The sequence below is a fragment of the Muricoccus nepalensis genome, assembly GCF_006438825.1.
Lineage (GTDB): Bacteria > Pseudomonadota > Alphaproteobacteria > Acetobacterales > Acetobacteraceae > Roseomonas > Roseomonas nepalensis.
The window spans coordinates 282,839-338,413 of sequence record NZ_RCZP01000001.1; the positions used below are offsets into that span (position 1 = coordinate 282,839).

Genomic DNA, 55,575 nt, shown 5'->3' on the forward strand with positions numbered 1-55,575 from the left:
CGCAGCGCGAACGCGTCGATCGTCAACCTCTCCTCGGCGGCGGGGCGCTTCGGCTTCGCGCTGCGCAGCCCCTACGCGGCGGCGAAATGGGGCGTGATCGGCCTGACGAAGTCGCTCTCGATCGAGCTCGGCGAGGCCGGCATCCGCGTGAACGCGATCCTGCCCGGGCTCGTCGCCGGCGACCGCCAGCGCCGCGTGCTCGAGGCCAAGGCGCAGAGCCGCGGCCGCTCCTTCGCGGAGGTCGAGCAGGAGGCCTTCTCCTACACCTCGCTCAAGGCCTACGTCACGCCGCGCCAGCTCGCGGACCAGATCCTGTTCCTGTGCAGTGAGCGCGGGCGCTCCATCTCGGGCCAGGCCATCGCCATCGACAACGACATGAAGATGCTCGCCTGAGGCGGGCGCGCGTCAGCCCTTGTCGCGCATCACCCGGGCCTTGTCGCGCTTCCACTCGCGGTCGGCGATGGCAGCGCGCTTGTCGGCCTTGTTCTTGCCCTCGGCCAGGCCCAGCGTCAGCTTGGCGAGGCCGCGCTCGTTGAAGTGGATGTCGAGCGGCACGATCGTCGCGCCCTCGCGCGAGATGGCGCCGGCAAGGGTCTGCGCCTGCTTGCGGTGCAGCAGCAGCTTGCGCGGGCGCCGCGGCTCGAACTTGGCGACCACGCTGCCGGCCTGCCATTCCGGGATGTAGAGGTTGAAGATCCACATCTCGCCGTCGCGCTCGCCGGCCCAGGCCTCGCTGAGCGTCGCCCGCCCGGCGCGCAGGCTCTTCACCTCCGGGCCGACAAGGGCGATGCCGGCCTCGTAGGTGTCGAGGATCTTGAAGTCGAAGCGCGCCTTGCGGTTCTGCGCGGCGATGCCGTGGCTGATGAGGGTCTTCTTTTTCTTCGGCTCGGCCATGGGCTCAGTTCAGCAGGCCGGCGCCCGAGAGCGCGTTGCGGACGCGCGCGCGGGAGGCTTCGGCGATGGGGGCCAGGGGCGGGCGGCAGTAGTCGCTGCCCTTGCCCAGGAGGCTCGCGGCGTACTTCACCGGGCCGGGCGAGCTCTCGCAGAACATCGCGTCGTGCACCGGCAGGAGGCGGTCCTGGATCGCCATGGCGTCGGCGAGGCGGCCCTCTGCCCAGGCGTCGTGCATCTCGCGGAGGAGGCGGGGCGCGATGTTGGCGGTGACGCTGATGCAGCCGACGCCGCCGGCCGCGAGGAAGGAGACCACCGTGTGGTCCTCCCCCGAGAGCTGGCAGAACTCGGGGCCACAGGCGGCGCGGGTGTGCAGCGGCCGCGTGAGGTTGGCCGTCGCGTCCTTCACGCCGACGATGTTCGGGTGCTTCGCCAGCCGCGCCATCGTCTCCACGCTCATGTCGATGACGCTGCGCGGGGGGATGTTGTAGATGATGATCGGCAGGTCGACGGCATCCGCGATGGTGCTGAAGTGGAGGTAGAGCCCCTCCTGCGTCGGCTTGTTGTAGTAAGGCGTCACCACCAGCGCGGCGTCGGCCCCCGCCTCCTTCGCGTGCTGCGCCAGCGCGACCGCCTCGGCGGTGGAGTTCGACCCCGCGCCCGCGATCACCGGCACGCGCCCGCCCGCGGCTTCCACGCACATCTCGACGACGCGCTGGTGCTCCGCGTGGGAGAGGGTGGGGCTTTCCCCGGTCGTGCCGACGGGGATCAGGCCCTGGGTGCCCTCGGCCACCTGCCAGGCGACGAGGTCCTGGAAGGCGCGCTCGTCCAGCTTGCCGTCCGGGGTCATGGTCGTGATGAGGGCGACGAGCGAACCCTTGAACATCTGGCGCTTCCTGGCGGCGGGGATGGGCAGGATGTGGGGTGCCGGCGCCCCGCGCGCCAGCCTTTCCGGCTTACGCGGCCCCCCGCCAGGGAACAAGGGGCGATGGGGTCCGCCGGGCGGGACAGGGCGCTCGCGAAAGCGCTAGAAACGGGGTCGATGCGAATCCGTCCCCGGCCGGCCGCGGCCCTGCTCCTCCTGTCCCTCGCCATGCCGGTCTCGGCCCAGCCCTGGGCCGACGAGGCCCAGCGGAACGCCGGCCGCACGGCCATCGCCCTCGCCAACGGCGGGCGCTACACGGCCGCCGAGGCTGCGGCGGCCCAGGCGGACCCGCTGGTGCGCAAGATCGCGCTCTGGCTCCGGCTGCAGCAGCGCGGGCAGGGCACCGGGGCGGAGCTCGCCGCCTGGGTGGCCGCCAACCCCGACTGGCCCCTGCCCCAGACGATGCTGCGGCGGGCGGAGGAGGCGCTGGCCGCCGACCCCGACGACGCCCGCGCCCTCGCCCACTTCGCCCGCAACCCCGCCCTCACCCTCGACGGCGCCCAGCGGCACGCGGACGCGCTGGTCCGTGCCGGGGACGCGGCGCGGGCGGCGGCCCTCCTGCGCGCGGCCTGGGCCGGCGGCTTCGGGGAGGCCGCGGCCGAGGCGGGCTTCGCCGAGCGCAACGCGGCCCTGCTGACCGCCGAGGACCGGTGGCGCCGCTTCGACCGCCTCTTCCTCTCGCGCGACCTCGCCGACGCGGGCCGCGCCGCCGCCTGGGTCGACCCGTCCCAGCGCCCCCTCGCCGACGCGCGCCTGGCCTTGGCGGCCGAGGCCGGCGCGCCGGTGACGGAGGGAGGCGACCTCGGCCTCCTCGCCGCCAGCGCGCGGCTGCTGCGCCGCCAGGACCGCGACGCCGAAGCCGCCGCCGCCTGGGCCGCCGCCGCCCCGCTCCAGCGCGACCTCCAGCCGGAAGCGGCCAAGGCGGTCTGGGCGGAACGCCAGGTCCTCGCCCGCAAGCTGCTCCGCCTCGGGCAGGACCGCCTCGCCTACGACGTCGCCGCCCGGCACGGCGCCGCGGGAGGGGAGCCACGGCAGGAGGCGGAGTTCCTCGCCGGCTGGATCGCCCTCCGCCGCCTGGGCGACGCCGCCGCGGCCGCGCGCCACTTCGCAGCCCTCGGCGAGGGCAGCAGCAGCGTCATCACCCGGGCGCGCGCGGCCTACTGGCAGGGCCGCGCCCTCGAGCGCGCCGACGCCGCCCGGGCGCGGGCCCGCTACGGCGAGGCGGCGGCTCTCGGCACAGCCTTCTACGGCCAGCTCGCCGCCCTGGCGCTGGGCGAGGACGAGGCGCGGCTCTCCGCCCGCATCGCGGCCATCCAGCCCGCCCAGCCCGCGCCCGAGGCGGCCGCGCTCTTCCCGGAGCGGGAGCTGGCCGCCGCCGCCTCGGCCCTGACGGACCTCGGCGACCCCCGGCGCGCACGGATCTTCCTCCTCCGCCTCGAGGAGCTCTCGCCGGACGCACCCGACCGCGTGCTGATCGCGCGGCACGGCGCCGGGCTTGGGCGGCCGGACTTCGCGGTCTGGATCGCCCGGCGCGCGGGGGCCGACGGGGTGATGCTGCTGCCGGAAGGCTGGCCCGCCCCCTACCCCGCCCCGCCCAGCGCGCTGGAGCCCGCCATCGTCAACGCCATCGCGCGGCAGGAGAGCAACTTCGACCCCGAGGCGGTCTCCTCGGCCAACGCGCGCGGGCTGATGCAGCTCCTGCCGGCCACGGCGGCCGGCGTCGCGCGGCGCCTCGGCATCCCGCACCAGCCGGGCTGGCTGGTCACCGACCCTGCCCACAACATGCGGCTCGGCTCCCAGTACCTGGCGGATCAGATGGAGCGCTTCGGCGGCAACCTTGCCCTGGCGGCGGCCGCTTACAACGCGGGCCCGGCGCGGGTCGGCGAATGGCTGGGCACCTACGGCGCGCCCGGGGAGGGCGGGGTGGACGTGATCGACTGGATCGAGCTGATCCCCTTCGCGGAGACGCGGAACTACGTGCAGCGGGTGGTGGAGAACACGGTGGTCTACCGCGCGCGCGACCCCGCCTCCGCGGCCCTGCCCCACCCGCTCCGGCGCTGGATGGCCGCGCCTTGACGCCGCGGCACCGCCGCGTCCGCGCGCGGGACGGGCTCGGCCTCAGCGCGCTCGAGTGGCCCGGCGACGAGGAGCGCACGCCGCTGCTGCTCCTCACGGGCATCTGCCGCACCGCCTGGGACTACGAGGGCCTCGCCGCGCGCCACGCCGGCAAGCGGCGCGTCGTCGCCCTCGAGTACATGGGCCACGGCGACAGCGACCGCGCGCCCGAGGTCTCGCGCTACCGGCCCGAGCGCGCGGTCGGCGACGTGTTGGACGCCTGCGCGGCCCTGCACGTCTCCCGCGCGGCCGTCGTCGGCACCTCCTTCGGCGGGCTGATGGCGATGTTCCTCTCCGTGCTGCGGCCGACGCTGCTCCGGGGCGTGGTGCTGAACGACATCGGCCCGCGGATCGACCCGAGGGGCCTGCAGGCCGTCGGCGGCTTCGCGGGCCACGATCCCGGCGCGGAGACGATCGACGAGGCCGTCGCCTATCTCCGCACGATCATGCCGCTCATCCCCCTGCCCGACGAGGACGCCTGGCGGCACTTCGCGGGCCTCACCTACAAGCGGGGCGAGGACGGGCGGCTGCACCCGCGCTGGGACACGCGCATCCAGCAGGCGATGGAGGCGGGCGGCGGGGCGCTGGACCTCGGCCCCGTCTTCCGCGGGCTGCGCCCCTTCCCGGCCATGCTCGTCTGGGGCGAGGCGAGCGAGTTCCTGGCGGCCGAGACGGTGCGCGCCATGGTGCGCGACAAGCCCGACCTCGAGCTGGTGAGCCTGCCCGGCGCCGGCCACGCGCCCACCCTCACGGAGCCCGAGATCGCGGGGCCGCTGGACCGCTTCCTGGACGCCATCCCCTAATGGGCCCCGCCATGGCCATGGCTTCCCTGCTCGGCATCGGCCGCCTCCGGCCGGCGCCGGGCACCTGGGGCTCGATGGCCGTGCTGCCGGCCGCCCTCCTCGGCCCGGGCTGGTGCCTCGCCCTCGGCATCGGCTTCGCCCTCGCGGGGTTCTGGGCGGTCTGGCGCCTCCCGGAGGCGCGGGAGGACCCGGCCTGGGTGGTGGCGGACGAGGCGGCGGGCCAGTGCCTCGCCCTCTCGGCCCTTCCCATGGGCGCCTCCTTCTGGTGGATCCTCGCGGCCTTCGCGCTCTTCCGGACCCTCGATATCCTCAAGCCCGGCCCCATCGGCTGGGCCGACCGGATGAAGGGAGGCCGCATGCGGCGATGCCTGAGCGTGATGCTCGACGACGTCCTGGCGGGGCTGGCCGCGGCCGCGGCGCTGCTCGTCCTGCGGCTCGCGGCGGGAGGCGGCGCATGACGGAACCCGGCTTCGAGGCGGCCTCGGCGCTGCTGGACCTGCTGCGGGCGCAGGGGCTGACCATCGCCACCGCCGAATCCTGCACGGGCGGCCTCGTCTCGGCGGCGCTGACCGCCGTGCCCGGTTCCTCCGACGCGGTGCTGGCGGGCTTCGTCACCTACTCCAACGCCATGAAGACACGGATGCTCGGCGTGCCCGAGGCGGTGCTCGCCCGCGTCGGCGCCGTCTCGGAGGACTGCGCGCGACGCATGGCCGAGGGAGCCCTGGAAGGGAGCGGGGCGGCGATCGCCGTCTCCACCACGGGCATCGCGGGGCCGGGCGGGGGCAGCGCGGAGAAGCCCGTCGGCCTCGTCTTCATCGGCGCGGCCCGCCGGGGCGGCGGCACCACGGTCGAGCGCCACGTCTTCCCCGGGGACCGCGCGGCCGTGCGCGCCGCGACGGTGGAGGCGGCGCTGCGCCTCGCCGCGGCGGTCGCGCGCGGCTGACCGCCGCGCCCCCTCTCAGTGCCGGACGATGCGCCGGACGGCCTCCAGCGCCTCGCCGATCATCGGCGCGTGGACGTCGAGATGCGTGCAGGCCCGGAGCCGCCCGCCGAGGGCGCTGACCGAGATGCCCTCGGCCAGCAGCGCCGCCTGCAGGGCCGCCGGCGCCATCCCCGTGCCCGTCGGGTCGAAGTAGACGAGGTTGGTGTCGGGCTCCTCCACCGCCATGCCCTCGATCTGGCGGAGGCCGGCCGCGAGCGCCCGGGCGTTGGCGTGGTCGTCGGCCAGGCGACCGACATGGTGGTCCAGCGCGTAGAGGCAGGCGGCCGCGCAGATGCCGGCCTGCCGCATGGAGCCGCCGAGGCGCTGCTTCCACCGCCAGGCCCGGCCGATGAACTCCTCGGACCCGACCAGCACGGCGCCGAGCGGCGCGCCGAGGCCCTTGGTGAAGTCGAGCCAGGCGGTGTCGAAGCCCGCGCACATCTCGTCGGCCGGAACGCCGGCCGCGACGCAGGCGTTCATCAGCCGCGCGCCGTCCATGTGGGTGGCCCAGCCGTGGTGATGGGCGATGCCCGTCAGCTCGTTCAGCACCTCGACCGGCCAGACGGCGCCGCCGCCCGTGTTCGCGGTCTGCTCGATCTCGAGCAGCGTCTGCGGCGGCGCGTAGCGGGTGCGCGCGCGCACGGCGCCGCGCAGCGCGTCGGCGTCGAACATGCCGCGGGGGCCGCGCAGCGGGTGGATCTGCACGCCCGCGATGGCCGCGTGGCTGCCGCCCTCGCTGCTCAGGATATGCGCGGTCTCGTGCGCCACCACCTCGTCGCCGTTGCGGCAATGGGTGTTCAGCGCCACGACGTTGCACATGGTGCCGGAGGGCAGGAACATCGCGGCCTCCTTGCCCAGCAGCGCCGCCATGCGGTCACACAGCGCGTGCACCGTCGGGTCGTCCCCGTGCTGCTCGTCGCCGACCTCGGCCGCCATCATCGCCTCCTTCATGGCGGGCGTCGGGCGGGTCTGGGTGTCGGAGTAGAGGTTGATGCGGACCGGGGGCGCGCCGGGAACGGGGCGCTCGGGGGCATGGACCATGGGGGACCTCTCGCGACGTGTCGCAAGGGTTCTGCCAGCAGGGACGCGCCGCGACCAGGGGCCGGGTCAGCCCTCGCTGGGCTTGGGCGCCGGGCGCGGCTGGGCGGTCAGGCCCGCGCTCGGGCGCTCTCGGCCGTAAAGGGCCATGGCGCGGCGCTCGAAGGCGCGGACCATCAGGCGGACCGCCTCGTTGAAGACAGTGCCAATGACGGCCTGAAGGAGGCGCGACTTGAACTCGAAGTCGACGAAGAACTGCACCTCGCAGCCGCCCTCCACCGGCGCGAAGCGCCAGTGGTTGTTGAGGTAGCGGAAGGGGCCGGTCAGGTACTGCACGTGGACGTGGTCGGGCCGTTCCAGCCCGACCCGGCTCCGGAAGGTCTCGCGGAACATCTTGAAGCCGATGGTCAGGTCCGCGATCAGCTCCCCCTCCGACCGCGAGACGATGCGCGCGGCCACGCACCAGGGCAGGAACTCCGGGTAGCGGCGCACGTCCGCCACCAGGTCGAACATCTGCTCGGGCGTGTAGGGAAGGCGCTTCCGCTCCGCGTGGGTGGGCATCAGGCCGCGTTCACCACGGGGGCGGGGCGCGACCGGAGCGAGGCCTCGCGGGCCGCCCGCAGCTCCGCGAAGTCGCGGTCCGCGTGGTAGGAGGAGCGGGTGAGCGGGGTGGCGGAGACGAGCAGGAACCCCTTCGCCCGGGCCATGCGCGCGTAGTCCTCGAACTCCGCGGGCTCGACGAAGCGGTCGACAGCGGCGTGCTTCACCGTCGGCTGCAGGTACTGGCCGATGGTGAGGAAGTCGATCTCGGCGGAGCGCATGTCGTCCATCACCTGCAGAACCTCGGAGCGGGATTCGCCCAGGCCCACCATGACGCCGGACTTGGTGAAGATGCCGGGGTCCAACCGCTTCACCTCGTCCAGCAGGCGGAGGGAATGGAAGTAACGCGCGCCGGGCCGGATGGTCGGGTAGAGCCGGGGCACGGTCTCAAGGTTGTGGTTGAACACGTCCGGCCGCGCCGCGACGACCACCTCCAGCGCCCCCTCCTTGCGGAGGAAGTCGGGGGTGAGGATCTCGATCGTGGTCTCGGGCGCGGCCGCCCGGATGGCCGCGATGGTGCGCGCGAAGTGCTCCGCGCCCCCGTCCCGCAGGTCGTCGCGGTCCACCGAGGTGATCACGACGTGGCGCAGCCCGAGGGCCGCCACGGCATCGCCGACCCGGCGCGGCTCGTCCTCGTCCAGCGCTTGGGGCATGCCGGTGGTGATGTTGCAGAAGGAGCAGGCGCGCGTGCAGATGCCGCCCATGATCATCATGGTCGCGTGGCGCTGCGACCAGCACTCCCCGATGTTGGGGCAGGCCGCCTCCTCGCAGACGGTGACGAGCTTGTTGGCCCGCATGAGCTCGCGGGTCTCGTGGTAGACCGGGTGCGTCGGCGCCTTCACCCGGATCCAGTCGGGCTTGCGCTTGATCGGGTTGTCCGGCCGGTTCGCCTTCTCGGGGTGGCGGAGCGCGGCGGGGGCGGCGCTGGGCACGACGCGGGCGATCGCCGCCGGCGGGACGGCGACGGGCGCGGGCGCCTCGGCGGCGGTGGCGCCGCCGGCGCGGTGATCCACCAGGATACGGGTGGCCATCTGGTTCATCCTCGGCCCCGCCCCCGGGAGGGGGGCGGGGCGATGGGGGTGGAAGCGGGGTTCCGGCCGCTAGATGTGGATCACCCGGCCATAGGCATCAAGCACGGCCTCGTGCATCGCCTCGCTGACGGTCGGGTGCGGGAAGACCGTGTGCATGAGCTCGACCTCGGTCGACTCGAGGGTGCGGGCGATGCCGTAGCCCTGGATGAGCTCCGTCACCTCCGGCCCGACCATGTGGGCGCCGAGAAGCTCGCCGGTCTTGGCGTCGAACACGGTCTTCACCAGCCCCTCGGGCTCGCCGAGCGCGATGGCCTTGCCGTTGCCGATGAAGGGGAAGCGCCCGACCTTGACCTCGTGCCCGGCCTCCTTCGCCCGCGCCTCGGTCATGCCGACGCTCGCCACCTGCGGGCGGCAATAGGTGCAGCCCGGGATGTTCCCGACGTCCATCGCGTGGGGGTGGAGGCCCGCGATCCCCTCCACGCAGATGATCGCCTCGTGCGAGGCCTTGTGGGCCAGCCAGGGCGGTCCCGCCACGTCGCCGATCGCGTAGAGGCCGGGCTCGCCCGTCCGGCAGAGCTCGTCGATCACGATGTGGGAGCGCTCGACCACCGCCTTCGTGTTCTCGAGGCCGAGGTCCTCCACGTTCCCGACGATGCCGATCGCCGAGATCAGCCGGTCCGCCGTGATCTCCTGCACCTTGCCCCCGGCCTCGACGCTCACGGTCACAGAATTGGCGCCCTTGGTGACCTTGCCGACCTTGGCGCCGGTCAGGACCGTCATCTTCTGCTTCGCGAAGGCCTTCTGCACGAAGGCGCTGATCTCGGCGTCCTCCACCGGCAGGATGCGGTCCAGCGCCTCGACGAGCGTCACCTGGGCGCCCATGTTGAGGAAGAAGCTCGCGAACTCGCTGCCGATCGCCCCGGAGCCGACGACGATGAGCGACTTCGGCATCGCGTCCGGCACCAGCGCCTCGCGGTAGGACCAGATGAGCTTGCCGTCCGGCTCCAGCCCCGGCAGCACCCGGGCCCGGGCGCCGGTGGCGAGGATGATGTGCTTGGAGGCGAGCTCCGCGACCGGCTTGCCGTCCTTCGTGACCGACAGCTTGCCGGGGCCGGCCAGCTTCGCGGTGCCGTCGTAGACGGTCACCTTGTTCTTCTTCATCAGCCCCTTCACGCCCGCCGAGAGCTGCCCGGAGACCGCGCGGGAGCGCTTGACCACCTTCTGGAAGTCGAAGCGGATGTTGTCGGCCGAGAAGCCGTAAGCATCCAGCGTGTGCAGCAGGTGGTTGATCTCGCTCGCGCGCAGCAGCGCCTTGGTCGGGATGCAGCCCCAGTTGAGGCAGATGCCGCCGAGGTTCTCGCGCTCCACCAGCGCGACCTTCATCTTCAGCTGGGAGGCGCGGATGGCCGCGACATAGCCACCGGGCCCGCCGCCCACCACCACCAGATCGAACTCGTCGGCCATGCTGGCCTCCCTTCCGTTATTCCGCGCGTGCTACTCGGCGAGCCGCGCGAGAGCGTCGCCGCTCACCCGCCGCCCGCGCCAGTCGTCGAGCGCCTCGGCGCCCAGGCCCTCGTAGAAATGGATGGCCGGCGCGTTCCAATCCAGCACCTGCCAGTCCAGCCGCGCCCAGCCGCGCGCCACGGCCAGCCGCGCCAGGTGCTGGAAGAAGGCGCGGCCGATGCCGAGGCCGCGATGGGCGGGCTCGACGAAGATGTCCTCAAGGTGGATGCCCGGCCGGCCGGTGAAGGTGCTGACGTTGTTGTACCACAGCGCGCCGCCGACCACCCGCCTGCCGACCTCCGCCAGCACGGCGTGCAGCAGGGGCGCCGGCCCGAAGAGGAGGTCCCGGAAATCCTCCTCCGTCGCGACCGCGCGGTGGAGGAGGCGCTCGTACTCGGCGAGCGCGCGGACGAGGCGCAGCACCTCCGGCAGGTCCCCGGGCACCGCGTCCCGCAGGGTGAAGGGCGCGCCGCTCACGCCGGCCCCTCCCCGGCCGGCGCGACGCGCAGCGCCGGCCAGCGGCGGGCGGCGAGCGAGAGGATCGCCCAGGCGGCCGCGACCGAAAGCCCCAGCAGGAGCGCGAGGTTGTAGCGCTCCTGGTTCACCGAGGCGCCGGCGTGGACGGCCAGCATGATCCAGGCCGGCGCGGCGTAGAGGGCCAGCAGCCCGAGCCGCCCGGCCCGGCGCGCCGCCAGCAGGCCAAGCGGCAGCAGCAGCAGGGCCAGCAGCCCGGCGTCCCGCCCGATCAGGAGGCCCCGCCAGGCGAGCGACAGGGTGGAGGCCGCGTAGGCGACGGGCCGGCCGAGCACCTCCGCCCGGAGCAGGCCCGGCACTTGGTCCTCCACCGGCCCGGGCGCCTCCAGGGCGTCGTGCCGGCGGTGCTGGCCGATGTCGTAGAGGCTTCCCGGCCGGTTCCAGTCCAGCCGCGCCACGGTGTCCGCGCCGAAGAGGCGGCTCGCCAACCCGTCGCCGAAGCCGGGCAGCCAGTAGATGAAGGAGGCGCCGAATTCCCGCGGCGTCATCTCGTTGTAGGCCATCCGCTCGATCAGGACGGCCGGCCCGTAGCCGGCGGTGAGGCCGAAGCGGCCGAGCACCGCCTCGTTCCTCGCGGCCCAGGGCAGGGTGGCCGCGGCGACGCCGAGCGCGAAGAGGCCCGCCACCGCCAGGCGCCGCCGGCAAACCCGCGGGCGCAGCGCCAGCAGGCCGAGCGCCGCGAGCGCGACGGGCAGGAGGACGACGTGGCTCGGCCGGGTCAGGAGGAGCAGGCCGAGGAACGCGCCCCCCAGCAGCGCCGCCCCCCGCCGCGCGTCGAGCGCGGCGCGGAGGAACAGGAAGGCCGCGCCGGAGAAGAGGAACAGCCCGAGGCTCTCGGTCATCGGCAGGCTCAGCAGGCGGGCGTAGGCGAGGGCCATGGCGAGCCCGATGCCGGTCGCCAGCCCCGCCGCCGCCAGGCTGCCGGTGACCCGCCGGGCGGCCGCCGTGAGGAAGCCGAGCGCCCCCGCGACGAGGACCATGTTCACGGGCATGACCAGCCCGCGATAGGCGGGGCAGCGCGCGGCGGCGTCGCCGGCGGGCAGGTGGCGCACCGTGCAGGCCGCGGCCTCCCGCAGCGCGGGGTCGAGCCGCATCACGGCCGCGAGCAGCACGGGGTAGCCGGGCCCGAGGAACATGCCGGGCGGCGGCGGGGCGGTGGCGCTGTCCACCGCGTCGAAGAAGCCGTCCGAGAAGGTGCCCCAGGTCAGGAGGTCCCAGGCGGTGGAGGTGTAGAAGTAGCCATCGCCGTGGGTGAGGTCGCGCGGGGGCGCGCGCAGCCCGGCCCCGAGCAGGACGAGGAGGCAGAGCGCGAAGGCCAGCACCGCCGGCCGCGCCCCCTGCCCCCAGCGGGCGGGACCGAGGGGGGCCGGCACCGTCAGGCCCCCTTGCCGCCCGCGCATCGCATCAGAGCATCAGGCTCAGCGGGTCCTCGACGATCGACTTGAAGGTCGCGACCCACTCCGCCGCCAGCGCGCCGTCGATGGCGCGGTGGTCGACCGAGAGCGTGACCGTCATCACGGTCGCGACGGCAAGCTGCCCGTCCTTCACCACCGGCCGCTTCTCCCCGGCCGAGACCGCGAGGATGCCGGCCTGGGGCGGGTTGATGATGGCCGAGAACTCCTTCACCCCGAACATGCCCATGTTCGAGATGGAGAAGCCGCCGCCCTGGAACTCCTCCGGCTTCAGCTTGCCGGACTTCGCGCGCGCCGCGAGGTCCTTCATCTCGTTCGAGATGGTGACGAGGCCCTTCTGGTCCGCGCGCCGGATGATCGGCGTGATCAGCCCGTCCGGGATGGAGACGGCGATGCTGATGTCCACGTCGTCGTAGAGAACCATCGCGTTGTCGGTCCAGGTCGCGTTCGTCGCCGGCAGCTTCCGCAGCGTCGCCGCCGCCGCCTTGATGACGAGGTCGTTCACCGAGAGCTTGTAGGCGCCCGGCCCATCCTTGGGCGACCGCGCGTTGAGGTCCGCCCGCAGCTTCATCAGCGCGTCGAGCTCCACGTCGATCGAGACGTAGAAGTGCGGGATGGTCTGCTTCGCCTCCGTCAGGCGGCGCGCGATGACCTTGCGCATGGAGGAGTGCGGCACCGTCTGGTGCGGGGCCGTGATGACCGGCGCGGGCGCCGCGGGCTTGGGCGCCGGGGCGGGCGCCGCGGCGGGTGCCGCCGGGGCGGCGGCCTGAGGCGCGGGCGCGGCGGCGGGCTTGGGCGAGGCCTGCGCCGCCTCCACGTCCGCCTTCACGATCCGCCCGCCCGGGCCGGAGCCCTTGAGCGCGCGGAGGTCGAGCCCCGCCTGCTCCGCCATGCGGCGGGCGAGCGGCGAGACGAAGATGCGCCCGCCGTCATGCCCGTTCGCGAGCGGCGCCGGAGCGCTCGCCTCAGCCTTGGGCGCATCCGCCCGGACCGGCTGCTCGGCCGCGCCGGCCACCTTGCCCCCGGCGGCCTGCACGCCCTCGAGCGCGGGGCTGGAGGGAGAGGGCGCGGATTCCGTGGCCTTCGCGGCCGCGGGCGCCGGAGCCCCCGCGGGAGCGGCGGCTCCGGCGGGAACCGCCTCGCCCTCCTCCACCATCACGCCGATGGGCTGGTTGACCTGCACGCCCTCGGTCCCGTCGGGCACGAGGATCTTGCCGAGGACGCCCTCGTCGACCGCCTCGAACTCCATCGTCGCCTTGTCGGTCTCGATCTCGCAGATCACGTCGCCCGACTTGACCTGCTCGCCCTCCTTCTTGAGCCAGCGGGCGAGCGTGCCCTCCGTCATGGTGGGCGACAGGGCGGGCATCAGGATGTTGGTCGCCATGGTGCGCGCGCCCCTCTTACTTGTAGGTCACTTTGCGCGCCGCCCCGACCACCTGCGCCACCGTGGGCAGCGCGAGCTTCTCGAGATTGGCGGCGTAGGGCATCGGCACGTCCAGGCCCGCGACGCGGGCCGGGGGCGCGTCGAGGTAGTCGAAGGCCTCCTCGATCACCTGCATCGCGACCTCGGCACCGATGTTGGCGAAGGCCCAGCCCTCCTCCACGGTCACCAGCCGGTTCGTCTTGCGGACGGAATCCAGCACCGTGTCGATGTCGAGCGGGCGGATGGTGCGGAGGTTGATCACCTCGGCCGAGATACCGGCCTTCTCGAGCTCGGCGGCCGCCTGCATCGCGAGCCCGACCATGATCGAGTAGGACACGATCGTGACGTCGGTGCCCGGCCGCTCCACCTTCGCCTTTCCGATCGGCAGGATGAAGTCCTCGGCCACCGGGCAGTCGAAGGTCTGGCCGTAGAGGATCTCGTTCTCGAGGAAGATGATCGGGTTCGGGTCGCGGATGGCCGCGCGCATCAGCCCCTTGGCGTCCGCGGACGACCAGGGCGCGATCACCTTCAGCCCCGGCACGTGCGCGTACCAGGAGGTGTAGTCCTGGCTGTGCTGCGCCGCCACGCGGGCCGCGGCCCCGTTCGCGCCGCGGAAGACGATCGGGCAGCCGAGCTGGCCGCCCGACATGTACAGCGTCTTCGCCGCCGAGTTGATGATGTGGTCGATCGCCTGCATCGCGAAGTTGAAGGTCATGAACTCGACGATCGGCTTCAGCCCGGTCAGCGCCGCGCCGACGGCCATGCCGGTGAAGCCGTGCTCGGTGATGGGCATGTCGAGGACGCGCTTGGGCCCGAACTCGTCGAGCATCCCCTGCGAGATCTTGTAGGCGCCCTGGTACTGGGCGACCTCCTCGCCCATCAGGAACACGTCCTTGTCGGCGCGCATCTCGATCGACATCGCGTCGCGCAGCGCCTCGCGCACTGTGGTCGGCTTCGTCTCGCCCCAGTCCTTCTCGGGCTCGGCCGCCGGCGCCGCCGGCCGCGCGGAGACGCCCTCGCGCTCCTCCGCCCCCTTGGCCGCGACCTGCGCGTGGTCCTCGGCGCCCTTGGCGACCTGGCCGGTCGCGCCGCCGTGCTGCGTCGCGTTGGACTCCGGCTGCTGCGGGGCGGCCGGCTTGCTGCCCTGCTCGGCCGCAGGCGCCGCGTTGCCCGAGGCCGGAGCCGCGCTGCCGTCGCCGCCGTCGAGCTCGGCGATGGCGGCGTTCACCTGCACGCCCTCCGTCCCCTCGGGCACAAGGAGCTTCGTGATCTTGCCCTCGTCCACGGCCTCCACCTCCATGGTGGCCTTGTCGGTCTCGATCTCGGCGAGGACGTCGCCGGACTTCACCTCGTCGCCCTCCTTCTTCAGCCACCGGCTGAGCTTGCCCTCCGTCATCGTGGGCGAGAGGGCGGGCATCAGGATCGTCGCGCCCATGTCAGCGGGTCTCCACCAGGATATCGGTCCAGAGCTCGGACTCGTCGGGTTCGGGGCTGGACTGGGCGAACTCGGCGGCGTCAGCCACGATCGCCTTCACCTCGTCGTCCACGGCCTTGAGGTCGGCCTCGGCGCGACCGCCCTCCAGCAGCAGCTTGCGGACCTGCTCGATGCAGTCGCTCTGCTCGCGCATCTTCTGCACCTCGTCGCGCGTGCGGTACTTCGCGGGGTCGGACATGGAGTGCCCGCGGTAGCGATAGGTGAGCATCTCCAGCAGGTAGGGACCCTTGCCCTCGCGGCAGTGGGCCACGGCGCGCTCGCCGGCCTCCTTCACCGCCAGCACGTCCATGCCGTCCACCTGCTCGCCCGGGATGCCCCAGGGCGCGCCGTTCTGGGAGAGGTTCCGGGAGGCAGAGGCGCGCTCCACGCTCGTGCCCATGCCGTAGCGGTTGTTCTCGATGACGAAGACGCAGGGCAGCTTCAGCAGCGCCGCCAGGTTGAAGCTCTCGTAGACCTGGCCCTGGTTGGACGCGCCCTCGCCGAAATAGGCGAGGCTCACCTGCCCGTTCTCGCGGTACCAGTTGGCGAAGGCGAGCCCGATGCCGAGCGAGACCTGCGCGCCGACGATGCCGTGCCCGCCGTAGAAGCCCTTCTCGCGCGAGAACATGTGCATGCTCCCGCCCTTGCCCTTGGAGTAGCCGCCGATCCGGCCGGTCAGCTCCGCCATCACGCCGCGGGCCTCCATGCCGGTCGCGAGCATGTGGCCGTGGTCGCGGTAGGAGGTGATGACCTGGTCGCCGTCCTGCAGCGTCATCTGCATGCCCACCACCACGGCCTCCTGGCCGATGTAGAGGTGGCAGAAGCCGCCGATGAGCCCCATGCCGTAGAGCTGCCCGGCCTTTTCCTCGAAGCGGCGGATGAGCAGCATCTCGCGGTAGGCGCGGGCGAGGATGCCCTGGTTATGGCCGGCGGCTGGGGCCGCCTGCGTGCCGTTGCCGCCGCGGCGCTTGACCGCGCTTTCCGTCCCGTTGGCCATGGGCTGCTCCTGGGTTCAAGCCGGCTGGAGAAGCGGCTTCCAAGGGGCAGATACGGCCGACGCTGCCGATCAGCAAGTTATAGGACTCGGCTAAGTCCTTGATGTTGCGCTGCATCATGACGATTCCCAGGGAATCGCTGACTTTTTTGTGAGACAGCCGTCGTTCCCGGCGACTCGGGCCGCCGCCTGGACGACCGGCGCGACCCCTTCGCCGCGGTCAGAAGAGGCGCCGGTCCACCGCGTAAGGCACGATGATCTCGTCCCGGGCGACCACGTTCAGCAGGGCGCGCGCGCGCTCCTCCAGCATGTCGCGGTCGAGGTGCTCGGCCCGCAGGCCCGCCACCTTGCGCTCCATCGCGTCCCGCTCGGCCTCGGCCTCGGCGAGGACGATCCGGGCGGCCGCGATTTCGGCGTTCCGCGTGTCGCGGGCGATGAGGCCGCGCGTGCCGTGCGTCGCGTGGTGGGCGAAGTACCCGCACAGCGCGAAGAAAATTCCTGGAAGCACCAAGGCTTGCGCCCGGCGCTTCACACCGCTGAAGAAAGCCAACTGCCCCTCCCCCGAAGAGCTTAGGCTGATCGGAAGTGATCCCCTGAACGTGAGTAGAAGGGCACCGGCGCTGCCATGCAAGCCGTTTCGCGGCGGCGCGGCATAAATGTCTGGGGACGTTGCGAAAAACACGCGCCCCGCGGTCTACAGGGGGCCGGACGGGGCTCCGCCCCGTCCGTCGAAGGGACGCGTCAGCGCCCGCGCGGCAGCACGCCGCGCCCGGCGTAGCGCCCGGCGGTGCCCAGCTCCTGCTCGATGCGGATGAGCTGGTTGTACTTGGCGAGGCGGTCGGAGCGCGACAGCGAGCCCGTCTTGATCTGCCCGCAGTTCGTGGCCACCGCGAGGTCGGCGATCGTCGCGTCCTCCGATTCGCCGGAACGGTGGGACATGACGGCCTTGTAGCCGGCGCGGTGGGCCATCTCGACGGCCTCCAGCGTCTCGGTCAGCGTGCCGATCTGGTTCACCTTCACCAGGATGGCGTTGCCGACGCCCCGCTCGATTCCCTGCCGCAGGCGCTCGGGGTTGGTGACGAAGAGGTCGTCGCCGACGAGGTTGACCGTCCCGCCCAGGCGCTCCGTCAGCAGCTTCCAGCCGTCCCAGTCGTCCTCGGAGCAGCCGTCCTCGATCGAGACGATGGGGAAGCGGGCGCAGAGGTTGGCGAGGTAGTCGACCATCCCCCCGGCATCGAGCTTCTTTCCCTCGCCCTCCATGTCGTAGGTGCCGTTCTTGAAGAACTCAGTCGCCGCGCAATCGAGGGCGAAGACCACGTCCTCGCCCACGCGGTGCCCCGCGGCCTCGCAGGCCTTGGCGATGAAGCCGAGCGCCTCCTCCGCGCTCTGCAGGTTCGGCGCGAAGCCGCCCTCGTCGCCCACGTTGGTCGCGTGGCCAGCGTCGTGCAGCGCCCGCTTGAGGGACTGGAAGATCTCGGAGCCGATCCGCACCGCGTCCGCCATCGTGCCGGCCGAGACCGGCATGACCATGAATTCCTGGATGTCGATCGGGTTGTCCGCGTGCTGCCCGCCGTTGATGATGTTCATCATCGGCACCGGCAGGGTGCGCGCGAAGGTGCCGCCGACATAGCGGTAGAGCGGCAGCCCGTAGTGCTCGGCCGCCGCCTTGGCGGAGGCGAGCGAGACCGCGAGGATGGCGTTCGCGCCCAGCCGCGCCTTGTTCGGCGTGCCGTCGAGGTCGATCATTGTCTGGTCGAGCTTCACCTGGTCGGTGACGTCGAGGCCGGAGAGGGCGTCGAAGATCTCGCCCTCCACGTTGGCCACCGCCTTGCGCACGCCCTTGCCGCCGTAGCGGGACTTGTCGCCGTCCCGGAGCTCCACCGCCTCGTGCGCGCCGGTCGAGGCGCCGGAGGGCACGATGGCGCGGCCCATGGCCCCGCTGTCGAGCACCACCTCCACCTCCACCGTCGGGTTGCCGCGGCTGTCGAGGACCTCGCGGGCGATGATGTCGGCGATGGCGGACATGGGCTGGCTCCGGCGCATGGTTGGGTCCGGGCGGCGATACGGCGGCGGGGCCGGGCCGGCAAGGGGGCAGCCCTTGCCAAACCCGTTACGAGGCCCGCCGCGGTCGCCGCCGCCCCCTCCCCCGGGCTCAGCCCGCGAGCTTCGCCGCGATCGACGCCACATGGGCGCCCTGGAATCGCGCCCCCGCCAGGTCGTCCTCGGTCGGCTTCAGGCTGCCGTCGCCGCCGGCGATGGTGCTGGCGCCGTAGGGGGTGCCGCCCTGGGCCTTGGACGGGTTCATCTGCGGCTTGAAGGAATAGGGCAGTCCGACCACGACCATGCCGAGGTGCAGCAGCACCGTGTGGGTGGAGGTGAGCGTCGTCTCCTGCCCGCCATGGGGCGAGGCCGTGGAGGTAAAGGCCGAGCCGACCTTGCCGACCAGCGCGTCGGTGAACCAGAGCCCCCCGGTCTGGTCGATGAAGTTCTTCATCTGGGCCGCCATGTTGCCGTAGCGGGTCGGCGTGCCGATGACGATGGCGTCGTAGCCCGCCAGCTCGTCCACCCGCGCGATGGGAGCCGCCTGGTCGAGCTTGTAGTGCGAGCTCCGCGCGACCTCCTCGGGCACAAGCTCCGGCACGCGCTTCACGTCGGCGACGGTGCCGGGCACGGAGCGCGCGCCCTCGGCCACCGCCTGGGCGAGCGCCTCGATGTGGCCGTAGCTGGAGTAGTAGAGGACGAGAACCTTCGCCATCGGGCGGCTTCCTTTTCCATGGGGCCCACCGGCCGGTGGGGCGGGTCGGGACCGCCCGGACTTGGGGGGGCCGCCGCCCGGCGTCAAAACCCGGGCGGCGGATAACCGTCATTCACCGGGCGGCATGACATTCCCGTCATCCCGTCCCGCCGCGGGCGCGACCGTCGCGTTTCCCCGGGCATGCAGACCCCACCGACGATCGCGCGCATCGACGCGCAGGCCGGCTTGCAGCGACGGGTCTGGCTCGCCTCCCGCATCGCCTGGTGGGCGATGGGGGCGGCGCTGCTGCTGGCCGCCGGCGGCGCCTTCGGGGACGGCCCGCTGGCCGAGGCCGAGGCGGCGTCCGGGGACGGGTCGGTCACCGTCCGCTACGACCGCTTCCAGCGCTCCGACGCCGGCTCCCCCCTCCTCATCCGCCTCGCGCCGCGGCCGGGCGCCGCGGGCGAGGCGCGCTTCTGCCTCGACCACGCCTTCTCCCGCGCCTGGCAGGTCACGGAGATCGAGCCGGCCGCGCTCCGGGAGGAGCTGGAGGCGGGCGGCACCTGCCACGTCGTGCCCCTCGCGGCCGCGGCGCCCGCCGCCCCGGTCATCGGAATCCGGGTCCACCCGCGGCGCGCCGCCCTGCGGGCCGAGGGCGCGGTCTACCTCCCCGGCGGCGGCGCCGCGCGCGTGGCGGCGCTCGTCTGGCCGTGACCGACATCATCCTCCGCACGGCCGTCGCCTGGCTCGGCCTCACCGTCCTCCTCCGCCTCTCCGGGCGCCGGACGCTCGGCGAGATGAGCGCGGTGGACCTCGTCGTGCTGCTGATCGCCGGGGACATGATCCAGCAGTCGCTGCTCGGCGACGACGCCAGCCTCACCAGCGGCTTCGTGGTGATCATCACGCTGCTCACGCTCACCATGGCCTATGCCCGGGCCAAGGCCTCCTGGCCGGGCGCCGTGCGGCGGCTGGAGGGCGTGCCGACCGTGCTGCTGCGCGACGGCCGGCCGGACGAACGGCAGATGGCGAACAGCCGCGTGGCCCTCGACGAAATCCTCGAGGCCGCGCGCCTGCAGGGCATCACCGAGCCGGAGGAGATCCGCTTCGCGCTGCTCGAGGTGAGCGGCCAGATCAGCATCATCCCCCGCGCCCCGCCGGGCCGGGGCTGAAGCGTCAGCCCGCCTTCGCCAGCGCGTCGAAGGCCTTGAGCCGCGCGATGAGCGCCGGCAATTCGCGGAGCGGGATCATGTTCGGCCCGTCGCTCGGCGCGTGGTCCGGGTCCGGGTGCGTCTCGATGAAGACCATCGCCACCCCGACGGCCACCGCCGCCCGCGCCAGCACGGGCGCGAACTCCCGCTGCCCTCCGCTGCTGCCGCCAAGCCCGCCGGGCTGCTGCACCGAGTGGGTGGCGTCAAACACCACCGGGTAGCCCGTCCGCGCCATGATCGGCAGGCCCCGGAGGTCGGAGACGAGGGTGTTGTAGCCGAAGGAGGTCCCGCGGTCGCAGAGCAGGATCCGCTCGTTGCCCGTGGAGGCGATCTTCGCGGCCACGTTCTCCATGTCCCAGGGCGCGAGGAACTGGCCCTTCTTCACGTTGATCGCCCGCCCCGTGCGGCCGGCGGCCAGCAGCAGGTCGGTCTGACGGGAGAGGAAGGCCGGGATCTGGATGCAGTCGACGACCTCGCCCACCGGCGCGCACTGCGCGGCGTCGTGCACGTCGGTCAGCACGGGCAGGCCCGTGCGGTCGCGCACCTCCGCGAGGATGGAGAGCCCCTCCTCCAGCCCAACGCCACGCGCGGCGCCGGCGCTGGTGCGGTTGGCCTTGTCGAAGCTCGACTTGAAGACCATCCCCACGCCCGCCTCGCGCGCCATGGCGGCGATAGCCTCCGCGCATTCGAGCGCGTGCGCCCGGCTCTCGATCTGGCAGGGGCCGGAGATGAAGGCGAGCGGCAGGTCGTTCCCGGCCTGCACGTTCCCGATCAGGACGCGCGTCATACGAGGCGCGCCTGGCGGATGGCCGCGCCGATGAAGCCGGCGAAGAGCGGGTGCGGCTCGAAGGGCTTGGACTTCAGCTCGGGGTGGTACTGCACGCCAAGGAACCAGGGATGGTCCGGCCGCTCCACGATCTCGGGCAGCACGCCGTCGGGCGACATGCCGGAGAAGCGCAGCCCCGTCGCCTCCAGCTTGTCGCGGTAGTTCACGTTCACCTCGTAGCGGTGCCGGTGCCGCTCGCTGATCTCGGCGCGCCCGCCGTACAGGGAGCGCACGAGCGAGTCCTCGGCCAGAAGCGAGGGGTAGGAGCCGAGCCGCATGGTGCCGCCGAGGTCGCCCCCCTCCTCGCGCCGCTCGAGCTGGTTGCCGCGCTTCCACTCCGTCAGCAGGCCGACCACCGGGTCCTCGCAGGGGCCGAACTCCGTGGAGGAGGCGCCGGGCAGACCCGCCTGGTTCCGCGCGGCCTCGACCACTGCCATCTGCATGCCGAAGCAGATACCGAGGAAGGGCACCTTCTGCTCGCGGGCGAACTGCACCGCGCGGATCTTGCCCTCGCTGCCCCGCTCGCCGAAGCCGCCGGGGACGAGGATGCCGTGCACCCCCTCCAGCCGCTTCGTCGCGCCCTCGCCCTCGAAGATGGAGCTGTCCACCCAGTCGAGCTTCACCCGCACGTTGTGCGCGATGCCGCCATGGGTCAGCGCCTCGCCGAGCGACTTGTAGGCGTCGAGCAGCGACATGTACTTGCCGACCACGGCGACCGTCACCTCGCCCTCCGGCTGCTGGAGGGAGGCGACGATCCGGCGCCAGCGCGACAGGTCGGGCTCGCCGTAGACGGACATGTCGAAGTGCCGCAGCACCTCCCGGTCCAGCCCCTCCGCGTGGTACTGCAGCGGCACGGCGTAGATGGAGCTGGCGTCGAGCGCCGGGATCACGCTCTCGGGCCGCACGTTGCAGAAGTTCGCGATCTTGCGCCGCTCGTTCTCGGGAATCGGCCGGTCGCTGCGGCAGAGCAGGACGTGCGGCTGGATGCCGAGCCCGAGCAACTCCTTCACGCTGTGCTGCGTCGGCTTCGTCTTCAGCTCGCCGGCCGAGGCGATCCAGGGCACCAGCGTCAGGTGGACGAAGATGCTGCGCCGCGGCCCGAGCTCGTTCGCGAGCTGGCGCAGCGCCTCGAGGAAGGGAAGGCTCTCGATGTCGCCGACCGTGCCGCCGACCTCCACCAGCACGAAGTCGTACTCCTCGACCCCCGCGGTGATGCCGTCCTTAATGGCGTCGGTGATGTGCGGGATCACCTGGACGGTCCCGCCCAGGTACTCCCCGCGCCGCTCCTTCGCGATCACCTCGGAATAGATCCGCCCGGTGGTGTAGGCATCGGCCTGGTTGGCGTGCACCCCCGTGAAGCGCTCGTAATGGCCGAGGTCGAGGTCCGTCTCGGCCCCGTCATCGGTCACGAAGACCTCGCCGTGCTGGTACGGGCTCATCGTGCCCGGATCGACGTTGAGATAGGGGTCCAGCTTCCGCAGGCGGACCTTGTAGCCGCGCGCCTGCAGGAGGGCCGCAAGGGACGCGGCGGCGATGCCCTTGCCGAGGGAGGAGACCACGCCGCCGGTGATGAATACGTACCGCGTCATGGGAGACCCTCATAGCAAGCGTTCGGGCGCCGCGGCCAGGGGCCGCGGACGCAGGAGTGGCATGCGCCGCCCCGCCTTGCGGCAGGGTGGGCGACGACGGGCTAGTTGGTGGGCACGGCCGGCGCCGGCGGCAGCGCGGGCAGGCTCGGCGCGGCCGGGGCGGTGCCGGCGGCGCCCGCGGGGGCCGTGCCGGGCGCGGCGGAGGGCGGCGGCGCGTCGAAGATGGAGCGCTGGCGCCCGGTGCCCTGGTTCAGCAGGCCGAGCGCGAGGGCGAGCGCCATGAAGATCGCGGCCAGCACCCCGGTCGCCCGCGTCAGCAGGTTGGCGGTGCCCCGGCCCGTCATGAAGTTGCCCATGCCCTGGGAGGAGCCGATCCCCAGCCCCCCGCCCTCGCTGCGCTGGAGCAGCACCACCCCGATGAGGGCGGCGGCGACGAAGAAGTGCAGGACGAGGAGGACGGTGATCATGGCGGCCGGGTTCTAGACCCGTTGCATCCCCGGGGGGAAGGGCAAAGCCCTGCCCGAGGAGAAGGGCCCAGGCCCCGCCAAGGGGAAGGGGAGGCCCTCCCGGGCGAAAACCCGTCGTTACGCCGGCACCGCGGCCGCGATGCCCAGGAAATCCGCGGCCTTCAGGCTCGCGCCCCCGACCAGCGCCCCGTCCACGTTCGGCAGGGCAAGGATGCCTGCCGCGTTGGAGGGCTTCACCGAGCCGCCGTAGAGAAGCCGCAGCGTCTCGCCCTGCCCCGGGAAGCGCGCCGCGATCTCCGCCCGCATCCGGGCGTGCATGGCCGCGATGTCGGCCTCGGTCGGCGTGCGGCCGGTGCCGATCGCCCAGACGGGCTCGTAGGCCACCACCCCCTTGGCGACCGCGAATCCCTCCGGCAGCGAGCCCGCCATCTGCGCCGCGACCACCGCCTCGGCCTCCCCCGAATCGCGCTGCGCCTCGGTCTCGCCGACGCAGACGACCGGGATCAGCCCGGCCTCGATCGCCGCCTCCGCCTTGGCCCGCACCAGCGCGTCCGTCTCGCCCCGGTCCGCCCGGCGCTCAGAATGGCCGAGGATGACGTAGCCGCAGCCGGCATCCGCCAGCATCGCCGCCGAGACGTCCCCCGTGTGGGCGCCGTTCGGCTCCGCCGCGCAGTCCTGCCCGCCGATGCCCACGGCCTTCCAGCCCATGGAGGCCGCCGCGACGTGCAGGTGGACGAAGGGCGGGCAGATCAGCAGGTCGGCGCCCCCCACCGCGTCCAGCCCGGCGCGAACGCCCTCGGCCAGGGCCGCGGCCTCGCGCAGCGTGCCGTTCATCTTCCAGTTGCCGGCGATGAGGGGACGGACTCCGGGGGTCATGGGCACACACTCTCTCTCGTCGTTGGCTCTCGGCGTCGGGCGCTCCCGCCGCGTATCGGCCGGGGGCGGGTTTGGCAACCGGGCGCGCCGCCGCCCGGCACCGGGCGTCCGCCACGGCATCCGGCCTCGCATCCGGCCTCGCATCCGGCATGGGCGTTTGGCATCGGGCGCCGGTTGCGGTAGGGGCAGCGCCTCAACCCGCCTCCCTGCAGGTCTCCCGCCATGATCACCGCGTTCCGCCGCCTCGCCGGCACCTGGTTCGCCAAGGGCCTGTTCATCCTGCTGGTGCTGTCCTTCGGGATCTGGGGCATCGAGGACGTCGTCCGGAACTTCGGGCGGGACAGCGCGGTCGCGCGCGTCGGCGGCCTGCCGATCGAGCTGACCGAGGCCCAGAACGCCGCCCGGCGCGAGGGCCAGCGCCTGCAGCGCGAGCTCGGCCCACGCTTCGAGCCCAACGACGCCTTCCGCAGCGCCGTCGCCCGTCAGGCGCTCGAGAACCTCATCGCCGGCCGCGCCCAGACGATCGAGGCGCGCCGCATGGGGGTGGGCGCCTCGGTGGACGCGGTGCGCGCCTACACCTTCGGCATCCCCTCCTTCCAGGGGGCGGACGGCCGCTTCAACCCGCTGATCCTGAACCAGTTCCTGCGGCAGAACGACCTCACCGAGGCCGACTTCACCCGCCTCGTCGTCTCCGACCTCGAGCGCCAGCAGCTCGTCGGCGCCGTGCGCGCCGGCGCCCGCTCGCCCGAGGCCCTGACCCGCCTCCTGCTCGCCTTCGCCGAGGAGAGGCGCGTGGCGGAGGTGGCCGAGTTCCCGCTGCTCAGCGCCCCCGAGGTGCCCGAGCCGACCGAGGCCCAGCTCGCCCGCTTCCACGAGAACAACCCCGCCCAATTCTCCTCGCCCGAGTACCGGGAGGCCTCGCTCGCCCTCCTCACCCCGGAATCGATCCTTCCCCGCGTGACCGTCACCGACGCCGAGGTGGAGGCCGGCCTCGACGCGCAGCGCGAGCGCAACGGCTCGCCCGAGCGCCGCACGGTGGAGCAGGCGCTCGTCAGCACGAAGGAGGCCGCCGACGCCATCCGCGCCTCCTGGGCGGGCGGCGCGACGCTGGCCGCCATCACCGCCCAGGCCGAGGCCGCCGGCGGCTCGGCGCTGGAAATGGGCGAGGTCACCCGGGCCGAGATGCCCGTCGAAAGCATCGCCGCCGCCGTCTTCGCCGTGCCCCAGGGCGGCGTCACCGAGCCGGTCCAGAGCCCCTTCGGCTGGCACGTCATGAAGGTGACGGCGGTCCAGGCCGCGGCCGAGGTCCCGCTCGAGCAGCTCCGCGCCCAGACGCGCGAGGCGCTCGCGCTCGAGAAGGCCGCCGACCTCACCTTCGAGGAGGCGAACAAGCTCGAGGACGCCCTCTCCGGCGGCGCCACGGTCGAGGAGGCGGCCCAGCGCTTCGGCCTCGCCCCCGCCCGCGTCGCGGTGGACCGCCAGGGCAACGGCCGCGACGGCCGGCGCATGGAGCTGCCGGGCGGCCCCGCGGCGCGCGCCGCCGTGCTGGAGGCGATCTTCGCCAGCCCCGTCGGCAGCGGCCCGCGCGTCGCCGACGCCGCCGGCGGCTTCGTGGCGCTCGACGTGCCCTCCTCCACCCCCGCGGCGCTGAAGCCCCTCGCGGAGGTCGAGGGCGAGGTGCGCCGCGCCTGGACGCTCGACGCCCGCCGCCGCGCCCAGGAGGAGCGCGCGGCCGCCCTCCTCGCCGCCGCCCAGGGCGGCAAGGACTTCGCCGAGGCCGCGCGCGAGGCGGGCGCGGAGGCGGTCCGCATGGGCCCCTCCGGGCGCGACCCCCGCGCGGCCACCCCCGGCGGCATCCCGCCCGAGCTCCTGCCCGGCCTCTTCGCGGCCAAGCCCGGGGAGGTGACCATGGCCGCGACCGCCGCCGGCTTCGCGGTCGCCCGGCTCACCGAGGTCGTGCCGGCCGATGCCGCGGCCGACGCCGCCGGCCTCGCCCGGGTGAAGGCCGAGGTCGAGGGCTCCATGCAGGACGACCTCGAGGCGCAGTTTGCGGCCGCCCTCCGCGCCCGGGCGGGCGTCACCATCAACCCCGCCATGCTGGAGCAGGTGGCCGGGCGATGAGCGTCGCCGGGAGCTACGCCGCCTTCGCCGCGGCCCACGCCGCCGGGCGCGGCCAGGTCCTCTCGCGCGAGCGGGTGGCCGACCTCGACACCCCCGTCGGCGCCTTCCTCAAGCTCGCCGAGGGCCGCCCGAACACCTTCCTGCTCGAGAGCGTGGAGGGCGGGCAGAGCCGGGGCCGCTACTCCGTCATCGGCCTCGCCCCCGACCTCGTCTGGAGGTGCCGCGACGGACGGGCCGAGATCAACCGCCACGCCCTCTCCGCCCCCCACGCCTTCGTGCCCGAGGCGGCGCCCCCGCTCGACAGCCTCCGCGCCCTGATCGCCGCCTGCCGGATGGACCTGCCCGCCGGCCTCCCGCCCCCGGCCGCCGGGCTCTTCGGCTATCTCGGCTACGATATGGTGCGCGAGATGGAGCGGCTGCCGGCGCGCAACGCGGACGTGCTCGGAATCCCCGACGCCATCCTCGGCCGCCCCACCGTCATCGCCGTCTTCGACCACGTCCGGGACGTGCTGACCCTCTGCGCCCCCGTCCACGCGGACCGCGGCGAGACGCCCCGCCAGGCCTGGGAGGCCGCGCAGGCCCGGCTGGACGAGGCCGAGGCGGCGCTCGACCGCCCGGTGCCGCGCGCTGCCCCCCCGGCCGCCCTGCCCGCCCCCGGCGAGCCGACGTCCAACTTCACGAAGGCGGGCTTCGTCTCGGCGGTGGAGAGGGGCAAGGAGTACATCGCCGCCGGCGACGCCTTCCAGATCGTCCTCAGCCAGCGCTTCCAGGCGCCCTTCGCGCTCCCGCCCTTCGCCCTCTACCGCGCGCTCCGCCGCCTGAACCCCGCGCCTTTCCTCTTCCACTTCGACTTCGGCGGCTTCGCGGCCGTCGGCGCCAGCCCCGAGATCCTCGTGCGGCTCCGCGACGGCACCGTGACCGTCCGCCCGCTGGCCGGCACCCGCCGCCGCGGCGCGACGCCCGAGGAGGACGCGGCGCTCGAGAAGGAACTGCTCGCCGACCCCAAGGAGCGCGCCGAGCACCTCATGCTCCTCGACCTCGGCCGGAACGACGTGGGGCGGGTCGCCGCCGTCGGCAGCGTGAAGGTCACGGCGCAGTTCGGGATCGAGCGCTACAGCCAGGTCATGCACATCGGCAGCGAGGTGCAGGGCCGCCTCCGCCCCGGCCTCTCCGCGCTCGACGCCCTCGTCGCGGGCTTCCCGGCCGGCACCCTCTCGGGCGCGCCCAAGGTCCGGGCGATGGAGATCATCGAGGAGACCGAGCCCTCCCGACGCGGGGTCTACGCCGGCTGCTTCGGCTACTTCGGCGCCGACGGGGGCATGGACACCTGCATCGGGCTCCGCATGGCGCTCGTGAAGGACGGCGTCATGTCGGTCCAGGCCGGCGCCGGCGTGGTCGCCGACAGCGACCCGGAGGCCGAGTACGAGGAGACCCGCCAGAAGGCGCGCGCCCTCTTCCGCGCGGCGGAGGAGGCCGTGCGCTTCGCCGCCGTCCACCGCCAGGGCGGCTGAGGCGGCGCGCCCATCTCCCGCTTGACCGCCGCCGGCCGCTCGGACGAAGTGGGGGCGCCATGATCCTGCTCATCGACAACTACGACAGCTTCACCTTCAACCTCGTCCACTTCCTGGGCGAGCTGGGCGCGGAGGTGGAGGTCTGGCGCAACGACGCGCTGTCGGTGGAGGAGGCCCTCGAGAAGCGCCCCTCGGCCATCGTCCTCTCGCCCGGCCCCTGCACGCCGACCGAGGCCGGGATCTGCCTCGACCTCATCGGCGCGGCGTCCCGGCGCGGCGTGCCGCTCTTCGGCGTGTGCCTCGGCCACCAGGCCATCGGCCAGGCCTTTGGCGGCGCGGTGGTGCGGGCGCCCGAGCCGGTGCACGGCAAGGTCCACGAGATCACCCACTGCAACACCGACGTCTTCGCCGGCATTCCCTCCCCCTTCCGCGCCACGCGCTACCACTCCCTCGTCGTCCGCCGGGACGACCTGCCGGACCAGCTCGCGGTCACCGCCGAGACCGCGGACGGGCTGGTCATGGGCCTCGCCCACCGCGACCTCCCGGTCTGGGGCGTGCAGTTCCATCCCGAGAGCATCGCCTCCGCCCACGGCCACGACATCCTGGCCAACGTGATGCGCATGGCCGGCATCAACCTGCCGCCTTTCACCCGACACCTGCCCAGCGCGGCCTGAGCATGTCCCTCAAGCCCGTGCTCGCCCGGCTCGCCGCCGGGGAGCGCCTCGCCGAGAGCGAGGCGGAAGCCGCCTTCGGCACCGTCATGGCCGGCGAGGCGACGCCGGCCCAGATCGCGGGCCTGCTGATGGCCATGCGCGTCCGCGGCGAGACGGTCGCCGAGATGACCGGCGCGGTGCGGGCCATGCGCGCGCGGATGATCGCCGTGGAGGCCCCGGACGGCGCCATCGACCTCGTCGGCACCGGCGGCGACGCGAGCGGCACGCTCAACATCTCCACCGCCGCCGCCCTGGTCGTCGCCGGCGCCGGCGTGCCCGTCGCCAAGCACGGCAACCGCGCCCTCTCCTCCCGCGCCGGGGCGTCCGACGTGCTGGCCGCGCTCGGCGTGAACACCGACGTGCCCTTCGAGCGCCTGCCCGAGGTCATCCGCACGGCCGGCATCTGCTTCCTCATGGCGCCCCGCCACCACGCGGCGCTGCGCCACGCGGCCGGCCCCCGGATGGAGCTCGGGACGCGGACGATCTTCAACCTGCTGGGACCCCTGACCAACCCGGCCAGGGTGCGCCGCCAGATGACCGGCGCCTTCGCCCCGCAATGGCTCCGTCCCATGGCCGAGACGCTCGGCCGGATCGGCACGGAGCACGCCTGGCTCGTCCACGGCCAGGGCCTGGACGAGCTGACCATCGCCGGCCCCTCCAATGTCGTGGAATTGAAGGGCGGCCTCATCCGGGAGTTCGAGGTCTCGCCGGAGGAGGCGGGGCTGCCGCGCCACCCCGCCGAGTCCCTCCGCGGCGGGGAGGCCGCGGAGAACGCGGAGGCCCTTCTCGGCGTGCTCAGGGGCGAGGTGGGCGGCTACCGCGACTGCGTCCTGCTCAACGCCGCCGCGGCCCTGGTCGTGGCGGGGCGGGTGGACAGCCTCCGGGCCGGCGCCGCCATCGCCGCCGAATCGATCGCCGCCGGGGCGGCCCTCTCGGCGTTGGAGCGCTTGAGGGCGGCCACCGCCGCCTGAAGCCGCCGCCCGGCCGGCGCCCCGTGCGGCGCGCCGGCCCCGGGGGCGCGGGATGGCTGCCCTGCGGCCGGGGCGGCCGCCTCCGCTTGACGCGCGGCGCGCATCGGCCCCAGGAACCGCCCATCATGGACCAGACCTTCCCGGTTACGGACGCGCCCTTCTCGGACACGCTCCGCAAGATCCTCGACGAGAAGCGCGCCGAGGTGGCGACGCGCCAGGGGCAGACCCCGCTGGCCGAGATGGAGCGGCGCGCCCGGGCCGCCCCGCCGCTCCGCCCCTTCACCGGCGCCCTCTGCGCCGCCGTCGCCGAGATGCGGATCGGGCTCATCGCCGAGATCAAGCGGGCCTCGCCCTCCGGCGGCCTCATCCGCGAGCCCTTCGACCCCGCCGCCATCGCCCGCGCCTACGAGGAGGCCGGTGCCTCCTGCCTCTCGGTCCTGACCGACGAGCCCTGGTTCCAGGGCACCGCCGAGCACCTTCGCCTGGCGCGCGAGGCCACGGGCCTGCCGGTGCTGCGCAAGGACTTCATGATCGACCCCTGGCAGGTCTTCGAGGCCCGGGCGATGGGGGCGGACGCCATCCTCCTCATCATGGCGGCGCTGAGCGACGCCGAGGCCGAGGCGCTCGAAGACGTGGCGCGCAGCCTCGACATGGGCGTGCTCGTCGAGGTGCACGACGAGGCGGAGCTCCAGCGGGCGCTCGGGCTCGACACCCGGCTGATCGGGGTCAACAACCGCGACCTGCGCTCCCTCAAGACCGACATCTCCATCACCGAGCGCCTGGCGCCGCTCGTGCCGGCCGACCGCATCCCGGTGGCCGAGAGCGGCATCCGCACCCCCGGCGACGTCCGCCGCATGGCCGCCTCCGGCGCCCGCTGCCTGCTGGTGGGCGAGCACCTGCTGCGCCAGCCCGATCCCGGCGCCGCCGCGCGCGAGCTGGTCGCGGCCGCTTGAGCGCCCCGCCCGCCCCGGGCGGGGAGCGCGACGGCGGCGCCCTCACCCATTTCGACGCGGCCGGCCGCGCGGCCATGGTGGACGTCTCCGCCAAACCCGAGACGGTGCGCGAGGCCACCGCCCGCGGGCGCATCACCATGCGGCCCGAAACCCTGGCCCTCATCGCCGAGGGCCGCGCCGGAAAGGGCGACGTGCTCGGCGTCGCGCGGCTGGCGGGCATCATGGCGGCCAAGCGCACGGCGGAGCTCATCCCGCTCTGCCACCCCCTCCCCCTCTCCGCCGTCACCCTCGACCTGGAGCTCGCGGCACCCGACGCCGTCGAGATCGCGGCCACCGTCCGCACCGCCGGGCGCACGGGCGTGGAGATGGAGGCGATGACCGCCGTCAGCGTCGCGGCGCTGACGATCTACGACATGGTCAAGGCCGCCGACCGCGGCATGCGGATCGAGGCGGTGCGGCTGGTGCGCAAGTCCGGCGGCAAGTCGGGCCTCTTCGAGGCGCCCTGATGATCGCCGTGGACGAGGCGCTGGCGCGGATCCTCGCGAACCTCCGCCCGACCGGCCCGGAGACGGTCCCCCTGCCCGAGGGCGCCGGCCGCGTCCTCGCGCGCGCCGTCGAGGCCCGCCTCACCCAGCCCCCCGCGGACGTCTCCGCCATGGACGGCTACGCCCTGCGCGCGGCGGACGCCGCGGTGGGCGCCCGGCTGCGCGTCACCGGCGCCTCCCCGGCCGGGCATCCCTTCGCGGGGGCCGTTGGGCCGGGCGAGGCCGTCCGCATCTTCACCGGCGGCGCCCTGCCGCCGGGCGCCGACGCCATCCTCCTGCAGGAGGACGCGACGGCCGGGGACGGGGTCGTGGTGCCCACCGAGGCACCGCGGGCCGGGCGCTGGATCCGCCGCCAGGGCCTCGACTTCCGCGCGGGCGAGGCGCTGATCGAGCCCGGCCGCCGCCTCACCGCGCGCGACATCGGCCTCGCCGCCGCCGCGAACCACCCCTGGCTCGCCGTGCACCGGCGCCCGCGGGTCGCCATCCTGGCCACGGGCGACGAGATCGTCCTGCCCGGCGAGGCGCTGCCGGCCGGCGGCATCGTCTCCTCCAACGCCCACGCGCTGGCCGCCCTCGTCCGCGCCGCGGGGGCGGAGCCGCTGGTGCTGCCGATCGCGGGCGACGACCGCGAGGCAATCGCCGCGGCGGCCGCGGCGGCCGCGGGCTGCGACCTCCTCGTCACCACCGGCGGCGCGAGCGTCGGCGAGCACGACCTCGTACAGGCGGCGCTCGGCCCGGAGGGCTTCTCGCTCGACTTCTGGAAGATCGCGATGCGGCCGGGCAAGCCGCTGATCTGGGGCGCGCTGCGGGGCACGCCGCTGCTCGGCCTGCCCGGGAACCCCGTCTCGGCCTTCGTCTGCGCGGTGGTCTTCCTCGTCCCCGCCCTCCGCCGCCTCTCGGGCCTGCCGGGCGGGCCGGTGGAGACGCGGCAGGGGATCCTCGGCGCGGCGCTGGAGGCGAACGACCGGCGGCAGGACTACCTTCGGGCCGCCCTCGCGCGCGACGCCGAGGGGCGCGCCGTGGTCACGCCCTTCCCGGTGCAGGACAGCTCCATGCTGGCCACCCTGGCCCGGGCGGAGGCGCTGGTGGTGCGCGCCCCCCACGCGCCCTCGCTCGAAAAGGGCGCCCCCGTCGCTTTTGTGGAACTTTCCGCACTGGGTGCCTGAGGAGCAGCATTGACCGACACGGTGGAACTTTCATAGAACTTCGCCGTCGGTTGCCCGTTTGTTCGTGCAGAAGACCCCCTTCGCCCCCAGGGAGACGCCCGGACCATGCTGACCCGCAAGCAGCACGAACTCCTCATCTTCATCGACAAGCACCTCCGCAGCACCGGCTTCTCCCCCTCCTTCGAGGAGATGAAGGAGGCGCTGAACCTGAAGTCGAAGTCCGGGATCCATCGCCTGATCACGGCGCTGGAGGAGCGCGGCTTCCTTAAGCGCCGCGCTCACCGCGCCCGCGCCCTCGAGGTGCTGCGCGTGCCGGACAGCCTCTCGCCCCGCGGCGCCCCCGCGGCGGCCGCCCCGGCCCCGGCCGCGGCGGGCCCCGCGCAGCCCCTCTTCGCGCCGAACGTCATCCGCGGGAACTTTGCGCCCAACCTGCCGGGCGCCGTCCGCACCGCCAACGACGCCGCCGCCGTCCACCTGCCGCTCTACGGCCGCATCGCCGCCGGCCTGCCGATCGAGGCGCTGCGCGACGGCGGCGAGAGCGTGGAGGTCCCGGCCGCGATGCTCGGGGGCGGCGAGCACTACGCGCTCGAGGTCTCCGGCGATTCAATGGAGGGCGCCGGCATCCTCGACGGCGACACCATCATCATCCGGCGCGGCGACACCGCGGACAACGGCTCGATCGTCGTCGCCCTCGTGGACGAGAACGAGGTGACGCTGAAGCGCCTCCGCCGCCGCGGCAACTCCATCGCGCTCGAGGCCGCCAACCCGCGCTACGAGACCCGCATCTTCGGGCCGGACCGCGTGAAGGTGCAGGGCCGGCTGGTGGGGCTGGTCCGCCGCTACCACTGAGCGGCCGGGGGATGACCTGAAGGGCCGGGGGGGATCCCTCCCCGGCCCTTTCTCTATTCGGTCTCCGCCGGCGGCTCGGCCTGGGGCTGCGCGCGCGGGACGGGCACGGGCGGCACCCAGGGCCGGTCGCCGCGGAAGGCCCGGTCCGAGAGGACGACCACGCCGTCCCGCCCGAGCCAGATCGCGTGCGACCCGTCGCGCCAGGCGCTGAAGCGGTCGACACGGGGCACGTCGCGGCAGCGGCCCCGGATCGGCTCCAGCGACACCAGGACCGCGGCCTCCCCGCAGCCCGTCTCCGCCAGCACCGGCCCGGCCGGCGCGCGCCGCCCGCGGCCCCCCTCTCGCGGCGGCGCGCGGAGAAGCACCGCGGCCGGTCCGTCCCCGCGCGGGCGGAGGAGGCAGGAGAGCGGCGTGCAGGCGGCGCCGGGCACCTCCCCCTCCCGCGGCAGGGCCGCCGCGTCATCCTCGCCCCAGGCGCGCAGCCAGGATTCCCGCGTCAGCCGGCTCGAACCGGAGGCCCGCTCCGACAGCACGCCGGCGGGCGTGGCCACGGCCAGCATCCGCCCGTCCGCCGCGAGAAGGATGTCCGGCGGGGCCGTCGCCAGCCCCGAGAGCAGCCCCGCCGCCATCAGCGGCACGCCGGCCCAGCGCCAGGGGAGGCGCCAGAGGCAGAGCCAGAGCATGCCGAGGGAGAACAGGCCGAGCCCCCAGGCCGGGATCGGCGCCGCCGAGAGCGCGGCCCCCGGCCAGGACGCGACCGTGCGCCCGACGAGGAGCGTCGCGTCCACCCCCCACCCCATGACCGCCAGCGCCGGCCCTTCCCAGCCCAGCGGCATGAGGAAGGCCGCGAGCATCCCCGCGGGCATGACGACGAAGGAGGTGAGCGGCACCGCGACGGCGTTGGCCGCGACGCCGTAGAGCTGCAGCCGGCCGAAATGGTGCAGGCCGAAGGGCGTGGTGGCCGCGCCCGCGACGATCGAGGTTCCCATCAGGCCGATCAGCAGGAGCGCGAGCCGCCCCGCGCCGCCCCTTTCCCGCAGGCGCCGCGTGGGCCCGCGCATCGCCTCCGCCGCGGCGATGAGGGCGAGGACGGCGGCGAAGGACATCTGGAAGGAGGGCCCGACCAGGGCCTCCGGCGCGAAGAGCAGCACGAGGGCCGCCGCCACCGCCAGCGCCCGCGGCGAGAGCGCCCGCCGCCCCGTCAGGATCGCGAGGGTAAGAGGGCGGCCATGGCGAAGGACCGCACCATCGGCACCCCCGCCCCGGTGAGCAGCGTGTAGGCGCCGCCGAGGGCAAGGCCCGCCACCGCCGCCGCCCCCTTGGAATCGAAGCGCAGCGCAAGCCAGGGAATGGCCGCGATTCCCGCCCGGAGCACAACGAAGGCAAGGCCGATGACGATGGCGACGTGCAGGCCGGAGGGCGAGAGCAGGTGCGCGAGGCCGGAGTCGCGCAGCGCCGCGAGCTCGGCCGGCGGGATGGCCGATTGCGACCCGGTGAGCAGCGCCGCCGAGACCGCCCCCGTTCCCCCCGGCAGGGCCGCGGTCACGCGCGTCTCGATCGCGGTGCGGAGCCCGGCGAAGAAGGGCGCCTCCCCCCGCGCGGTGATCTCCGCGGGGTTGAGCGCAAAGCCGGACCCCGCCAGGCCCGAGAAGAAGGCGGCGCGCTGGAAGTCGAAGGCGCCGGGAAAGGCCGGCGGCATCGGTGGGCGGATCAGCGCGCGCACCGCGATCACGTCCCCCGGCGCCGGCCGCGCGGGGTCGTTGGCGCGGAGCCGGATGCGGACCCCGCGCGCGAGCGGCGGCCCCTCGCCCAGCCGCGGCGCGTCCAGCAGCACCCGCCGGCCCTCCGGCAGCAGGTCCACCGCCGCGACGCGCCCGCTGACGACGACCGCGGTCCGCGGCAGCTCCGGCAGCGGCGGCGCCACGCCCGCGTGGAAAATCGCCGCGGCGAAGCCGAGCGCCCCGGCCCCCGCCAGCGCCAGCCCCGCCCCGAGCAGCGGGTGCCGCGCCCGCGCGAGGAGGGCGAGCGCCAGGATCGGCCAGGGCAGCGCCATCCAGCCCGCGCCCGGCTCCGCCCGAAGCCCGAAATAGGCGAGCACGCCCGCGCCCATGGCGACGGGCAGCCAGAGCGGCCAGCGGCTCCACTCCGCCACGATCCACCCCTCCGCCCGCTCGGCAAGGGTCGGTCGGGGGGCGGCGATCAGCCCGGGCGCGGCGTGGGTGAGCATGGTCGGCGCCCATCATAGACCAACTGATCACGCGGGCGTGAGGGGTCAACAGCGGCGCCTTGCGTGATAGAGGGGCGCATGACCGTCCGAACCCGCTTCGCGCCCTCCCCCACCGGCTACCTGCACATCGGGGGCGCGCGCACCGCCCTCTTCAACTTCCTCTTCGCGCGCCATCACGGCGGGGAATACCTCCTGCGGATCGAGGACACCGACCGCGCGCGCAGCACGCCCGAGGCGGTGCAGCAGATCCTGGACAGCCTCGACTGGCTCGGCCTCTCGCCGGACGAGCCCCCGGTGATGCAGACCTCGCGCGAGGCGCGGCACGCCGAGGTCGCGCGGGCGCTGCTGGAGAAGGGCGCCGCCTACCTCGCCTACGACACGGCCGAGGAGCTCGTCGCCATGCGCGAGCGCGCCCAGGCCGAGGGCCGCCCGCCCCGCTACGACGGCCGCTGGCGCGACCGCGACCCGTCCGAGGCCCCCGCCGGCATCGCCCCCGTCATCCGCATCAAGGCCCCGCGCGAGGGCGAGACGGTCGTGCGCGACCTAGTGCAGGGCGAGGTGCGGGTCGGCAACAGCGAGCTGGACGACATGATCATCCTGCGCTCCGACGGCACGCCCACCTACCTCCACGCCGTGGTGGTGGACGACCACGACATGCGCATCACCCACGTCATCCGCGGCGACGACCACCTGACGAACACCTTCCGCCAGTGCATGGTCTACGACGCCATGGGCTGGGCCCTGCCGGAATTCGCGCATATCCCGCTCATCCACGGCGCGGACGGCGCGAAGCTCTCCAAGCGCCACGGCGCCGTCGGCGCCCTCGAGTTCCGCGACCAAGGCCTGCTGCCGGAGGCCGTGTGCAACTACCTCCTCCGCCTCGGCTGGGGGCACGGGGACGAGGAGTTCGTGCCGCGCGAGCGGGCGATCGAGCTGTTCGACCTCAAGGACGTCGGCCGCGCCGCCTCCCGCATGGACTACGCGAAGCTCATGCACCTGAACGGCCAGTACCTCCGGGCGGCCAGCCCCGAGGCGCTGCTGCCCCGCGTGCTGGCGCGGCTCGGGGAGGTCGGCGAGGTCCAGGCGGCCCGCGTCGCGGCCCTCATCCCCGACCTCCAGCCCCGCGCGCGCAGCCTCGAGGAGATGGCCGAGGGCGCGCGCTTCGCCTTCGCCGGCCGCCCCCTGAAATACGAGCCCAAGGCCGCCCTCGCGCTCGAGGACCACGTCGCGCGGGAGCGGCTCTCCGCGCTGTCGACGGCGCTCGCCGGCGCCGAGTGGGAGCGCGCGTCGCTCGACGCGGCGCTGCGGGCCTTCGCGGAGGCGCAGGGCGTGAAGCTCGGCCAGGTGGCCCAGCCGCTGCGCGCCGCCCTGACTGGCAGCCTGCAGTCGCCCCCGATCGACGCCGTGCTCGCGGCCCTGGGACGGGAGGAGAGCCTGGCGCGCATCGGCGACGCGGCGGAGGGCATCACCCTGGTCGGAGGCTGAGGCCAGGGGGTTCCATCCACCGCATGGATGGAGCCTATCCAGGCCTTGGAGTGGATCATCGCGGGGAGGCGGGCGCATACCGCCGTCACAAGACGACGACGTCGTGCCGCCGCCATCCACCAAGGATATGAGCGATGACCGCTTCCAACCCCTCCAAGACTCTCCGCGCCCTCGGCCTCGCCGCCGCCGTGATCGGGTCCCTCGCCGCGCAGGGCGCTTCCGCCCGCACCCTCTACACCGTCGACGGCCCGATCACCGTGCCCGACGCCGTGCTGACGCAGAGCCGCACGCCGCTGTCGAGCCCGGCCCAGACGCCCGCCCAGATCTTCCTCGAGCGCAGCGGCGCCACCGGCGGCGGCGGCCAGCACTCCTGACCGCCGGGGCCACCGGCCCCGCCCCGTAGAACGCAGAAAGGGCCGCCGGTCATGCCGGCGGCCCTTTCTCATGCCCGCGCCGCGCTCACATGCGGTCGCGCGGGACGATCCGGCAGGCGGCCGCGGTCGCCCGCGCCAGGGTGATGAGGCGCCGCGCGGCGACCGCCCCCGTGGCCGCCTCGCCCACCACATGGCCGATGAGGGGGTTGGTGACGATCGCGCGGACCGCCGTGTCGGTCGCGACCTCCGTCGCGGCGACGGTCGCGGCGTCGAAGGCCGCGCGGCGGAGCAGCGAGGCCGTGGCGACGATCCCCGGCCGCATCCCGTGCAGCGCCGCCACCTGCCGCACCAGCCGCAGCCCGCGCCACCCCACCACCAGCGCGTCGAGCGAGGGCGAGGGGCTGATCGCCGTGGCCGCGAAGCCCTGCAGCGCCGCCACCCGCCCGAGCGCCCGCGCATCGGCGTCGAGCGCCTCCAGCGGCCCCGCCTCCAGCAGCGCGCGGAGGGCCGGCAGGTCCGGCGCCTCCCGCAGCGCCGGCAGCGCCGCGGCGGCGAGCGGGATCGGCTCGGCCCAGGCGAGGACATGCGCCTTCGCCGAGCGCAGGTCGCCGCGCGCGAAGGCCTCGCGGGCCGCGTCCACCTGGCGCAGCCGGAACAGCGCGCGGAACTCCCGCACCGCCGCCCAGCCGATCACCCCGAAGCCGCCGAGCGACACCGCGAGCGTCAGCCAGCCGAGCCAGGCGGCCCGCGTGAACTGCTCGGCCACGTAGTTCCCGGCGGCCAGCGCCGAGAAGCCGAGGATGAGGGCCGAGACCCCGATCGCGAGCAGCGAGAGGGTCGAGAAGCCGACGGAAGGGATGGCGAGCGGCTCGGTGCCGGCCTCCCAGGCGTGGTCGAGCCGCGCCGGGCCGGCTTCCTCCTCCAGGATGATCCGGGGGGGACGGGGGACGGTCTCGCTCAAGGCAGCGTCTCGCTCATGCCGGGGGCCTCCTGCGCGCGGGCCCCCGATATGGCCCGCGCCGGCCGCGATTACAGCGCGTCGCCCAGCAGCCCCGCGAGGAGCGCGTCGAGGCCGAGATGGGGCACCCCGCCGCGCCCGTCCGCGTCCAGCCCGGGCGGGCGGAAGACGGGCATCTGGAAGTAGGGCGCGTGCCAGAAGCTCTCGGGCGGGCGCCGGGCGGGCACCAGGCCGGGATCGACCGTCGCCCAGCGCCCGTTCTCGAGGAGGACGCCGCGCACCGCCGGCGAGGGCCGCCCGTCATGCGTCGCCGTCGCCTCCTGGGTGCAGCGGATGGCCGCGACGGCGTGGACGGAGACGGCCGCCCCCGCGATCTCCGCGCGGCGCCGCGGCGCGTCGACGAGGTCCGACAGGAGCGAGGAGAGGCTGTCCCGGCTCACCTCCGGCACGTGGTCGGCCTTGGTGGCGGCGAAGGCCACGCGGCCGATGCCGCCGCCCGTCAGCAGGTCGAGCCAGCCGCGGCCGTAGCGGAGCGTGCCCGAGATGGCCGCCAGCGCCTCCGCCGTGTCGTCGAAGGCCTCCCGCCCGGCGTGCAGCGCGCCGAGCACGTCCACCAGCACCACCTGCCGGTCGAAGCGGCGGAAGACGGGATCGAGGAAACGGTCGCGCTGGTCCCGGAGGTAGGCGGCGTGGCGGCGCTCCAGCAGCTCGCCCAGCGGCGAGCCGCGGGCAGCCTCGGGCAGGGGGAAGAACCAGAGGAGCGGCGCGTCCCCCGCCGGCCCCGGGTTGAGGAAGCGGCCGGGCTGGAGGAAGCGCAGCCCGAGCTCGTCGCGCGCCGCGAGGAGGAAGCGGCGGTAGAGGGCGTGGCCGCGGCGGGCGAGCGAATCCTCCGCCGGGGCGTTGGCGGGCAGCGCGCGGGCGAAGGCGAGGAACTCGGCCGCAGGCGCGGCCCGGATGCCCGTCGAGAGGCGCGCCAGGGTCTCGTCCGACCAGGCCGCGAAGTCCTGCAAGAACATGGGCAGGTCGAGCAGCCACTCGCCGGGGTAGTCGAGCAGGTCGAGCGTCACCTCCCGGTCCGGCAGGAACTGGCCGTAGAGGCCGTGCCGCCGGAGGGTGAGCGAGAGGGAAAGGGTGGAAAGGTCCTCCGTCCGCGCCGGCCATTCCGGCGGGTCGGCGGCCAGCGCGGCGAGATGCGCCTCCGCGTCGAAGCGCGGCGTCGCCTCCACCCCCGGCGGGATGGCGCGGGCGCGGCGGAGGCGGCCCTCCCCGAGGTCCAGCCCCGGCAGGGTCCGCCGCCCGGCCCCCGCCGCCACGAGGTTGGCGACGAGGGAGGTGAGGAAGACGGTCTTCCCGGCGCGCGACAGGCCCGTGACGGCCAGCCGCACGCGCTCGCGCCCCGCCAGCGCGAGGGCCGCCTCCGCGCTGCGGCTGGCGGCCTCGTTGAGGAGGCGGACGGGATCGGGAAGGAGCGCCACGCCGGTTACTGGCGCTGGATCAGCTCGATCTTATACCCGTCCGGGTCCTCGACGAAGGCGATGATCGTCGTGCCGTGCTTCACCGGCCCGGCCTCGCGCACCACCTTGCCGCCCTCGGCGCGGATCCGCTCGCAGGCGGCGGCCACATCCGGCACGCCGATGGCCAGGTGGCCGAAGGCGCTGCCGAGGTCGTACTTCTCGGTGCCGTAGTTGTAGGTCAGTTCGATCTCCGCCTCGCCGGTGGCGTTGCCGCCGTAGCCGAGGAAGGCGAGCGTGTACTGGCCGGCGGGCACGTCGTTACGGCGAAGCTCCCGCATGCCGAACATCCGCGTGTAGAACCCTACGCTCCGCTCGAGGTCGCCGACCCGGATCATCGTATGGAGGAACTTGCCCTTCGGGGTGTCGCTCATGCTGTGGCTCCTGCTGTCGCGGCGCCCACATGGTCACGCGGGTCGATGGCGAGAAGGAAGAGGCCCGCAGAATCCGCGCGCTCGACCATCTGGGCGCGGTCGAGCAGCAGCGCCCCTTCCGCCTCGAAGGCAATCCCGGCAAGCCCCGCGGCGACCGCGTTCTCCACGGTGCGCGGGCCGAGAGCGGGCATGTCCACCTCCCGGTCCTGGCCGGGCTTGACCAGCTTCACCAGCACGCCGCCAGGGCCGTCCCGCCGCAGCCCGCCCACCCGGGCCAGCAGCGCGTCCGTGCCCTCGATCGCCTCGACGCCGAGCACGAGGCCCTGCTGCACCACCGCCCCCTGCCCCACGTCCACGGCGCCGAGCGCGCGCACGACCGCGACGCCGCGGGCGATGTCGGCCATGGCCATGGCGTTCGGCCCCGCGCGCGTCAGCAGGCCGGACGGCGCCTGGGCCTCCGACAGGAAGCGCGTCGGGCCCACGGGCTCGAACCCCTCCTCGCGCAGGACCTCGCGGACGGCCGAGAGAAGCGTGTCGTCGCCGCTGAAGGCCTTCATCCCAATCCGGGCGAGGTGCTTGGCCGCGCCCGCGTCGGGCCGGAGCGAGAGGATGGAGGGGCGGCGGATGTCGCCCACCAGCACGACCTGCCGGGCGCCCTGGCGCTTCAGCCACTCGATACCGGCGCCGGCCGCGCCGAGGCGGATGCTGATCTGCGGCACCCCCGCCCAGTCGGCCGGGCGGGCGAACCCCTCCAGCAGCACGGCGACGAAGGGCCGGCCGGTCGCGCGGCACGCGGAGGCCACGCGCAGCGGCATGGCCCCGCCCCCGGCCACGATGGCCACGGGCGCCTCGTTGCGGGGATCAGTCATGCGGGCCTCAAGCGGCCTCCGCCTCGGCGTCCCCGGCCTGGCGGCCGGCGCGCATCAGGCCGCGGCGCGTGGAGGCCTCGATGAAGGCGAGGACCTCCGCCACCTGGGCCTGCTCGCCCAGCTCCTGGGTGACGAGGGCCACCCGCGCGTCGAAGGTGCCGCGGCCGAGGAAGAGGCCCCGGTAGGCGGCGCGGAGCGCGTTGATCGCCTCCCGCCCGAAGCCGCGGCGCTTGAGGCCGATGAGGTTCAGCCCGATCAGCCGCGCCCGGTTGCCCATGCAGGAGCCGAAGGGGATCACGTCGCGCTCCACCCCGCTCATGCCGCCGATCACGGCCTGGCGGCCGATGCGGACGGACTGGTGGATGGCCGTGCCGCCGCCGACGAAGACGTTGTCGCCGATGTGGACGTGGCCGCCGAGCATGACGTTGTTGGCGAGGATCACCCGGTCCTCGAGCACGCAGTCGTGCCCGACATGGGCGACGCACATGATGAGGCACTCGGCGCCGAGCCGCGTCACCCCCTCGCCGGAGACGCTGCCGCGGTGGATCGTCGCGTGCTCGCGGATAACGCTGCGCGGTCCGACCTCGACCCGCGTCGGCTCGCCCTTGTACTTCAGGTCCTGCGGCGGCAGGCCGACCGAGGCGAAGGGCAGCACCTGCACGCCCTCGCCCAGGTGGGTGATGCCGTCGAGCACCGCGTGGGCGCCGACCTGCACGCCGTCGCCGAGCACGACCTCGGCGCCGACGGTCGCGTAGGGGCCGATGGTGACGCCGGCGCCCAGGCGGGCGCCCTCGGCCACGATGGCGGTGGGGTGGATCTGGGCCACGTCAGCCGTCCAGGATCATGGCGGCGTAGGTGGCCTCGGCGACGACCGCGCCGTCCACCTTCGCCTCGGCGGAGAACTTCCAGACGTTCCCGCGCTGGCGCTCCTTCGTGACGTGCACCCGCATCTGGTCGCCGGGGACCACGGGCTTCCGGAACTTCGCGCCCTCGATCGACATGAAGTAGACGAGCTTGCCGCGCGCGCTCTCGCCGAGCGTCTCCACGACCAGCACGCCGGCGGTCTGCGCCATGCTCTCGATGATCATCACGCCCGGGAAGACCGGGTGGCGGGGGAAGTGGCCCTGGAAGATCCCCTCGTTGATGGAGATGTTCTTGATGCCGGTCGCGCTGACGCCGGGGATGAGGTCCACCACCCGGTCCACCAGCAGGAAGGGGTAGCGGTGGGGGATCGCCTCCATGATGCGGGCGATGTCGAGCACGCCGCGCGTCCCGCCCACCGTGTCCTCGCCCCCTTCCCCGGAGGTCTGTGCCTTGCTGTCCGACATGCTCAATCGCTCTTTGTTTCGGGCATGCGGGCCGCTGCCTTCGATCGTCCCAGCTTCCGCATCGCGGCCGCAACCCGCAAGCCCTCCCGCGCCGGCATGGCGGGGAAGCCGAAGACGTCCATTCCCTCGGGAACGTCGTCGATCACGCCCGACTTGGCGCCGACGCGCGCCCTGGAACCGATGGTGAGATGGCCGGAGATGCCGGCCTGCGCCGCCACGACGACGAAGTCACCGAGGACGGTGGAGCCCGAGATCCCGGCCTGGCCGACGATGACGCAGCCGCGCCCGAGGCGCACGTTGTGGCCGATCATCACCTGGTCATCCAGCCGGCTGCCCGCGCCGATCACCGTGTCGTTGCCCGAGCCGCGGTCGATGCAGGTGTTGGCGCCCACCTCTACCCCGTCGCCGAGGAGGACGCGGCCGAGCTGCGGCACCGTGACGTGCTCGCCCTCGCGGGTCGTGGCGAAGCCGAAGCCCTCGCTGCCGATGCGCGCGCCGGGGTTCAGCGTCACGCGGTGCCCGGCGACGCAATGGGTCGCCGTCGCGTGGGAGAGGATGCGGCACTCGTCGCCGAAGACGCAGTTGGGGCCGACATGCGCGTGCGGGCCGACGATGCAGCGCGCGCCGAGCACGGCGCCGTCCTCGATGACGGCGTAGGGACCGATCTCGCATCCCTCGCCGAGCACCACCCCCTCGCCGATGACGGCGGTCGGGTGCCGGCGGCCGTCCGCCGCGGCCGGCGGGTGCAGCAGCGCCGCGATGCGGGCGAAGGCGAGCACCGGGCTCGGCGCGACGAGCGCCACCGTCCCCTCGGGAACCGCTCCCGCGTTCGCCGCGGCGAGTACGACCGCGCCCGCGCGGCTCTCCCTCAGGCTCGGCAGCCAGCGCCGGCCCTCGAGGAAGGACACGTCCGAGGGGCCCGCCGCCTGCAAGGTGGCGACGCCGGTGAAGAGGCGGCCCTCCGAACCCTCGGGCGGCGCGATCCCGGCGGCCGCCGCCAGGCACGACAGCGGCAGGGGGCCCGCCGCCGCGTGGAAGCGCGTGTCCGCCGCCACGGCTCTAGCGGCGGGGCTGCGCCGGCGGCGCGGCGGGCTGCGCGGGGGGCGCGGCGGGACGGCCGGCGGGGGCGGCAGCCCCCTGCCCGGCGGGCTGCGCGGGCGCCTGGCCCTCGGGCGGGAGCGCGACGGTGCGCAGCACGCGGTTCACCTGCTGGCTGATCTCGTCCGTCAGGTCGAAAGGCGCGTCGTTGAAGATGACGAGCGGGCGCGGCAGCACGAGGTTCACGTTGCGGCTGGCGGCCACCTGGCGGATCACCACGGCCAGCGCCTGCTCGATCTCGGCCAGCGCCGACTGCGCGACCGCCTCGATCGCACGCGAGCGGTCGCGGAAGACGCGCTGGCTGTCCGTGATGCGCTCCTGCAGCTCGCGCTCGCGCTGGCGAAGCTGGTCGGGGTTCATCGAGGCGCGCTGGCCGGCGAGCGCGGTCTGCTCGTCGCGCCAGCGGGTCTGCTCGCGCTGCAGGTCGTCGTTCAGGCGCTGGCGGCGCCGCTCGACCTCCTCGCGCACGCCGTTGAAGGCGGTGGAGTTCCGCTGGATCTCCGGCACGTCCACGATGCCGATGACCGCGGCCGGCGGCGGCTGGCCGGGCGGCAGGGGCGCGGGGTTGGGCTGGGGCGGGCGCTGCGCCTGCTGCGGCGGCCGCTGGGGCTGCTGCGATTGCTGCGCGGGCCGCGCGGGCGCCTGCGCCGGGCGCGACTGGTTGCCGCCGCCCTGGGGCGGGATGAAGAAGCCGGGATCGGACTGCGCGAGGGCCGCCCCGCCGAGCACAGGGAGGAGGAGGGCCGCAAGGGCCGCGATCGCGGGGCGCGCGGGCATCATTCGTGTTCCAGTCTCTTCGTTCTCAGAACCGCGTGCCGAAGCCGAAGCGGAAGATCTGCGTCTCGTCGTAGGACTTCTTCACCACCGCCTTGCCGAAATCGAGGTTGATCAGGCCGAAGGGGCTGCGCCAGGACACGCCGACGCCGGCGCCGACGCGCGGCGAGGATTCATCGACCACGCCCACGCCGCTCGAGGAGCCGCTGAGCCCGCCGACGTCGACGAAGGCGCGGCCGGTGATGCCGATCTCGTCGGGAATGGGCAGCGGGAAGCGGAACTCGGTGGTCTGCGTGTAGAGGAAGCGGCCGCCGAGGCTGTCGCGCGAGACGCTGGCGACGTCGCGCGGGCCGGCGCCGGCCGTGCGGAAGCCGCGCAGGTTCTCACCGCCGAGGAAGAAGCGGTCGACGATGCGCTCGTCCTTGCCGCCGAAGGGCGCGAGGTAGCCGACCGAGCCCAGCAGGGCGAGGACGTAGTTCGGGTCGCCCAGCAGGCGCTCGAAGGGGATGTAGTAGGCGCCGTCCACGCGGCCGCGCACGTAGCTCACGTCGCCGCCGAGGCCGGCCACGTCCGTGCCGAGGCGGATCAGGTAGCCCGTCCGCGGGTCGAGGCGGCTGTCGCGCCGGTCGTAGGTGAGGGTCTGGCCGACCTGGGAGAGCAGCGTCTCGCCGCGCTGCTCCTGGATGTAGCGCGAGGCGCCAGCGACGATGTCGTAGATGTTGCGCTGGGACAGCGTGTAGGAGAAGGACTGCCGCAGGAACTCGTTGTACTCGTAGCCCGCGCGCAGCGCGAAGCCGTAGCGCCGCTCGCGGTAGCCCGAGTAGCTCGTCAGGTCGCGGTTGATGTAGAACACGTCCGCGCCGACCGCGAGGTTGCGGTCGAGGAAGGACGGGTCCGTCACCGAGAGGTCGAGCTGGCTGCGGCGCTGGGCGAGCACGCCGTTGATGCGCGCGTCCACGCCGGTGCCGAGCAGGTTGCGCTCGCGAAGCCCCACGTCGGCCAGCGCGCCGGCGTCGGTGGAGTAGCCGCCGCCGAGCGAGACCTCGCCCGTCGCCCGCTCCGTCACGTTGGTGCCGAGGATGACGCGGTCGGGCGCGGAGCCGGGGCTCGTGTTGATCGTCGCGTCGCTGAAGTAGCCGAGGTCGCGGATGCGCTGGCGGGAGCGCCGCACCTGCGCCGCGTTGAAGGCGTCGCCCTCGGCCAGGCGCAGCTCGCGGCGGATGACGCGGTCCTGCGTGCGGACGTTGCCGGTGACGTCGATGCGCTCGACGTAGAGGCGGTTGCCCTCCTTCACCTCGAAGGTGATGTCGACCGTCCCCGCCTCGGCGTTGCGGACGATGCGCGGCGTGACCTCGACGAAGGGCGCGCCAAGGGCGTTGGCGCGGTCGGACATCGTCTCGGCGATCCGCTCCACCGCCTCGCCGTCGTACTGGTCGCCGCTGGAGATCGTGACCTCCGGGCGGAGCTGGTCGGCGGTGACGTTGCGCAGGCTCGACGTCGTCTCGACCTTACCGAAGCGGTAGCGGCGCCCCTCCTCGACGACGTAGGTGACGAAGAAGCCGGTGCGGTCGGGCGTCAGCTCGGCGGTGCTCGCCGTCACGTTCACGTCGGCGAAGCCCTGGCGGAGGTAGAAGCGGCGCAGCAGTTCCCGGTCGAAGTTCAGGCGCTCGGGGTCGTAGGTGTCGCTGCTGCTGAAGGGCCGGTACCAGGCGGCCTCGCGCGTGGCCACGATCTCCTTCAGGCGGCTGTCCGAGTAGGAGCGGTTGCCGACGAAGTTGATGCGGCTGACGAGCGCGACCTCGCCCTCGTTCACCTCGAAGACGACATCCACGCGGTTCTGGTCGAGGCGGATGATCTTGGGCTCGACCGTCGCCGAGAGGCGGCCGCGGCTGGCGTAGAGGTCGAGCACGCGGGAGCGGTCCGCCTGGGCGGCCTGGGGCGTGAAGACGGAGCGCGCGCGAAGCTGCACGGCGTTGCGCAGCACGTCGTCGCTGAGCTTGCTGTTGCCCTCGAAGGCGACGCGGCTGACGATCGGGTTCTCCTCGACCTGCACGAGGATCCGCTCGCCCTGGCGCGAGACGCGCACGTCGCGGAACAGGCCCGTCGCGTAGAGAGTGCGCAGCGAGCGGTCGAGCCGGTCCTCCTCGAAGGCGTCGCCGGGCTGCAGCAGCATGTAGGAGCGGATCGTCTCCGCCTCGATGCGCTGGTTGCCCTGCACGTCGATCGCCTGGACCGTGCCGGGGGCGAAGCGCGACGCGCGCGCGGCGGGCCGGGCGGCCGGGCGCGGGGCGATGGGGCGGCTCGCCTGGGCCAGGCGCACGCGCGGCTCGGCGCCGCGGCCCGCCTCCGCCCGCGCGCCGTCGCGCCGCTGCCCGGCCTGGGGCTGCGCGGCCGCGTCCGGGGACGTCACGACGGGGACGAGGCAAGTGGCGGCCAGGAGGAAGGCCCGGGAGATAGGCGAGACTTGCAAGGCTTGATCCTGTGCCGGCTGTTCCGGTGGGCGGGTCGCACCCCCGCGACCGGGCCGCAACCTAGCGGCAAGGGCGGTGTGTTGCCACCCCCGCCAGGGTTGCCGGCCGGCCGGTCGAAAAAAAGCGATCTGGTGTGGTTCAGCCGAACAGGCCGTGCACCCAGCGGAACAGGCCGAAGTTGGAGAGGTCGTTCCAGGTCGCGAAGATGAACAGCGTGGCCAGCACCGCGAGCCCGGCGCGGAAGCCGTACTCCACGGCGCGCGGCGGCAGCGGCCGGCCGCGGATCGCCTCGAGCGCGTAGAAAACGAGGTGCCCGCCGTCGAGCACGGGAATCGGGAAGAGGTTGATGAGGGCGAGGTTGACCGAGAGAATCGCCATGAAGGTCACGAGGCTCGAGAGGCCGAGGCTCGCGACCTGCCCCGAGAGCTGGGCGATGCGAAGCGGCCCGCCGAGCTCCTCCGTTCCGCGCTCCCCCGCGATCATCTGCCAGATGCCGCCGAGCGTCTGCACCGTGACCTCGCCGGTGTAGGCGATCCCGCCCCAGACGGCGGAGAACGGGTCCGTCCGCTCGTAGGTCGGCGCGCCGCCGCCGATCCCCAGCAGCCCGACCGGCGCCGCGCCCTCCGCCGCGCCCGGGCGGGGCAGCGGGGTCGCGCTGAGGGTCACCTCCCGGCCGTCCCGCATCAGGCGGAGCTGGATGGGCTGGTTGGCGCGCGGCTGCACATGGGCCTGCACCTGCTCGAAGCGGGTGACGGGCACGTCGTCGAGGGAGAGGATCCGGTCGCCCGCCAGCACCCCGGCGCGCTCCGCCGCGCCGCCGGCGACGACGGAGGCCACGGTCGTCGTGCCGACCGGGCGCCCGACCGCCATGAAGAGGGCCGCGAACAGCACGGCGGCGAGCACGAAGTTGGCCGCCGGCCCCGCCGCGACGACGATCGCGCGGTCCAGCACGGGCTTGTCGTGGAAGCGCGGGCCGCGCGGGTCGTGGCCGGCCGGGGCGTCGACCGAGTCGGTCACGTCGCCCGGCCCCTCCTGGCCGTAGAGCTTCACGTAGCCGCCGAGCGGCAGCCAGCCGATCTGCCACTCCGTCCCGCGCCGGTCGGTCCAGGCCGCGATGCGCCGGCCGAAGCCGATCGAGAACTTCTCGACGTAGATGCCGCGCCAGCGGGCCGCGGCGTAGTGGCCGAGCTCGTGGAAGAACACGAGCACCCCCAGCACGACGACGAAGGCCAGGATGGTGCGGAAGGGATCGGGGAGGAACTGCACCGGTGTCTCTCTGGCTGGTCGGCTTGCGGGTCAGGCGGGGGCGTGGAGGCTGCCGGCGATGCGCTCCGCCTCGGCACGGGCGGCGGCGTCGAGGTCGAGCACGGCGCCGAGGCTCGCCACCGGCGGCGCGCCGAGGCGTTCCAGGGTCTCCTCCACCACGCGCGCGATGTCGAGGAAGCCGAGGCGGCGGTCGAGGAAGCGCGCCACCGCTACCTCGTTCGCCGCGTTGAGGATGGTGGGGGCGCCGCCGCCCGCCAGCAAGGCCTCCCGCGCGAGGCGGAGCGCGGGGAAGCGAACGGGATCGGGCGCCGAGAACTCCAGCCGGCCGAGGGCGGCGAGGTCCAGGCGGGGCACGTCGGCCCGCATCCGGTCCGGCCAGGCCAGCGCGTGGGCGATGGGCGTCCGCATGTCCGGCGAGCCGAGCTGGGCCAGCAGCGAGCCGTCCGCGTACTGCACCAGCCCGTGGACGGCGGACTGGGGATGCACCAGCACCTCGATCCGGTCCGGCTCCACCGGGAAGAGCCGCGCGGCCTCGATCAGCTCCAGCCCCTTGTTGAACATGGTGGCGCTGTCGACGCTGATCTTGGCGCCCATGGACCAGACGGGGTGGCGCACCGCCTGCTCGGGCGTGGCCGCGCGCATCTCGGCGAGGCTCGCGGTGCGGAACGGCCCGCCCGAGGCCGTGAGGATGATCCGCTCCACCATGGCGGGGTCCCGGGCGTCGAGGGCCTGGAAGATCGCGTTGTGCTCGGAGTCGACGGGCAGCAGCGTGGCCCCCGCGTCGGCGACGGCGCGGAGGAAGATGTCGCCGGCGCAGACCAGCGCCTCCTTGTTCGCCAGCGCCAGCGTGCCCCCGCGGCGGAGCGCGGCCAGCGCCGGGCCCAGCCCCGCGGCGCCGACGATGGCGGCCATGGTCCAGTCCACCGGGCGGGCCGCGGCCTCGGCCACCGCCTCCGGCCCGGCCGCGGACTCGATTCCGCTGCCGGCCAGGGCGTCGCGCAGCGCGGGCAGCCCCGCGGGGTCGGCCAGCACGGCCAGCCGGGCGCGGAGGCGCCGCGCGGTCGCGGCCAGCGCCACCGCGTCGCGCCCGGCGATGAGCGCCTCCACCGCGAAGGCGCCCTCGGGCGCCGCCTCGAGGAGGGAAGCGGTGGAGCGCCCGACCGAGCCGGTGGCGCCGAGGATGGTCACGGTGCGCGTCATGGCGTCGCCCCCGGGTTCAGGTTGGGGGAGCTTAGCGCCACAGCGCGCCGCCGTAGCCGATGAGGAGCGCGAGGAGCATGGCGGCCGGCGCCGCGGCCAGCAGCCCGTCCAGCCGGTCCAGCAATCCCCCGTGCCCGGGGATGAGGCTGGAGGTGTCCTTCACGTTGAAGTGCCGCTTGATGCCGGATTCCAGCAGGTCGCCCGCCTGGGTCGCGACCGCCAGCACCGCCGCCGCCGCCGCCGCCCGCGCCGGGCTGCCGGGCGCGAGCTCCGGGGCCAGGACCGCGCCGATCGCCATGGCGAGCAGCAGCCCGCCGGCCGATCCGCTCCAGGTCTTGGCCGGCGAGACCTGCGGCCAGAGCAGCGGCCCGCCGAGCGCCCGCCCCGCCAGGTAGGCGCCGATGTCGCTCGCCCAGACCACCAGCAGCAGGAAGACGAGGTTGGCCCGCCCCGCCTCGTTCTCGTGCCGGAGCTCGATGAGGCAGAGGCCGGCGACGCCGATGTAGAGGACGCCGAGCGCGAGCCGCAGCGCCGGCTGGCGCGGCCGGTCCCGCCCCCGCAGCCCCGCGGCGGAGACCCAGGTCAGCAGGAAGCCGCCGCCGAGCACGAGCCAGGCGGCGAGCGGGTATTCCAGCACGGCCAGCGTGCCCGCCAGCAGCACCGCCGCCGGCACCACCGCGCCCGGCATGGTCACCGTGCGCAGCCCGCAGAGATGCACCCATTCCCAGGTCAGGATGGCGGCGCCGAGCGCCAGGAGGAAGGTGTAGGCGTTCGCGCCGAGCCAGACGCAGAGAACGGCGGCCGGGGCGAGGACAATGGCCGAGAGAGCGCGCTTGCGAAGGTCCCGCCAGTTCTTGCCGGGCGTTGCGGGAGGGGTCGCCGGGGCGCCCCCCTCCGGCACGCTGCCTGCCTGGGCCACCGTCTCAGCCGGTCCGGGCGCCGAAGCGGCGGTCCCGGCGGTGGTACTCGGCGACCGCCTCCCGCAGGTGCGCGGCGTCGTAGTCGGGCCAGAGGACGGGCTGGAAGACGAGCTCCGCGTAGGCGCACTGCCAGAGAAGGAAGTTCGATAGGCGGCTCTCGCCGGAGGTGCGGATGATGAGGTCGGGGTCGGGCATCCCCGCGGTGTCGAGATGGGCGGCCAGCGCCGCCTCGTCGATCTGCTCCGCCTTGATCTCCCCGGCCGCGACCCGGCGGGCCAGGGCGCGCGCGGCCCCCACCAGCTCGGCCCGGCCGCCGTAGGAGAGGGCGACGTTGAGGTTCAGCCGCGCGTTCCCGGCCGTCGCGGCCTCGGCGCGCGCGATCTCGGCCTGCATCCCCGGCCCGAAGGCGGTGCGGTCGCCGATGACCCGGAGCCGGACGCCCTTCTCGACGAGCTGGCCCACCTCGTGGCGGAGGTAGTGGCGCATCAGGCCGGTGAGGTCCCGCACCTCGTCCGCCGGGCGGCGCCAGTTCTCGCTGCTGAAGGCGAAAAGGGTGACCCAGGAGATGCCGATCTCCCCCGCCGCCTCGATCAGGCGGCGCGTCGCCTCGGCCCCGGCCTTGTGGCCGAGCGCGCGGGGCACGCCGCGGGCCGCGGCCCAGCGGCCGTTGCCGTCCATGATGACGCCCACGTGGAGCGGGGCGGGAGGGGCGTCCCCCCTCATCCGTTGGGTCTGCGTCGCGGCGCTCATGATGTCGGGCCGGTCAGACGGCCTTGATGTCCTTTTCCTTCTCGGCGTAGGCCGCGTCCACCTTCTTCACGTACTCGTCCGTCAGCTTCTGGACGTCGTCGGACCAGCGCTTGGCGTCGTCCTTCGATACCTCGGACTTGGTTTCCCAGCCCTTGATCGTCTCCATCCCATCCCGGCGAACGCCGCGGATGGAGACCTTGTTGGCCTCGGCGTACTTGGCCGCCTGCTTGGCCAGGTCGTTGCGGCGTTCCTGGGTCAGCGGCGGCAGGGGCACGCGGATGACCTGCCCCTCGGCCTGGGGGTTGAGGCCGAGATTGGCGTCGCGGATGGCAACCTCCACGGCCTTGGTGACGGACTTGTCCCAGACCTGCACCGACAGCAGCCCGGGGCCGGCGACGGAGATGTTGGCGACCTGGCTCAGCGGCTGGTTGGTGCCGTAGGCCTCGACCCGGATCGGCTCGAGCAGCGCCGGGCTCGCGCGCCCGGTGCGAAGGCCCGTGAACTCCTTGCGAAGCGTCTCGAGCGCGCCGTCCATCCGGCGGACGAGGTCCTTGCGCAACTCGGGGAAGTCAGGGGGAGCGGCCATGGGTCTGCCTCAGCTCTCGTGAACCGTGGTGAACTTGCCCTCGCCCTTCATGACGGCGGTGAAGGCACCCGGTTCGTGGATGTCGAAGACGATGATCGGGAGCTTGTTCTCGCGGGCGAGCGAGATGGCCGCCGCGTCCATGACGGCCAGGTCGCGGGCCAGCATGTCATGGTAGGTCAGGGCCTCGTAGCGCTCGGCCAGCGGGTCCTTGCGGGGGTCGGCCGTGTAGACGCCGTCCACCTGCGTGCCCTTGAGGAGCACGTCGCAGCCCATCTCGGCCGCGCGGAGGGCGGCCGCCGTGTCGGTCGTGAAGAAGGGGTTGCCCGTGCCGGCGGCGAAGATCACCACCCGCCCCTTCTCCATGTGCCGCACGGCGCGGCGGCGGATGAAGGGCTCGCAGAGGGTCGTCATGGGGATGGCGGACTGCACCCGGGTCGCGACGCCCGCCTTCTCCAGCGCGTTCTGCATGGCGAGCGCGTTGATCACGGTGGCCAGCATGCCCATGCCGTCGGCCTGGGCCCGGTCCATCCCGGCGGCCGCGCCGGAGACGCCGCGGAAGATGTTGCCGCCGCCGATCACGAGGCCGACCTGGATGCCGAGCTGGGTGACGGCGAAGATGTCCTCGGCGATCGCGTTCACGGTCGCGGCATCGAGGCCGTAGTTGCCCGGCCCCATCAGGGCCTCGCCGGAAACCTTCAGCAGGACGCGCTTGTAGCGGAGGCTTGTCATTCTGTGCTGCGGTCCCGGAAGCTGGCGAGGTTAATCGCGCCCAGGCGGCCCGGCAAGGCACCGGGCCGGACGGGCAAGGCGTCCGCCGCCCGGGCGCCGGGCGGCGGCAGGCCCCCCTCCGCGGCGGAGGGGGCGGTCCGGGCGCGCGGGGCGCCCGGCGCCGGGCTCAGCCGGCGGTGCCGGCCGCGGCGGCGACCTCGGCGGCGAAGTCGCTCGTCTCCTTCTCGATGCCCTCGCCGAGCTGGAAGCGGGCGAAGCCGATCAGCGTGGCGCCGGCCTTCTGGACGACGGCCTTCACGCGGCTCTCGCCGTCATGCACCCAGACCTGCTCCAGCAGCACCACCTCCTCGTAGTACTTGCGGATGCGCCCCTCGACCATCTTCTCGATGACCGCGGGGGGCTTGCCGGAGGCCTGGGCCTGCTCGGTCAGCACCGCGCGCTCGCGCTCGAGCGCCGCGTTGTCCACGGCCGTGACGTCGAGCGCCTCCGGGCGGGCGGCGGCGACGTGCATGCCGATCTGGCGGCCGAGCGTGACGATGGCGTCCCCGCCGTCGGCGGCCTCGAGGGCGGCCAGCACGCCGATCTTGCCCAGGCCCGGCTTCACCGCGCTGTGGACGTAGGTGGCGACCGCGCCCGAGGGCACGGAGAGCACGCGGGCGCGGCGGATCGTCATGTTCTCGCCGATCGTGGCGATCAGGCGGGTCAGCTCCTCGGCGACCGTGTGGCCGGCGCCCGGGTAGGCCGCGCCCTTCAACGCCTCCACGTCCTCGCCGGCGTCGAGGGCGATCTTCGCGACCGTCTCCACGAAGCCCTGGAACTGCTCGTTGCGGGCCACGAAGTCGGTCTCGGCGTTCACCTCGACCATGGCGGCCTTCGTGCCGGCGGCGGCGACGCCGATCAGCCCCTCGGCGGCGACGCGGCCGGACTTCTTGGCGGCGGAGGACAGGCCCTTCTTGCGCAGCCAGTCGATCGCGGCCTCGCTGTCGCCGTTGCTCTCCACGAGCGCCTTCTTGACGTCCATCATGCCCGCGCCGGTCTTCTCGCGCAGGTCGCGCACCATGGCTGCCGTGATCTCGGCCATCTCTCTATCCCGTCTTCTGGCGTGCCGGCCCGGCCGGGCGAACCCGGAGCTTGGCATCGCGGCCACTCGCTCGTGACCGGGGCGCGGCGTGTATGCGACACGCCGGGGCGGCAATGCCACCCCGGCGCGATCAGTTCATTGCGAGCCTGGCGGGAACACCGCCGGGCAAGGCCCGATCAGCCCGCGCGGTTGCCGTCGTCGCGGTTGTTCTGGACCATCGTCTCCAGGCTCTCGCCGTCCACGCCGGCGGTGACGCTCGACTGGGCCGTCTCGAGGGCCGGGCCGGCCGCCACGTCGGCGCCGCCGAGCGTGTCGAGGATGCTCTCGGCGAAGATGCCCACGCCCTCGGTCGAGGCGATGTCGAGCGGCGCGGAGGGCAGGGCCTCGTCGCCCGGCAGAGCGTCGACCGGCAGCGCGTCGACCGGCAGGTCGGCCTGGGCGCCGACGTCGATGCCGGAGTTGGACAGCTCGGCCGAGATGCCGTCGAACACGGCCGCTGCCATCATGTCGCAGTAGAGGTTGATGGCGCGGATCGCGTCGTCGTTGCCCGGGATCGGGAAGGCGACGCCGGAGGGGTCGGCGTTGGAGTCGCAGACGGCGATCACGGGGATGCCGAGCTTGTTGGCCTCCTCGATCGCCAGCTTCTCCTTGATCGTGTCGATCACGAAGATCAGGTCGGGCAGGCCGCCCATCTCGCGGATCCCGCCGAGCGCGCGGTCGAGCTTCTCCTTCTCGCGCGTCAGCATGAGGATCTCCTTCTTGGTGAGACCCTGGGTGTTGCCGCCGAGCTGCTCGTCCATCTGCTTCAGGCGCTTGATGGAGCCGGTGATGGTCTTCCAGTTCGTGAGCATGCCGCCGAGCCAGCGGTGGTTCACGTAGTACTGGCCGCAGCGGGTCGCGGCCTCGGCCACGTAGTCCGCCGCCGCCTTCTTGGTGCCCACGAAGAGCACGCGGCCGCCGCCGGCCACCACGTCGCGGACGGTGCGCAGCGCGCGGTCCAGCATGGGGACGGTCTGCTGCAGGTCGAGGATGTGGACCTGGTTGCGGACGCCGAAGATGTAGGGGGCCATCTTCGGGTTCCACCGGCGGGTGTGATGGCCGAAGTGGACGCCGGCCTCGAGCAGGCCGCGCAGGGTGACATCGGGCATCGCCATGGTGGCGGTTCCTTCTTCCGATTGATCCGGTTAGGCCTCCGCGGCGCTGTACCAGCCGGATGTTCCTGACGGAAAACCGGGAGGACCGGACCCTGCCGCGTGTCTCGGAAGGGCGCACCGCGTGCGGATTTGCCGGGCGGAGGGAGGTCCCCCCGCCCGGCGGGCCGCATATGGCACGCCGGGCCCGGCCGGGCAAGGGCGCCCCCCCGTCCGTGCCTCAGGCCGGCCCGCTCCGACCGGCCCCTTCCAATCGGCCGCGTCAGGCGGCGAAGGCGTCCTCCAGCCGCTTGAGCATCGCCTTCTCGTTGGTCGAGGTCTTGCTCATCAGCCCGAGGAAGCCCCCCGACGCCTCCGCCACCTGGTGGGCGCGGGCCATGACGTCCTTGTGGAGCGCGGCGCGGGCCTCGGGCGCGAGGGCGTGGACGTAGTCCGTCCAGAGGGCGAGTAGGTCCTGCGGGGGGTGCTGGGCCAGCCAGTGGTCGAGCAGCGCGTGGGCGGCGGTGCCGGCGGGAATGCCGGCCCCGTCGGCCGCGGCGAGGACGGCGCGGCGCTCCTCCTCGTCCGGGCTGCCATCCGCCCAGGCGACGAGCACGAGGGGGGCGAGGGAGAGGGCGGCCAGGGCGTTCGTCCCGATGCCGTGGGCCTCCAGCCGCTCCATCATCTTGGGGTCCTGCAGGCCGGCGGCGCCGGAGAGCTCCTTCTGGCCCTCGGGCGCGTGCAGGCGCCGGATCAGCTCCGCGTTCTCGCGCGCGAAGAAGGCCTCCTCCAGCGCCTTGCGGCGGTCGTCGAGGAAATCGTGGCTCATGGCATGCTCCAGGATGCTTCGTGGCCCTCGCGGGCGGCGGGGCCAGGATATGGGCAGCGGGCGCCGGCTCCAATGCCGGCCGCCGGGCTCGGCGGAAGCGGGCCGCTCCGGTTGTCAGGCGCGGCCCGCTTCTGCCACGCTCGGCCGCCAGGGCAAGGCGCCGGCAACAGGCGCCCGCCCACGGGAGGTACACGCATGACGACGCACCCGCGGGGGCGCCTGCCCCGCCGCCGCCTTCTCGCCCTCGGCGCTGCCGGGTTTGCCGCGCCCGCCATCGCTCAGTCGGGCTTCCCCAACCGGCCCATCCGCCTCCTCGTGCCCTGGCCGCCCGGCGGTTCGGCGGACGCCCAGCTCCGGTCGCTCGCGGACATGGCCACGAAGGCCATCGGCCAGCCCGTCCTGATCGAGAACCGCTCCGGCGCGCGCGGCCTGCTGGCGGCCCAGGCGCTGCTGCAGGCGGCGCCGGACGGCTACACCCTCGCCCAGCACCACCTCTCGGTCCTCCGCCACCCCTTCATGACCAAGGCCCGGTCCTGGGACCCGGTCGCGGACTTCACCCCGGTGCTGGGGCTGACGGGATGGCTCTTCGGCGTCGTCGTGCGGGCGGACAGCCCGATCCAGGACTGGGCGGGCTACGTCGCCGCCGCGCGGGCCCGGCCGGGGCGGATGACCTACTCCACGAGCGGCATCGGGACGAGCAACCACATCGCCATGGAGGACATCTGCGCGCGCCTCGGCCTCGAGATGACGCACGTCCCCTTCCGCGGCACCACCGAGGGCGTCACCTCGCTGCTCGGCGGGCAGATCGACAGCATCGCCGACAGCTCCGCCTGGGTGCCGCAGGTGGAATCGGGCGCCTTCCGGCTCCTCTGCGTCTGGTCGCCCGAGCGCGCGGCGCGCTTCCCGGCGGTGCCCACGCTGAAGGAGCTGGGCGTGGACGTGGTGGTCACCTCGCCCTACGGCATCGCGGGCCCCAAGGGCATGGACCCCGGCGTGGTGCGCGCCCTGCACGACGCCTTCAAGGCGGCGCTGATGAGCCCGGAGAACACCGCCGTCCGCGAGCGCTGGGACATGCCCCTCGCCTACATGGACACCGCCGCCTACCGCGACTTCATCGCGGAGCGCGTGGCCTACGAGCGCGAGATGGTCGGGCGCCTCCGCCTGAGCATCGACAGCTAGGGCATCGACAGCTAGGCCGCCTCCACCGCCTCCACGCCCGGGATCACCTTCATCGCCTGGGCGAGGCGGGGCGAGACGTTCCAGCGGCCGGGCAGCGTCAGCTCCACCTCCTGGCCCGGCCCGGTGCGGGGGATGAGGATGACCTCCCCCCGGCCCTTCCCTTCCCGCTCCAGCAGGCTGCG

Annotated in this window: 54 protein-coding genes and 2 pseudogenes (2 of these 56 only partly in view); 18 read left to right on the plus strand and 38 right to left on the minus strand. The window is 74.0% G+C overall.

From position 1 onward, the window contains the following. Positions 1-393: the 3' portion of an SDR family oxidoreductase gene (locus EAH89_RS01175; protein ID WP_140880930.1), read on the plus strand. The gene continues 375 nt to the left of window position 1, outside the view; 393 of the gene's 768 nt are visible here — the last part of the coding sequence; its start codon lies beyond the left edge, outside the window; its stop codon occupies positions 391-393. Between the two features lie 12 nt (positions 394-405). Here EAH89_RS01175 and smpB read toward each other — a convergent pair whose 3' ends face one another. Continuing rightward, complete coding sequence (smpB, locus tag EAH89_RS01180; protein WP_140880931.1) at positions 406-894, minus strand: SsrA-binding protein SmpB; 489 nt, start codon at positions 892-894, stop codon at positions 406-408. 4 nt (positions 895-898) lie between these two features. Next, positions 899-1,777, minus strand: a complete 879-nt coding sequence (gene dapA / locus EAH89_RS01185; protein ID WP_140880932.1) for a 4-hydroxy-tetrahydrodipicolinate synthase — start codon at positions 1,775-1,777, stop codon at positions 899-901. 156 nt (positions 1,778-1,933) lie between these two features. Here dapA and EAH89_RS01190 point away from each other — a divergent pair, with 156 nt between their 5' ends. The 4 genes from EAH89_RS01190 to EAH89_RS01205 are packed head-to-tail and all read left to right on the plus strand — an operon-like array spanning position 1,934 to position 5,677. Next, a complete protein-coding gene (locus EAH89_RS01190; RefSeq protein ID WP_140880933.1) occupies positions 1,934-3,892 on the plus strand; it encodes a lytic transglycosylase domain-containing protein in 1,959 nt (652 codons plus the stop codon). After that, positions 3,889-4,734: an alpha/beta fold hydrolase gene (locus tag EAH89_RS01195; RefSeq protein WP_161993448.1), complete on the plus strand. Its 846-nt coding sequence runs from the start codon at positions 3,889-3,891 to the stop codon at positions 4,732-4,734. The genes EAH89_RS01190 and EAH89_RS01195 overlap by 4 nt, the downstream gene beginning before the upstream one ends. A gap of 11 nt (positions 4,735-4,745) precedes the next feature. Beyond that, complete coding sequence (locus EAH89_RS01200) at positions 4,746-5,192, plus strand: phosphatidylglycerophosphatase A family protein (protein ID WP_140880935.1); 447 nt, start codon at positions 4,746-4,748, stop codon at positions 5,190-5,192. After that, positions 5,189-5,677, plus strand: a complete 489-nt coding sequence (locus tag EAH89_RS01205; RefSeq protein ID WP_140880936.1) for a CinA family protein — start codon at positions 5,189-5,191, stop codon at positions 5,675-5,677. The genes EAH89_RS01200 and EAH89_RS01205 overlap by 4 nt, the downstream gene beginning before the upstream one ends. A gap of 15 nt (positions 5,678-5,692) precedes the next feature. Here the strand turns inward: EAH89_RS01205 and EAH89_RS01210 are convergent, their stop codons facing one another. From EAH89_RS01210 to wrbA, 12 genes are all read right to left on the minus strand, one after another. Next, positions 5,693-6,757 (minus strand): threonine aldolase family protein, encoded by a 1,065-nt coding sequence (locus EAH89_RS01210; protein ID WP_140880937.1) that lies wholly within the window; start codon positions 6,755-6,757, stop codon positions 5,693-5,695. A 66-nt stretch (positions 6,758-6,823) separates the two neighbouring features. Next, a complete protein-coding gene (locus EAH89_RS01215; RefSeq protein WP_140880938.1) occupies positions 6,824-7,315 on the minus strand; it encodes a type II toxin-antitoxin system RatA family toxin in 492 nt (163 codons plus the stop codon). Beyond that, positions 7,315-8,385, minus strand: a complete 1,071-nt coding sequence (gene lipA / locus EAH89_RS01220; protein ID WP_140880939.1) for a lipoyl synthase — start codon at positions 8,383-8,385, stop codon at positions 7,315-7,317. The genes EAH89_RS01215 and lipA overlap by 1 nt, the downstream gene beginning before the upstream one ends. A gap of 69 nt (positions 8,386-8,454) precedes the next feature. Continuing rightward, on the minus strand, positions 8,455-9,849 hold the full coding sequence (lpdA, locus tag EAH89_RS01225; protein ID WP_140880940.1) for a dihydrolipoyl dehydrogenase: 1,395 nt from the start codon (positions 9,847-9,849) through the stop codon (positions 8,455-8,457). A gap of 30 nt (positions 9,850-9,879) precedes the next feature. Beyond that, positions 9,880-10,365 carry a GNAT family N-acetyltransferase gene (locus EAH89_RS01230; protein ID WP_140880941.1) on the minus strand — a complete coding sequence of 162 codons (486 nt, stop codon included), beginning with the start codon at positions 10,363-10,365 and terminating at the stop codon, positions 9,880-9,882. Next, positions 10,362-11,795, minus strand: a complete 1,434-nt coding sequence (locus tag EAH89_RS01235; protein ID WP_140880942.1) for a hypothetical protein — start codon at positions 11,793-11,795, stop codon at positions 10,362-10,364. Before EAH89_RS01235 ends, EAH89_RS01230 begins: the two co-directional genes overlap by 4 nt. Positions 11,796-11,826: 31 nt before the next feature. After that, on the minus strand, positions 11,827-13,218 hold the full coding sequence (locus EAH89_RS01240) for a pyruvate dehydrogenase complex dihydrolipoamide acetyltransferase (protein ID WP_140880943.1): 1,392 nt from the start codon (positions 13,216-13,218) through the stop codon (positions 11,827-11,829). Between the two features lie 16 nt (positions 13,219-13,234). Continuing rightward, positions 13,235-14,692, minus strand: coding sequence for a pyruvate dehydrogenase complex E1 component subunit beta (locus EAH89_RS01245; RefSeq protein WP_140880944.1), 1,458 nt, complete (start codon positions 14,690-14,692; stop codon positions 13,235-13,237). A gap of 1 nt (position 14,693) precedes the next feature. Next, positions 14,694-15,728 carry a pyruvate dehydrogenase (acetyl-transferring) E1 component subunit alpha gene (pdhA, locus tag EAH89_RS01250; protein ID WP_140880945.1) on the minus strand — a complete coding sequence of 345 codons (1,035 nt, stop codon included), beginning with the start codon at positions 15,726-15,728 and terminating at the stop codon, positions 14,694-14,696. A gap of 217 nt (positions 15,729-15,945) precedes the next feature. Further along, on the minus strand, positions 15,946-16,233 hold the full coding sequence (locus tag EAH89_RS01255; protein ID WP_241666785.1) for an FtsB family cell division protein: 288 nt from the start codon (positions 16,231-16,233) through the stop codon (positions 15,946-15,948). Between the two features lie 233 nt (positions 16,234-16,466). Further along, on the minus strand, positions 16,467-17,750 hold the full coding sequence (gene eno / locus EAH89_RS01260; protein WP_140880946.1) for a phosphopyruvate hydratase: 1,284 nt from the start codon (positions 17,748-17,750) through the stop codon (positions 16,467-16,469). Between the two features lie 127 nt (positions 17,751-17,877). Continuing rightward, a complete protein-coding gene (gene wrbA / locus EAH89_RS01265; RefSeq protein WP_140880947.1) occupies positions 17,878-18,480 on the minus strand; it encodes an NAD(P)H:quinone oxidoreductase in 603 nt (200 codons plus the stop codon). Positions 18,481-18,660: 180 nt separating this feature from the next. Here wrbA and EAH89_RS01270 point away from each other — a divergent pair, with 180 nt between their 5' ends. After that, positions 18,661-19,173, plus strand: a complete 513-nt coding sequence (locus EAH89_RS01270; RefSeq protein WP_140880948.1) for a hypothetical protein — start codon at positions 18,661-18,663, stop codon at positions 19,171-19,173. Beyond that, complete coding sequence (locus EAH89_RS01275) at positions 19,170-19,628, plus strand: DUF421 domain-containing protein (RefSeq protein ID WP_140880949.1); 459 nt, start codon at positions 19,170-19,172, stop codon at positions 19,626-19,628. The genes EAH89_RS01270 and EAH89_RS01275 overlap by 4 nt, the downstream gene beginning before the upstream one ends. A 4-nt stretch (positions 19,629-19,632) precedes the next feature. Here the strand turns inward: EAH89_RS01275 and kdsA are convergent, their stop codons facing one another. From kdsA to tpiA, 4 genes are all read right to left on the minus strand, one after another. After that, positions 19,633-20,454 carry a 3-deoxy-8-phosphooctulonate synthase gene (kdsA, locus tag EAH89_RS01280; protein ID WP_140880950.1) on the minus strand — a complete coding sequence of 274 codons (822 nt, stop codon included), beginning with the start codon at positions 20,452-20,454 and terminating at the stop codon, positions 19,633-19,635. Continuing rightward, positions 20,451-22,082, minus strand: coding sequence for a CTP synthase (locus tag EAH89_RS01285; RefSeq protein WP_140880951.1), 1,632 nt, complete (start codon positions 22,080-22,082; stop codon positions 20,451-20,453). The genes kdsA and EAH89_RS01285 overlap by 4 nt, the downstream gene beginning before the upstream one ends. 101 nt (positions 22,083-22,183) lie before the next feature. Further along, positions 22,184-22,549: a preprotein translocase subunit SecG gene (secG, locus tag EAH89_RS01290; protein WP_140880952.1), complete on the minus strand. Its 366-nt coding sequence runs from the start codon at positions 22,547-22,549 to the stop codon at positions 22,184-22,186. Positions 22,550-22,666: 117 nt separating this feature from the next. Next, on the minus strand, positions 22,667-23,425 hold the full coding sequence (tpiA, locus tag EAH89_RS01295) for a triose-phosphate isomerase (RefSeq protein WP_140880953.1): 759 nt from the start codon (positions 23,423-23,425) through the stop codon (positions 22,667-22,669). A gap of 222 nt (positions 23,426-23,647) precedes the next feature. On the opposite strand from tpiA, the gene EAH89_RS01300 reads away from it, so the two are divergent. The 8 genes from EAH89_RS01300 (at position 23,648) to lexA (ending at position 32,254) form a co-directional block, all read left to right on the plus strand. Then, the gene (locus EAH89_RS01300) at positions 23,648-25,546 is read left to right on the plus strand and encodes a peptidylprolyl isomerase (protein ID WP_140880954.1); all 1,899 of its coding nucleotides are present in this window, start codon (positions 23,648-23,650) and stop codon (positions 25,544-25,546) included. Next, positions 25,543-27,057 carry an anthranilate synthase component I gene (gene trpE / locus EAH89_RS01305; protein WP_140880955.1) on the plus strand — a complete coding sequence of 505 codons (1,515 nt, stop codon included), beginning with the start codon at positions 25,543-25,545 and terminating at the stop codon, positions 27,055-27,057. Before EAH89_RS01300 ends, trpE begins: the two co-directional genes overlap by 4 nt. Before the next feature lie 59 nt (positions 27,058-27,116). Beyond that, complete coding sequence (locus EAH89_RS01310; protein ID WP_140880956.1) at positions 27,117-27,731, plus strand: anthranilate synthase component II; 615 nt, start codon at positions 27,117-27,119, stop codon at positions 27,729-27,731. 2 nt (positions 27,732-27,733) lie between these two features. Then, positions 27,734-28,741, plus strand: coding sequence for an anthranilate phosphoribosyltransferase (gene trpD, locus EAH89_RS01315; RefSeq protein WP_140880957.1), 1,008 nt, complete (start codon positions 27,734-27,736; stop codon positions 28,739-28,741). A gap of 125 nt (positions 28,742-28,866) precedes the next feature. Beyond that, entirely contained in the window at positions 28,867-29,694 is an 828-nt protein-coding gene (trpC, locus tag EAH89_RS01320; protein ID WP_140880958.1) for an indole-3-glycerol phosphate synthase TrpC, read from the plus strand. After that, positions 29,691-30,200, plus strand: coding sequence for a cyclic pyranopterin monophosphate synthase MoaC (gene moaC / locus EAH89_RS01325; protein ID WP_277753756.1), 510 nt, complete (start codon positions 29,691-29,693; stop codon positions 30,198-30,200). The genes trpC and moaC overlap by 4 nt, the downstream gene beginning before the upstream one ends. Further along, complete coding sequence (locus EAH89_RS01330; RefSeq protein ID WP_140880959.1) at positions 30,200-31,405, plus strand: molybdopterin molybdotransferase MoeA; 1,206 nt, start codon at positions 30,200-30,202, stop codon at positions 31,403-31,405. Before moaC ends, EAH89_RS01330 begins: the two co-directional genes overlap by 1 nt. A 105-nt stretch (positions 31,406-31,510) precedes the next feature. Then, a complete protein-coding gene (gene lexA, locus EAH89_RS01335) occupies positions 31,511-32,254 on the plus strand; it encodes a transcriptional repressor LexA (RefSeq protein WP_140880960.1) in 744 nt (247 codons plus the stop codon). A gap of 53 nt (positions 32,255-32,307) precedes the next feature. On the opposite strand, the pseudogene EAH89_RS33370 reads toward lexA, so the two are convergent. Beyond that, positions 32,308-34,481, minus strand: a pseudogene (locus EAH89_RS33370) (ComEC/Rec2 family competence protein). 78 nt (positions 34,482-34,559) lie between these two features. On the opposite strand from EAH89_RS33370, the gene gltX reads away from it, so the two are divergent. Together gltX and EAH89_RS01350 are read left to right on the plus strand one after the other, a co-directional pair. Continuing rightward, positions 34,560-35,966, plus strand: a complete 1,407-nt coding sequence (gene gltX, locus EAH89_RS01345) for a glutamate--tRNA ligase (protein WP_140880961.1) — start codon at positions 34,560-34,562, stop codon at positions 35,964-35,966. A 134-nt stretch (positions 35,967-36,100) separates the two neighbouring features. Continuing rightward, a complete protein-coding gene (locus EAH89_RS01350) occupies positions 36,101-36,340 on the plus strand; it encodes a hypothetical protein (protein WP_161993449.1) in 240 nt (79 codons plus the stop codon). An 85-nt stretch (positions 36,341-36,425) separates the two neighbouring features. On the opposite strand, the gene EAH89_RS01355 is transcribed toward EAH89_RS01350, so the two are convergent. The 18 genes and pseudogenes from EAH89_RS01355 to EAH89_RS01440 all read right to left on the minus strand — a co-directional run bounded on the left by EAH89_RS01355 (position 36,426) and on the right by EAH89_RS01440 (position 54,214). Then, entirely contained in the window at positions 36,426-37,301 is an 876-nt protein-coding gene (locus tag EAH89_RS01355) for a DUF697 domain-containing protein (RefSeq protein WP_140880963.1), read from the minus strand. A gap of 68 nt (positions 37,302-37,369) precedes the next feature. Continuing rightward, the gene (locus EAH89_RS01360) at positions 37,370-38,773 is read right to left on the minus strand and encodes a YcjX family protein (protein ID WP_140880964.1); all 1,404 of its coding nucleotides are present in this window, start codon (positions 38,771-38,773) and stop codon (positions 37,370-37,372) included. Positions 38,774-38,778: 5 nt separating this feature from the next. Then, complete coding sequence (gene gloA / locus EAH89_RS01365; RefSeq protein WP_140880965.1) at positions 38,779-39,183, minus strand: lactoylglutathione lyase; 405 nt, start codon at positions 39,181-39,183, stop codon at positions 38,779-38,781. Next, positions 39,180-40,052 carry an LpxI family protein gene (locus tag EAH89_RS01370; protein ID WP_140880966.1) on the minus strand — a complete coding sequence of 291 codons (873 nt, stop codon included), beginning with the start codon at positions 40,050-40,052 and terminating at the stop codon, positions 39,180-39,182. Before EAH89_RS01370 ends, gloA begins: the two co-directional genes overlap by 4 nt. A gap of 7 nt (positions 40,053-40,059) precedes the next feature. After that, positions 40,060-40,878 carry an acyl-ACP--UDP-N-acetylglucosamine O-acyltransferase gene (gene lpxA, locus EAH89_RS01375; protein ID WP_140880967.1) on the minus strand — a complete coding sequence of 273 codons (819 nt, stop codon included), beginning with the start codon at positions 40,876-40,878 and terminating at the stop codon, positions 40,060-40,062. A gap of 1 nt (position 40,879) precedes the next feature. Then, complete coding sequence (gene fabZ / locus EAH89_RS01380) at positions 40,880-41,380, minus strand: 3-hydroxyacyl-ACP dehydratase FabZ (RefSeq protein WP_140880968.1); 501 nt, start codon at positions 41,378-41,380, stop codon at positions 40,880-40,882. Positions 41,381-41,382: 2 nt separating this feature from the next. Next, positions 41,383-42,435: a UDP-3-O-(3-hydroxymyristoyl)glucosamine N-acyltransferase gene (gene lpxD, locus EAH89_RS01385; protein ID WP_140880969.1), complete on the minus strand. Its 1,053-nt coding sequence runs from the start codon at positions 42,433-42,435 to the stop codon at positions 41,383-41,385. 4 nt (positions 42,436-42,439) lie between these two features. Continuing rightward, on the minus strand, positions 42,440-43,255 hold the full coding sequence (locus EAH89_RS01390; RefSeq protein WP_241666786.1) for an OmpH family outer membrane protein: 816 nt from the start codon (positions 43,253-43,255) through the stop codon (positions 42,440-42,442). Between the two features lie 25 nt (positions 43,256-43,280). Beyond that, positions 43,281-45,722: an outer membrane protein assembly factor BamA gene (gene bamA / locus EAH89_RS01395; protein WP_241666787.1), complete on the minus strand. Its 2,442-nt coding sequence runs from the start codon at positions 45,720-45,722 to the stop codon at positions 43,281-43,283. A gap of 139 nt (positions 45,723-45,861) precedes the next feature. Then, complete coding sequence (gene rseP / locus EAH89_RS01400) at positions 45,862-46,989, minus strand: RIP metalloprotease RseP (protein WP_140880971.1); 1,128 nt, start codon at positions 46,987-46,989, stop codon at positions 45,862-45,864. A gap of 30 nt (positions 46,990-47,019) precedes the next feature. After that, entirely contained in the window at positions 47,020-48,189 is a 1,170-nt protein-coding gene (gene dxr, locus EAH89_RS01405) for a 1-deoxy-D-xylulose-5-phosphate reductoisomerase (RefSeq protein WP_140880972.1), read from the minus strand. A 31-nt stretch (positions 48,190-48,220) separates the two neighbouring features. Then, positions 48,221-49,108 carry a phosphatidate cytidylyltransferase gene (locus EAH89_RS01410; RefSeq protein WP_241666788.1) on the minus strand — a complete coding sequence of 296 codons (888 nt, stop codon included), beginning with the start codon at positions 49,106-49,108 and terminating at the stop codon, positions 48,221-48,223. A gap of 4 nt (positions 49,109-49,112) precedes the next feature. Then, a complete protein-coding gene (gene uppS, locus EAH89_RS01415; RefSeq protein ID WP_140880973.1) occupies positions 49,113-49,859 on the minus strand; it encodes a polyprenyl diphosphate synthase in 747 nt (248 codons plus the stop codon). Between the two features lie 13 nt (positions 49,860-49,872). Further along, entirely contained in the window at positions 49,873-50,445 is a 573-nt protein-coding gene (gene frr, locus EAH89_RS01420) for a ribosome recycling factor (RefSeq protein ID WP_140880974.1), read from the minus strand. 9 nt (positions 50,446-50,454) lie between these two features. Next, complete coding sequence (pyrH, locus tag EAH89_RS01425; protein ID WP_140880975.1) at positions 50,455-51,174, minus strand: UMP kinase; 720 nt, start codon at positions 51,172-51,174, stop codon at positions 50,455-50,457. A gap of 166 nt (positions 51,175-51,340) precedes the next feature. After that, positions 51,341-52,255, minus strand: a complete 915-nt coding sequence (gene tsf / locus EAH89_RS01430; RefSeq protein WP_140880976.1) for a translation elongation factor Ts — start codon at positions 52,253-52,255, stop codon at positions 51,341-51,343. A 407-nt stretch (positions 52,256-52,662) separates the two neighbouring features. Continuing rightward, positions 52,663-53,409: pseudogene (gene rpsB / locus EAH89_RS01435) on the minus strand (30S ribosomal protein S2); the annotation flags it as partial. 259 nt (positions 53,410-53,668) lie between these two features. Beyond that, positions 53,669-54,214 (minus strand): hypothetical protein, encoded by a 546-nt coding sequence (locus EAH89_RS01440; RefSeq protein WP_140880978.1) that lies wholly within the window; start codon positions 54,212-54,214, stop codon positions 53,669-53,671. Between the two features lie 195 nt (positions 54,215-54,409). On the opposite strand from EAH89_RS01440, the gene EAH89_RS01445 reads away from it, so the two are divergent. Beyond that, positions 54,410-55,393 (plus strand): tripartite tricarboxylate transporter substrate binding protein, encoded by a 984-nt coding sequence (locus tag EAH89_RS01445; protein ID WP_140880979.1) that lies wholly within the window; start codon positions 54,410-54,412, stop codon positions 55,391-55,393. Positions 55,394-55,404: 11 nt separating this feature from the next. On the opposite strand, the gene dnaE is transcribed toward EAH89_RS01445, so the two are convergent. Beyond that, on the minus strand, positions 55,405-55,575 hold the 3' end of the coding sequence (gene dnaE, locus EAH89_RS01450; protein ID WP_140880980.1) for a DNA polymerase III subunit alpha. 3,288 nt of this gene lie beyond the right edge of the window; only the last 171 of its 3,459 coding nucleotides appear in the window; its start codon lies beyond the right edge, outside the window; its stop codon occupies positions 55,405-55,407.

Bases quoted from the DNA above. Each gene is read 5' to 3' on its own strand.
- smpB (WP_140880931.1), bottom strand. From the start codon at position 894: ATGGCCGAGCCGAAGAAAAAGAAGACCCTCATCAGCCACGGCATCGCC.
- dapA (WP_140880932.1), bottom strand. From the start codon at position 1,777: ATGTTCAAGGGTTCGCTCGTCGCCCTCATCACGACCATGACCCCGGAC.
- EAH89_RS01190 (WP_140880933.1), top strand. From the start codon at position 1,934: ATGCGAATCCGTCCCCGGCCGGCCGCGGCCCTGCTCCTCCTGTCCCTC.
- EAH89_RS01200 (WP_140880935.1), top strand. From the start codon at position 4,746: ATGGCCATGGCTTCCCTGCTCGGCATCGGCCGCCTCCGGCCGGCGCCG.
- EAH89_RS01205 (WP_140880936.1), top strand. From the start codon at position 5,189: ATGACGGAACCCGGCTTCGAGGCGGCCTCGGCGCTGCTGGACCTGCTG.
- EAH89_RS01210 (WP_140880937.1), bottom strand. From the start codon at position 6,757: ATGGTCCATGCCCCCGAGCGCCCCGTTCCCGGCGCGCCCCCGGTCCGC.
- EAH89_RS01215 (WP_140880938.1), bottom strand. From the start codon at position 7,315: ATGCCCACCCACGCGGAGCGGAAGCGCCTTCCCTACACGCCCGAGCAG.
- lipA (WP_140880939.1), bottom strand. From the start codon at position 8,385: ATGGCCACCCGTATCCTGGTGGATCACCGCGCCGGCGGCGCCACCGCC.
- lpdA (WP_140880940.1), bottom strand. From the start codon at position 9,849: ATGGCCGACGAGTTCGATCTGGTGGTGGTGGGCGGCGGGCCCGGTGGC.
- EAH89_RS01240 (WP_140880943.1), bottom strand. From the start codon at position 13,218: ATGGCGACCAACATCCTGATGCCCGCCCTGTCGCCCACCATGACGGAG.
- EAH89_RS01245 (WP_140880944.1), bottom strand. From the start codon at position 14,692: ATGGGCGCGACGATCCTGATGCCCGCCCTCTCGCCCACGATGACGGAG.
- pdhA (WP_140880945.1), bottom strand. From the start codon at position 15,728: ATGGCCAACGGGACGGAAAGCGCGGTCAAGCGCCGCGGCGGCAACGGC.
- eno (WP_140880946.1), bottom strand. From the start codon at position 17,750: ATGTCCGCCATCGCCGACATCATCGCCCGCGAGGTCCTCGACAGCCGC.
- wrbA (WP_140880947.1), bottom strand. From the start codon at position 18,480: ATGGCGAAGGTTCTCGTCCTCTACTACTCCAGCTACGGCCACATCGAG.
- EAH89_RS01270 (WP_140880948.1), top strand. From the start codon at position 18,661: ATGCAGACCCCACCGACGATCGCGCGCATCGACGCGCAGGCCGGCTTG.
- kdsA (WP_140880950.1), bottom strand. From the start codon at position 20,454: ATGACGCGCGTCCTGATCGGGAACGTGCAGGCCGGGAACGACCTGCCG.
- EAH89_RS01285 (WP_140880951.1), bottom strand. From the start codon at position 22,082: ATGACGCGGTACGTATTCATCACCGGCGGCGTGGTCTCCTCCCTCGGC.
- secG (WP_140880952.1), bottom strand. From the start codon at position 22,549: ATGATCACCGTCCTCCTCGTCCTGCACTTCTTCGTCGCCGCCGCCCTC.
- tpiA (WP_140880953.1), bottom strand. From the start codon at position 23,425: ATGACCCCCGGAGTCCGTCCCCTCATCGCCGGCAACTGGAAGATGAAC.
- EAH89_RS01300 (WP_140880954.1), top strand. From the start codon at position 23,648: ATGATCACCGCGTTCCGCCGCCTCGCCGGCACCTGGTTCGCCAAGGGC.
- trpE (WP_140880955.1), top strand. From the start codon at position 25,543: ATGAGCGTCGCCGGGAGCTACGCCGCCTTCGCCGCGGCCCACGCCGCC.
- EAH89_RS01310 (WP_140880956.1), top strand. From the start codon at position 27,117: ATGATCCTGCTCATCGACAACTACGACAGCTTCACCTTCAACCTCGTC.
- trpD (WP_140880957.1), top strand. From the start codon at position 27,734: ATGTCCCTCAAGCCCGTGCTCGCCCGGCTCGCCGCCGGGGAGCGCCTC.
- trpC (WP_140880958.1), top strand. From the start codon at position 28,867: ATGGACCAGACCTTCCCGGTTACGGACGCGCCCTTCTCGGACACGCTC.
- EAH89_RS01330 (WP_140880959.1), top strand. From the start codon at position 30,200: ATGATCGCCGTGGACGAGGCGCTGGCGCGGATCCTCGCGAACCTCCGC.
- lexA (WP_140880960.1), top strand. From the start codon at position 31,511: ATGCTGACCCGCAAGCAGCACGAACTCCTCATCTTCATCGACAAGCAC.
- gltX (WP_140880961.1), top strand. From the start codon at position 34,560: ATGACCGTCCGAACCCGCTTCGCGCCCTCCCCCACCGGCTACCTGCAC.
- EAH89_RS01350 (WP_161993449.1), top strand. From the start codon at position 36,101: ATGACCGCTTCCAACCCCTCCAAGACTCTCCGCGCCCTCGGCCTCGCC.
- gloA (WP_140880965.1), bottom strand. From the start codon at position 39,183: ATGAGCGACACCCCGAAGGGCAAGTTCCTCCATACGATGATCCGGGTC.
- EAH89_RS01370 (WP_140880966.1), bottom strand. From the start codon at position 40,052: ATGACTGATCCCCGCAACGAGGCGCCCGTGGCCATCGTGGCCGGGGGC.
- fabZ (WP_140880968.1), bottom strand. From the start codon at position 41,380: ATGTCGGACAGCAAGGCACAGACCTCCGGGGAAGGGGGCGAGGACACG.
- EAH89_RS01390 (WP_241666786.1), bottom strand. From the start codon at position 43,255: ATGCCCGCGCGCCCCGCGATCGCGGCCCTTGCGGCCCTCCTCCTCCCT.
- dxr (WP_140880972.1), bottom strand. From the start codon at position 48,189: ATGACGCGCACCGTGACCATCCTCGGCGCCACCGGCTCGGTCGGGCGC.
- uppS (WP_140880973.1), bottom strand. From the start codon at position 49,859: ATGAGCGCCGCGACGCAGACCCAACGGATGAGGGGGGACGCCCCTCCC.
- frr (WP_140880974.1), bottom strand. From the start codon at position 50,445: ATGGCCGCTCCCCCTGACTTCCCCGAGTTGCGCAAGGACCTCGTCCGC.
- pyrH (WP_140880975.1), bottom strand. From the start codon at position 51,174: ATGACAAGCCTCCGCTACAAGCGCGTCCTGCTGAAGGTTTCCGGCGAG.
- tsf (WP_140880976.1), bottom strand. From the start codon at position 52,255: ATGGCCGAGATCACGGCAGCCATGGTGCGCGACCTGCGCGAGAAGACC.
- EAH89_RS01440 (WP_140880978.1), bottom strand. From the start codon at position 54,214: ATGAGCCACGATTTCCTCGACGACCGCCGCAAGGCGCTGGAGGAGGCC.
- EAH89_RS01445 (WP_140880979.1), top strand. From the start codon at position 54,410: ATGACGACGCACCCGCGGGGGCGCCTGCCCCGCCGCCGCCTTCTCGCC.